This is a genomic window from candidate division KSB1 bacterium (assembly GCA_034506255.1).
GTDB classification, from domain to species: domain Bacteria; phylum Zhuqueibacterota; class Zhuqueibacteria; order Zhuqueibacterales; family Zhuqueibacteraceae; genus Coneutiohabitans; species Coneutiohabitans thermophilus.
In genome coordinates this window covers 1-57671 of the sequence record JAPDPX010000003.1, presented here as the reverse complement: position 1 = coordinate 57671, position 57671 = coordinate 1, and the positions used below count along the sequence as shown (strand labels likewise).

The following is a 57671-nucleotide window of genomic DNA, read 5'->3' as shown; positions in this document are numbered from 1 at the left end:
GGAGCACGGCCGGCCCGGCGAGGTGTACAACATCGGCGGCGGCAATGAGCGCACCAATCTGGAGATCACAGATTTCATCCTGGCCCGACTGAACAAACCGGCGTCGCTCAAAACCTTCGTCACCGACCGCCTGGGCCACGACCGCCGTTATTCGGTGGATTGCAGCAAACTTGCCAGACTGGGCTGGCGGCCGCGGCACACGCTGGAAAACGCGCTGGCACAGACCATCGATTGGTACGTGGAGAATCGCTGGTGGTGGGAAAAATTGAAAAGCGGTGAATATCTCGAGTTTTATCGCAAGAACTATGGCAAGTCATTGTGACGTCGCGTTCATGCCTGCCCTGTTTGAACCCCTCGCCCGAGGCACGATTTTTTTCCTCCGGATCAAGTTCAACCTGAGTCAAGCATTCATCATTTCCAAAGCCGCCTGTGGGTAGGCTCGTACTTTTTTGAGGATAACCATTGGAAGGAGTGCACCTGTGACCCTCGAACAGAAAATCGAAAACGGAAGCGCGAAGATTGCCGTCATCGGCCTGGGCTACGTCGGCCTGCCCCTGGCCGTGGAATATGCCGGCGCCGGTTTTGACACCGTGGGCATCGATCTGGATGAGCGCAAGATCACCAAACTCAACAAAGGCCAGAACTACATCGATGACGTTGACAGCAACAAGCTGGCGGAGCTGGTCAAGGCCGGCAAGCTGGAGGGCCAGACCGATTTCAAAAACATCGGCAAGGCCGATGTCATCTTCATCTGCGTGCCCACGCCCTTCACCAACAACAAGGAACCGGATGTCTCCTACATCGTGAGTGCGGCCAACGGCATCGCCTCCGGCCTGCGCAAAGATCAGTTGATCATCCTAAAATCCACCACCTACCCCGAAACCACCGAGAAAGTGGTGCAGCCCATCCTGGAGGCGCAAAAACTCACCGTGGGCAAGGACTTTTACCTGGCGTTTTCCCCCGAACGCATCGATCCCGGCAACAAAAAATTCACCACGGCAACCACGCCGGTGGTGGTGGGAGGCGTGACCAAAAAGTGCACAAAACTGGCGGCGGCCATTTCCCGCAAGGTGGTCTCCGAAGTGCACGAACTTTCCAACCCCAAAGCCGCGGAAATGACCAAGCTGCTGGAGAACATCTTCCGCTCGGTCAACATCGCGCTGGTCAACGAGCTGGCGCAGCTCTGCGACCGCATGGAAGGCGTCGATATTTGGGAAGTGGTGCAGGCGGCCTCGACCAAACCCTTCGGTTTCATGCCCTTCTGGCCCGGGCCCGGCATTGGCGGCCACTGCATCCTGGTCGATCCCTACTATCTGAGCTGGAAGGCGCGCGAGTATGACTTTCACACCAGTTTCATCGAGCTGGCGGCGCAGACCAACGAAAACATGCCCTATTACGTGCTGGATCTGATCATCCGCTCGCTCTCGCATCACGGCGTGGCCATCCGCGATGCCAAGATTTTGGTTTTGGGCGCCGCCTTCAAGAAAAATGTCGATGACACGCGCAATTCGCCGGCGGTGAAGCTGATGGAATTGCTCTACAATCGCGGCGGCCGCAAAATGGAATACAGCGATCCCTGGGTGCCGACCCTCAAAGTCAACGGCAAGCTCTACCAGTCCCGCAAGCTCACCCCCAAATTGGTCAGAAGCGCGGATTGTGTGGTGATCGCGACCAACCACGACGCCTTCGACTATGAAATGATCGTCAAGAACGCCAGGCTGGTGGTGGACACGCGCAATGCCACCAACGGCGCGGCCAACGGCAAGCTCTACAAGCGCAAAGTGGTGAAGCTCGGCTGCGGCACCAACTCGATCCCCGATGTGATGCGCCATCACGAGGAACATTGAGGCAACCGGCCGATTTGCCCTGCGCCGCGCTGCCAGGATGACAACCACGGTGGCATGACCATATCCCGCCCGTGCCGGCGCCAGCCGCTGCACTTCAGCGTTGAAAATGAACCACGAATTTCACAGATTGTTGCCGCTTTTCCGATGAAATTCGTGGTTTTCTTTTGTGGAGTGCGAAGCGCATGGCCTTGCCCAGCCCCGACCAGCAGTCTGCAGCAGTGCCTGCCCGCGAGGAGACGCTCCCCCAGGTCGCCATCGTGATTCCCCTGCGGGGCGCGACACAGTATTTGCCGGAATGTCTCTCCTCCATCGCGCGTCAAACCTATCCCCCTCATCTCATCGAAATCCTGATCATCGCCGACGCCCCGGACGAGGCGGCACAGAAGGTAATCCGTGCCTTCGCCCGCGACAACCCGGGGTTGCGTGTGCGGCGGACTTATGCCAAGTCTCGCACCGCCCGCTCCCGTCGCGCTGCCGCCCCTCCCGGGGACGTCGTCATCCCGCTCGCGCCCAATGCCGTGCTGGCCGATGACTTCATCGCACAAAGCATTGCGGTGATGCAAGCCAGTGGCAGTGCAGCCGTGGGCGGACGCCTGTGCTATCGCGGCACCGGTTGGTTGCAACAGGCAGCCGGCATGGCATTGGCGTCGAAATGGGTGCTGCCCACGGGCACGCAGGAGGAGACGCACAGCGGCGTGCGCCGCGAGGCCCTGATTCATGGTGCCTACCGCCGCACCGCCCTGAGCGCCGCCGGGGTGTTGGAACACGAAATGCCCGGCCATGAGTACGACACCGCGGCACGCATGCAACAACACGGCTATTCCCTCTATTTCTCACCCCGCATTCAATCGACTCTCGCCATTCGTGCAGACCTTTTCGATTTGCTTGGCTGGACTGGTGTGCACGGCCACGGCTGGGCCATGCGCACCAAAAGAACCGGCACACCCGTGCGCATGCACCATCTGCTGCCGGCGCTGCTGCTCCTGGTGGTTGCCACGCTGGCACTGCTCACCCCGCTCGCTGACTGGGCGACGACCGGTTTGCTTGCCGCTGGTGTGATTTACGCCGCCGGCAATCTCACCCTGGCAACCCTCCTGGCGCTGCGCAGCCGGCTGCGGTATCTGCCCCTTCTGCCCGTGGTGCTGGCCGTCATTCATCTGGGCTTTGGCATGGGCACACTGGCCGGCTTGCTGGTGAGCAAACGCTGGGGTGCCGCCCTGCCCAAGTGGGTGGAAAAGTCGGCGGTGATCCTGAGCGACTATGTCGCCATCACGGCGGCCTTTTTCGTGTGGGCGCATCTGCGCTCGGAGCTGGGCCTGTTCGCCATTCTGGATTTCGAACACGCTTTCTTTCTGGCCAACCTCATCTTCGTTTTCTGGTTCTTGGTCTTCCTGCTGTTTGGTTTATATGGCGCCTGGAATGCCGCCTCCCGTCTGGATGAATCCCTTGCGATCGTCAAGATCGTGGGGGGCGGCGTGCTCCTGATCTTTTTGCTGACGTTCGATTGGGAACGCGATCTGCCAAACCCGATCTCACGCGGCCGCATGTTGCTGGTGAGTTACTGGCTCATCGTTGCCGGCGCAGTAATCACCGGGCGCATGCTGCTGCGCACCACCCAGCGCCGTCTGCTCGAAAACGGCATCGGCCTGCACCGCACCGTGATTGTGGGCTGGGGCCAAAAGGCGCGCGAGTTGTATCAAAACATCAGCAAATATCCCGCCCTCGGCTATCGCGTCATCGGCTTCGTCGCGCCCACCGAGTCCGACCGGCTGCACCGTTTTCACGGCGTACCGGTGCTGGGCGTGCTTGACCGCCTCGGCGATATTGTAGTGCGTCATCAGGTTGAGGACATTCTGATCGCACTGCAAAAGCAGGATCAAGACGCGCTGGTCAAGATCATCGCGCAGACGGACGGCCTGCCGGTGAGCCTGAAAATCGTGCCCGACCTCTACAGCATCATCACCGGTCAGGCGCGCACCAATCAGATCTACGGCTTCCCCCTGATCGAGATTTTGCCGCAATACATGCCGGCGTGGGAACGGCTGGCCAAGCGTGCCACCGACGTTCTCGTCTCCCTGCTGGTGCTCGTGCTGGGTCTGCCGCTGTGGCTGCTGATCGCGCTGGCGATCCGGCTGGATTCGCCCGGCAGCACATTTTATCGCCAGGAACGGGTGGGCAAGCATGGCCGCATTTTCGAAGTGATCAAATTCCGCTCGATGGTGACCAATGCCGAGCAGCTCACCGGGCCAAAGTGGGCGGAGAAGGATGATCCGCGCATCACGCGGGTGGGCCGGTTCCTGCGCAAATGGCGGTTGGACGAAGTGCCGCAGTTTCTCAATGTCTTGCGCGGGGAGATGAGCATTGTCGGGCCGCGACCGGAGCGGCCGTATTTCGTGGAAAAACTGCGCAAGGAAATTCCGCTCTACCCGCGGCGGCTGCGCGTGCGGCCCGGCATCACCGGCTGGGCGCAAATCAAGGGCGCCTATGATGCCACGCTCGAAGACGTGAAGCAGAAGCTGCAATACGATTTGTTTTATCTCGAAAACATGTCGCTGCGCATGGATTTGAAGATCATCCTGCACACCATCTATGTCATGCTGGCCGGGCGCGGGCAATAGCGGATCGGGGCTGCTTTCAAGATGATGTTGGCTGCCATTGCCGCCAACGACGGGAATTTCGGAAGGGGGCCATGCCATCCACTTTGCCGGCCGGGCGATGCCGCGTGCCTTGCCATCAGAGAAAAAATTCACCCCGCGCGAATTTTGCAGCCACGTACAGGGACAAAGGATCAACTTGCTTCAAACCAGGGAAGATCCTCCCGGCATCGCCGGGAGCAATTGGACATGAAAACTTGGCGGGATTTTTTCATCCGGAATGGCTTCGCAGATGAAAAAGCCGAAGCTGGTTATCGACTAATGGTATCCCCTCGGTGAACCCATCTTTCCTCTTGGTGAATCGCTGCGTATCTTCGCGCTGAATTCACTCGGTTGCCCTTTCCGGCTGGTTGCCACAAAAGCGCGCGCTGAAAAAAGTTCGAAAATACCTCTCTTGCTTCGGCAAGCTTCAAGATGGGCTCACCGGGTGGATACGACTAATGCCTCGCCATGAAGCTCGACGACGAAAATGTGCCCCGGCCGGATTTGATGTTCACACACAAGGTGCGCCTGCTTCTTTTGGGCGGCACGGAATGGCTCAGGCCGGCAGATGTCGCTGTTGAAGTCATCTCACCCGCCAGCCAGCGGCTGGAAATGGTCGACAAGAGGAATTTATGTGCGGATTTCGGAGGGTGAAGTATTGACTATGCGCCGTCGAGCCGCCCGATAAAGTTGAGATTGCTCAGACGATTCCGCGGCGGGAGGCGACAAGACGGGGACGAAAAGTTTACACCTGAGTTAATCGATGGCGGAAAAGGTCTTCGCTTTTTCCTGGCGTGATTGCTGCAGCACCAGCTCTTGATAAATTCCTTCCAGGCGCGTGACAATCGCATCCCAATCATATCGTTTTCGAATTACCGCCATGCCACCCTGGCGCAGCTTCTCACGCAGTGCCGAATCTTGCAGCACGGCCACGACATTCCGCGCGAATGCCTGCGGCTGATCCGCCACGAGAATATCCTCACCGGGGATCACCTCCAGCCCCTCCACTCCAACGGACGTTGCCACTACCGGCACCCCCAGCGCCATGGGCTCGATGATTTTGTTCAAAGTCCCGGCCCCAAATCGAATCGGCGATACGGCCACCGCACTGCTCAAATAGTATTGCTTGATGTCCTCGACAAAACCGGTCACGATCACATCGGGCGAGGCCAGCGCCCTCACTTTCGCCGGCGGCGACTGCCCCACAACATACAATTTGGCGGACGGTCTTTCCCGCTTGATCAGCGGAAAAATGTCGTTGGTGAAATGGAGAATGCCGTCGATGTTGGGATAATAACTCAGATTGCCGGTGAAAATGATGCGGTCGGGATCGTAATCAGGCAGGCTGCCATTGGTCGAGAAATAACTCAAATCGACACCGTTGGGAATGAGTTCGATGGCGGCTTCCGGTGCAGTTTTGCGCAACTGCTCGCGATCCGGTGCGGAACAGACAAAGCAGGCATGGAATTGCTCCAGCAGGCGTTCGTAGCGCATCATGCGCTGCAACTCGATTTTGAGCAGCAGCTTCAGGAGGGGATTTTTTGCACGTGCCATGAACCGCTCAAGATAAAGCGACACGGCATCGGTCAAATCCAGAACCCTGACCGAACCGCTCTTGCCGGCGGTATACTGCGCCATGCGAATCAAATGCGTATGAATGATGTCGAAATGTTGCCCGCGGCAGGCCCGGTCGATGAGATTTTGCATGCGCCGCGATTTGAAATATTGCACCTGCAATGGCACAGACAGGAACAAACCGGCAAAACACTTGAGCAGCGACAGCCAAACCGGCAGTTTGACATGGTTGATCTGTTTGCAATATGGGCGTAACTGCTGCAAATTCCCCAAATCCCGGCGGGTTTGTGCAAAGCAGATGAGATAAATCTCGTGGCTCCGAGCCAGACGCTTGATGAGATTGAAGATTTTGAGCTTATCCCCGCGATAGGGGGGATAGGGGACACGCGGAGTGAGGAGAAGGATTCTCATTTTCCTTTATCCTGCGTGCGATGATGGCATGTGGGCCGAGAGCAACTGCCAAACTGCGCCTTTCTTTCGATTGCCATCTGGTAGGCTGCGAGATGTTGGCGGGCCACTTGATCGAAATGATAGATGGAGAGATCGCCATAGTCCAACGAGGCCCTTATGTATTCTCCTTCCCGCTCGAGCAGACACAGCATTTCACACAACTTGTCGCTCGAATCAAGGGGAAAGCCGAACATGCGGGAACCGTTCCGACGGTCAATCTCAATGCTTGCGGTAATATCTGATCGAATAATGGGCAGTTTGCAGCTCATCGCCTCAATCAATGGAATGCCAAAACCTTCATACAGTGAGGGGAAAACCAGGGCTTTGGCGTGGTGATAAAGCCAGAGGAGTTCTTCATCGCTGACATGGCCGAGCAGATGGACAAAATCACATGCCCTGATAAGCGGCATTATCTGCTCATGCCCCGGTCCCAGCCTGCCCACCAGCACGAGCCTTGAATCACGTTTGAGATCGCCGCGCTGGCGTGCCCGCTGAAAGCATTGCACTAAAAAACTGATGTTCTTGCGCTCTTCGATGGTTCCGACGTGAAGAAAGTAAGACTTGTCTTGCAAATCTGCAACAACTTCTCCGGCTGTTTCAGGCGGTCTCCAGAAGATGTCTCGCAGGCCGTTGAAAAGCACAATGATTTTATCCGGCGGCGTTGAGGGAAAAAAAAGAAGAATCTCCTGTTCAATCGCAACAGAGGGGACAATGACCAGTTCTGCCCTTTGCAGAGAGTGTGCCACCGCCCTCTGAATATAGGGAACGTAGCGGCGGGGCAAAGTGTCCGGCCGGTGGAACATCCACAAATCATGAATGGTGACAACCTTGGCGCCCCGGGAAGGCAGCCTGGGTGTGTAGAAATTGTTGTAATGCACCACATCATAAGATGACAACGGGCAGGAAACGTTGGAAACAAACAGGTATGCCGCGCGCCGGACTTGTCGTGGCAGCCAGCCAATCTCATGATAATCAGCCAGAGTCACCTCGGCGAAATTGCGAAGATGGTGATAAAGTCCCAAACATTGATGGCCGATCCCCGTCAGGGCAACAGAAGTTGAGAGGCCGTCATCCAACAAAATTTTCATGGTGCGAACCCGTTGACAGTCAGAGTTCTCATGATAATGCCAATGCCCTGCCGCACTGATGAATGCCAGCGACAGCAAGCCGCGTTCCTGCCCATTTGAGGTGGCGGGAGCCGATTTGTTTGTGTCGCGTGACAGAGGGTCTGTCTCACGCCCTGATGAAGAGAACAAATCCATTTGATATCAGCTTTTCTTGACACCGATCGCATAAATACACCAGCCGACCAGGTTCCAGAAACAGGAGACGACGAATGGCCGCTTGGCACCCACCAGAGCACAGAGCAGAATCAGGGGATCAAAAAAAAGTTTGGGCCAGTTGCGGCGCGTTGCAACCTTTTCGACTTCCAAGCTGCAGTCCTGTCTCACGTACTCAAAAAGCCCCTGCTTGCTCCATGGCCGTTTGTGTGTGTGATCGTCGAAAAAGTTGAAGGGATAACCCTGCTCCCGATAGAAACCGAATGATGGCAGGAACATCGTCGTCCAGTTGGGGGTCTCGATGTAAATCATGCCTCCCGGCTTGAGCAGACGCTGAATCTCACCGCCAAGATGGGCAGGATTGTCGAGATGTTCGATGACGTGCACCAGCAGTATTGCGTCAAAGAATTGGTTGTTGTATGGCAAACTGGCGGTGTTCAAATCCAGCCGATGATAATGAATGAACGGTGGTATCCCCTCCGGCTCGCGCAGGTCGATCCCATAAAATTGAAGACTGGGATTCATTTCCCGCAACTCCAGACAGTTCTTGCCATCGCCACAACCCAAATCCAAAATATTCTGTGAGCCGCGCAAACGGCGAAAGAACTGGCGGCGGGGGTCAAAATGAAGCAGGACGTTCTGCAGCCTTTTCAGCACGTCCCCTCCGCTTCTGGTTTTAAAGGTTGAAAGAGCAGGGGCAGTGATTGACAATATGCGCGAATCATATGCCGGCGCTGCGATGCTGGCAGCCGGAGCGCCAGCATCAGACGCAACACCAACGCCAGAAACCAAATTGCCCGAAATAAAATCTGCGTTGCCCTCTCATGATGTTTGCGAAAATAATGCACTTTGCCGGCATTGGCATGAACGATTGCGGCAACGTTCTCCTGCGTCGTGCTCTGGCCCCCCAAATGTACAATGCTGCATACCGGCAGATAGTGAATTTCCCAGTTATGAAGAACCATGCGATGGCAAAAATCCTCCTCCTCACAAAACAAAAAAAAGGTTTCATCGAAGCCACCCACTTCCACCAGTGCCCGCCGGCGGACGAACAGATAGGCGCCCAACAGTCTTTGTACACGGGTGGGCGCTGTCGGATGCCTTCTGCCGATGACCCAGCGTCCATTCAAACAATTCAGTGGCAGCAGGCGATCCAAAAAAAAAGCCGTCCAACTCATCGTGAGAAGATTCGGCAGTGGGAAAAAGGAGGGTTGTAGCTCTCTGTCCGAACTCAGTATTTTGCAACCACCAATACCCACCCGCGAATGTGCTTCCATATAAGCTAGGACCGGGGTGATGGCATCTTCCACAAAAACCGTGTCGGGATTGAGAAACAGCAGGTATTCTCCCCGAGCGCGGGCAATTCCTTGATTGTTGGCACAGGCGAACCCGCGATTCTCATTGTTTCTGATCAAAATGACTTCCGGAAAGTCCGCAGCCACGGCTTCGGCAGTGCCATCATGGGAGGCATTGTCAACAACCACTGTTTCAAAGGAGGTTTGCTGAACATGTTCTCGTAGCGAGTGAAGACACTGCAATAGTATTGCCTTCGTGTTGTAAGAAACAATGATGATTGAGACCGTGGGAAGCATTCTCCTGACTTTCCTGAGACGTGCAGCACCAGTGCAAGTTTTACCCTGGGGCATTGCCAATTTATTGATGAATTTGCTTCATGATTGCTGCCCCCGCGAGATCATGCGACGCTCATCAGCGCTGTAGCCGAAAGCCAGGGTGATTGACAAGTAGAACAGGAGCGCCGGCAGCAACAGCAACAATCTCGCCCGGGGTGACAAATGCCACATACCGAGGCTCAGGGCGAGGATTGCCACCAACGGCGCAAGGCAACGGCTTTCCAGGCTGCGCCCCAGCGAAAACTCTCTTTGCGAAAGCATCAGGGTCACCATGAGCACCGCGCTCACAGCGAGGGCGATCGTCAGTGCACCTTGGCGGCTAAAGCGGGGTATGGCATAGAGATTCCCGGCAAGAGCGAGAGTGGTTGCGAGGACCACAGCCCTGGTGCGCCGCCACTGCTCTCCTTGCGCAGTGAGCATGACACCATAGGTTTCAAGCACAAAACGGAAAACAATCATGGCGCCGGCCAACTGCATGAGCGGAATGGCGGCCGCGAATTCTGTCGAACCATAGACCAGGGAGATGATCGTGTCGGGATAATTGACAAAGACAAATGCCAGCGGCAATGACACGAACAACAGCGTTTTGTTGACGAAGCGTCCCAGGCGCAGCCAGAGATATTCATTCTCCGAGTGCAGACGGGCAAGGGTGGGCAGCATGGCCTGAATTAAAACATCGGGCAAAATTAGCGTCAACGTGACAAGCTTCATGACGGCCTGATAGATGCCGACGGAATAATCATCCTCAAAAAAGGACAACAGGAGGGTGTCGAGGTGAAACAGCAAGACAGCCAGAATCAAATGAATGCCGAACGGCCAGACACGCTGCAGCAGAGCAACCCCCTCGTCAAATTTCAGACGAAGATGGCGGCCATCAATGAGTGTCAGCGCTGTCCGAACGGCCAGGATCACACCAACCGCACGGCTCAACGTGTACGCGGTGGCAAACAACCAAAGGGGCGCGCGGGTCAGCGCCATAATGGCCAGACTGAGCAGCAAGGCGACATTTTGCAGAAAGGAGATTCGTGTTTGATGCTGCAATTGCTCAAATCCCCTGAACAACGCGAAAACAAAATTGCTGATTGCGGTGAAAACCACACTGGGCACAAAAAGACAGAGCAGCAGACGGGTGCCGGGGCTGAAATCAGAACCGCCGATCAGCAACATCATAACCACCAGCGCACCCCCCACGAAGATCACTTTGAGGGAGGCAAAACGGCAGAACAGTTGCGTGGCATGTTGACGTTCGCGTGCAAGGTCCGTGGTAAACAACAAATCGATGCCGAAGTCAGAAAGGTACAGAAAGATGATCGCCAGCAAATGGGCAAGTGTAAACTGGCCAAAAGCTTCCGCACCAAAAATACGGGCAACCCCCCAGAACAGCAAGGTGTTGCTGCCCAATTGAATGAAAGCAGACAAAAATGAGAAAAGAGAGTTCCACCGTAATTCCGAGACCCTGAGCATGAGCAAACTGTCATTTGTCGAGAGAGAATCGCCATGGTTCTTCCCCGCGATTTCAATCGCTTGATGGAATGAGCGGGGTTCAAGTATGGCCAACTCGCAGGATGCGATGCAGGTAACGGTTGAGATCGACCAGCATGGCGACTGCAAGCGCAGTCAGGAGACTAATCAACCATTCTCCCAAACGGGTGATCTGATAAAAAAAAGAAAACATGACGATCAGGTACAAATGGGTGAGCACGATCAGATTGACCAGCCGCGGCTGTCGTTTCGTACGCGTCATGAAAAAAGTGCATAACCAGCCGATCAGGAAAGGTGCCAGCAGGACGCCAGCCAGGCCGAAATCGGCATGCAACTCGCGCAGGTAGGTGCCGGTATTGGTGCTCACCGGAACGTTGTAAAATTTTTGGAAAAAGGGGACTGCGTCAGCCAGCTCAAATTTGGCGAGCACGCGAAACAATGGTGCAAAGGTATTGGCGCCGGGAAAAAACGACTCGCCACCAGCATTCCAATAGGCATTGAAGACACCCACATGCGAACTGAGATACAAATAAACCGAAGGGGTTATGAAACCCGTGCCTGTAAACTCACCCAATTGACGCGACATTCCATAAAACACCTCATTGGCACCGCGATAGAAGCGAACAAATTCGAAGGCACCAACCAGGATGATCCCGAGAAAGACCAGTAAGATCACGCTTCGAAACCTGGCGCGTGCCGCTGGTGCCGCGCCGCCAGCCGGCATGCGGCGTTTTGTGAGGAAAAAAGCGCTGAAAAACAGGAGCGAACCAATCAACATCTTGGCTCGCCCGGCCTGGGCGATGTCCTCCATGACCAGGGTGAGCAACGGCAGCAAGGCCAACAGGGTCATACGACCTTTTCGTGCGGCATAAATCCCACCCAGACAGCAGGCGGCCAAAGCGAAGGAATCCACATAAGGGATGACACCGATGCTGGCAGCATGGCCGGTGGTGCGCAGCCGGTAAACCTGGTAACCGTTGAGCAAGACATTGGTGATGCTGCCAAACCGATTGATTAGAACCACCCAATGATTGATTACGGCAAACAGCGCCAAAACTGTCAAGATCAAAATCGCAATCGCCAGCAACCTGGTTTCCTGGTTGTGGGCAGACCAGGAGCGCGGTGAGCAATCGCCGGTTTGACCAACTGCCACCGCGCGGTTCGCCAGAGCCGGGAGAACGGAGCCGATTAAAAAGGCCACCCACGCCGTCAAAACCATCAACCAGACTGCGATTGCCAGGCGGGGATAACGGATCAATCCAATTTCATACAGCGCAAGACCCATTCCCCAGATTATCGAGTAAAGCGTGATATGATTAAACCAACGGCGGAAGCAGAGGCGCCCCACCAAGGCACCCAGCAAACCACACAGCAAGAGCAAAAGGGGATGTATGTGCATGGTCCAACTGGCCGTAGTGTTTTAGACGAGGAAACGATTGAGGGACAATCAATCGCACTGCATTTTGTTGTATAAACTTGAAAGCTGCTGGCTGACAGCTCGAGACAGAGAGGCGAGCACCTCTCGCTGCCGCGGCAAGCTTCAGCATCACGAGGGCCGGAGCAAGAGCCGGCCACTTATGTAAAATGTCAACCACAGACAGTAGGCCGCTGATCAAACAACATTCAAACAAGTCCGGCCCGTCCGCCCGAATTGGCGGGTGCCACCCGAGATTGTTGAACCAGTGTCAAAAAAGCAGGTGGTCAGCTCTGAAAACAGGGAACAGAACAAATGCGTTCGCATGTGCTATTCGCATTTGGCCAAATAATACACTGTGGAATCACCGCAATTTGCAGCGTTTAATTTCTCCGCCTGCGCTTTGAAGCCCGCGATCTGACGTTTTGAAAAAAGATGAGGCGCGGTATCAACCAGGTATGACACGTCCGCCATCAGGGGTATATCTTTGCGATATTGTTCGCTGCCCCAGAACTGAAAGTCGTTTGAGTCAAAGCGTTTTTTTATCAATTTCAGGCTTGCTTGCTGGGCCAGTATTTCGATGCCCTTGGCAGAATAAATAAAAAGATGGCGCGGCGCATCCAGTTGCACCCAATTGGTGCCGTAATGCTCCCAGGCATAGCAGGGGACGACCGGCGTGCGGATCAGACACATGCCGTTGGACGCCAGCAGCCGCGCGGCGTGCTGCAACGTATCCCCGGGATTCTCCAAATGCTCCAACACGTGGTGAAACATGATGAGGTCCCACGTGCCACCAATCTCAAAAAAAGTCCGTTTCAGTATGTGCAGGCCGTTGGCATATTCGAGATCCCTTTCCAGAAAGGGTTCGACGCCCATGGTGTTCGTGAAGCCGAGGTTTCGCAAATCCCACAGCAACATACCTGTGCCGCAGCCGACATCCAGAATTCTGGTGTCTTTACTCAGGTATTCGACGCCCGACAGGCTGAACAAGCTCTCATTCGGGAATTTCCGGTAAAGCCACTTGCCGAGCGCACCTTTGCCACACACCGCGTAGCGATCGCGCAGTCTTTTCATCAATTTTTGTACGGGATTGTAGTTTTGGGCGTCCGGCAAGTGCGTCAAACTATAGTAATTCGCAGGGTAGTATTTTGAAAGGTCGGCGGGGATTTCTGCAATTTGCAGACAGCCGCAGTTAAAACACTCGTAATAGGTGAACCATTCGCGATAGCCAAACATCATCTCGCGTACGCGATGGGTTCGTTGAAGGCCGGCCTGTCCGCAAATTTTACAGGTCATAAACCGTGCTGCCCTTTTTCCTCCGAGGCCGTTGCCCCCAGCAACTTGCGATAAAGCGAGCCGTGCCTGAGTTCCTCTGCCATCGCGCCCACCTTCCAATTGCGCTCTTTTTCGCGCTCATAAATTTCGCGGATGAACGCCCAGGTCGTGCTGAACATGGCGGCGAGAAAGACGAAAATCAGGATGATGAGCGTGCGGTGCGGCCGGCTCTTGCGTTCCGGTGGCACGGCGTGGTCGAGTACCAAAACCACCGGCGTGTCCTTGTTCTCATCGATTTTGGCCTGCTCATACAAGGGCAGCAGGAATTCCATCAAACGATTTTGAATCTCAAACTCGCGAAAACGCCGGAGATATTCGGTTCCCAGCTCCGGTACATCTTTGAAGGGGACGAAGAAATTGAGGGAGGATTGCTGAAACCAGTCATCCGTGCCGTACTTGATCTCACTCAGCCTGCGATTCAGTTCCATCAGTTCAAGCTGCAGGGCTTGTGTGCGGGGGTTTTCCGCGCCAAACATGCGGCGTGCAATGTCGAATTCCATTTGCTTCTGCACCTGCGCGGATTTCAGCTCAGCCGCCGCCTTGATGGCACTTTCGGTTTGCTGCGGCAATGCGTAGATGCCGTATTTTTGCTGGAACGCTTTCAGACTGTCTTCGGCGCGGCGCAAATCCTCGACATTTTGGCGATAGCGTTTTTCAATGAATTCGCGATTGTTGCGTGCCTCCGTGGTCCCCAGTTCCCGGCTGATTTCGTTGAGCAGCTTCACGAAATAGTTCGCCATGTCGGCGGCGCGTTGCGGGCTTTTGTCATAAACCGTGATGGTGATGTTGCCCTCGGTTGCAATGTTGAATTCGACATTCTCCCGCAGGGTGCGTATGGCCTCTTCCACCGAATTTTTGCGACTCTTGTAAACACGGACGAGGTCGAATTTCTGCACCACTCGTTCCATCGCCGAGCGGCTTTCCAAAATCGCGATGTAACTGTACGCATCGGATGAACCGCCCAGCCGCACACCCAGACCCGCCAAATTTTTGAACAACGTGGAGGCACTGCCTTCCAGCATGCTCAACAAACCACCGGGCCGTTTTGGCGGCAGCACAGAGGCCGTGGCGGCATACCAGTTTGGCATGAGCAGTACGATGCCGGTGGTGAGCACGCCGGTCAGCAGGATGCTGAGTACGATTACCTTGCGTCGCTTGAAAAGAACATAAAGGTGGTCGAACAAATAGCTCTGTTTGGGCTGGCCATCCATCCGATCATCGAGAGGGTGAGAGTTGTTGTTGTCGGCCATGGAACACTCTTGTTTATTTTCTCAGGGCAATGACGGCAATGATGATGGTTGCGGTTTGTGAAAGAAGCTGAAGGGTTTGGGATAGTTTTATACGCCCGGAAACCGGCACAATGATCGAATCGCCCCGTCGTACCTCGAGACGAGTCCCCTTCTCCTTCTTGCCAGTGTCTGAGCGCACGACGACGAGGTTCTCCAGATCCGCCATCTCCGAGGTACCGCCGGCAAAACCGACATAATCGATGGCGGAATAACCATCGACATAGGGAACATTGCCGGGATTCTTGACAGCTCCGTGAACATAAACATGGCCCTTCATGCCGGTGACAATGATGCGGTCGCCATGCTCCACTTTCGTGCTGCCGGAAACGCCGTGGTGATTCGTGCTGTCTCCGAACAAATTCACCGCAACCGGCGGCTGTTTGCCGCGCACCAGGAAGATCTTCTCCAGGTCAGTCCAGCGGTGGATGGCGCGGATGCGATAGAGCAGCTCCTGCAGTGATTCGTTTTCTGCGATTTGATGGGGGCCGGGCTGGCTGACCTCTCCTTCGATAAAGGCGGTTTTGCCGGTCAATTTGACACGAGGCACATAGATGACATCGCCGGCACGCACGTAGGGATCCTGGCCGAGATCGCCCTCGTAATACAGTTTGTACATGTCAAGTGTGTCAGTCGTGCCATCGGCATGACGCACTTCCACATGACGCTGATTCGCCCAATCCGTCCAGCCTTCGGCTTGTTGAATGAAGTAGGAGATACGATCGAGCGCTGTGGCGTTGAATGAGCCGGGCGCCTGCACTTCACCAAAGATGTGGGCCCGCACCAGACGCAATTGCGTTAAATCCGCGGTGACCGTGATGTTGCGCGGGTCATATTTGGCGGCGCATGCGCGACTCACTTCCGCTCGCACCATTTCCAGCGTCATATTTTTCACATCCAGAGTGCCCACACTTGGAATGACAACTCTGGATTCAGGCGTGACAGAGGTGGAAATGCTGTTGTCCTCGCTGGAGGGTCCCCAGAAGCTGATCCGCAAAACGTCCCCAGGCCCGACACGATAGACGGCCGGATCAACCGGGCCTTCGATGGCTTGTGGCAGCGGACGCTGATCACTTTGCCGCTGCAGATATTTGGCGAGTTCCTTTTCGTCGATTTGCAGCTTGTCATTGTGTTTGGACTGGCCGGTGAGCAAATTGGCGGCAATGAGCAGAAAAGAAATGGCGAGTTTTGTCGCTTTCATATTGGCGAGAATATTCTCCTTACGATCGAAGGTTGAGCAATCGGATCTTCGGGGGCGCAAATACTCCCGCATTGCCCGCCCGCGTCGAACGGATTGCCGGGGCGTTTGCGTGAGCGTGAGGAAATCACCGCGCTGCCGGGAATGGTTCCACTGTCTGTTTCAAAACGCTGCAGCCCATGAAATCGCGCAGCACTTCCGGCACCACGATGCTGCCCTCTTCGGTCTGATAATTTTCCATGATGGCGATGATGGTGCGCGGCAGCGCCAGCCCCGAGGCGTTGAGCGTGTGCACGAATTGCGGCTTGGCGCCCGCCGCCGGCCGGAAACGAATGTTGGCCCGCCGGGCCTGAAAATCCTCGAAATTCGAACAGGAGGAAACTTCCAGCCACTGCTTGACGCCCGGCGCCCAGACCTCAAGATCGTAGCACTTCGCGGCCGCAAAGCTCATGTCGCCGCTGCACAGCAGCACCACGCGATAGGGCAAGCCGAGCAGTTGCAGAACCTCTTCGGCGTTCTGCAGCAGCTTTTCATGTTCCTCGTAACTCGTCTCCGGCCGCACGAACTTCACCATCTCGACTTTGTCGAATTGATGCAGCCGCATCAAACCCTTGGTGTCCTTGCCGTAGGCACCCGCTTCGCGGCGGAAGCAGGGCGTGTAGGCGGTGTAGTAAATTGGCAGGCCCTCGGCCGGCAACAACTCACCGGCCAGCAGATTGGTGACCGGCACTTCCGCGGTGGGAATCAGGAAGAGATCATCCGCTTCGATGCGGTACATGTCGTCTTCCAATTTGGGCAACTGGCCGGTGCCGAACATTGCCTGGCGGTTGACCGCGAAGGGTGGCAGCACCTCGGTGTAGCCATGCTTCTCGACATGCAGGTCGAGCATGAAATTGATCAAGGCGCGCGCCAGCCTGGCGCCTCGGCCGTAAAAGTTGACCCAAAAAGAGCCGGTGACTTTGGCGCCGCCGGCAAAGTCGATCAGATGCAGCGACTCGTTCAACACCCAGTGGGGCCTGGCTTCGAATTCGAATTGCGGCGGCTCACCCCAGTGCCGTACCACAACGTTGTCGGCCGAGCTTTTGCCCTCCGGCACGCTGGCATGGGGCAAATTGGGAATGCGAATCTGCAGTTGGTAGAGTTTCTCCTCGACCTGTTTGAGCTCGGCATCCAGCGCCTTGATTTGCTCGGCCACCTGCTTCATTTCCGCCATTTGGTCGGCGGCCTCCCGGCCCTGCTTTTTGGCCTGGCCGATTTCTTCGGAGACCCGATTGCGTCGCGCCTTCAACTCTTCACTGCGAATCAAAAGCTGGCGGCGTTGCTCCTCCAGCCGGGGGAATTCCGACAGGTCGAGATTGACATTTTTCTTGCGCACGCCGGCTTCGACAACGGCGAAGTTCTCGCGGATGAATTTGAGATCAAGCATGTATGCAGTCCTTACTTGCGATGCCCGGCCGCCTTGCGTGACAAACTCCGGCCGCGCACCAGAAGCAGACATCAGCGCGACCGATTCGATCACAACGGCTGTGAAATTCAAGGCGCAAAAGTATTGAAGTATCATTTCAAATGCAAGCTGTTCGTGCAGCTCCCCGGCTTCGATCACCAAGCCGGTGGTCAGGGAGTGGTGCTGGCCAATATCATGCTGTCGCCACGGGCTCGATCTATCAAATGGAATCAACGACTTGAACCGGCTGCATCACACCGAGATAGCGCCCAAAAACTGCTTGACTTTTCAGGGAGAATAGTCTAAGTTTGCTGCCTGTTTGCCAAAGCCAATTGTCTGCAGCCCGAGGAATCAGCAGAAAGTAGAAAGATGAAAAGAACCTATCAGCCTCATAATCGCAAACGCAAAGCCAAGCATGGTTTCCGCGAGCGCATGTCCACCAAGAATGGCCGGAATGTCCTCAAGCGCCGTCGCGCCAAAGGCAGAAAGCGCCTCACTGTCAGTGACGAATGATGTGCATCGCCGGTATGGCCTCCCCAAAACAGCCATCCTGCGCGGGGCCAGACGTTTTCAGGAGCTGTTTGAAAAGGGCCGGCACCAGCACGGACAGTTGGTGGATATGGTTTGGATGAAAGCCGGCAGCCGGCAGGTGGCATTTGCAGCCAGCAGGCGGGTGAAGCGTGCGGTGCAGCGCAATGCCGTCAAGCGCCGCCTGCGCGAAGCCTACCGTCTGGAGCAACACGAATTTGCTGCCGGCGCCGCGATCATCTTCATCGGGCATGCGCGGATTTTGGAGGCTGATTTCGAGGCCGTGCGGGCCGGAATGCGCAGACTGGCGCGCATTCTTGCCGCGGCTGCCAATTGACGAACATTCTGTGGTATTGCCCACCGCTCCTGAACCATTCCTGCGATGAAGACAATTCTGGTGCTGTTGATTCGCGTGTATCAACGCGTGCTCTCACCCGCCCTTCCGCCTGCTTGCCGTTTTTATCCGAGCTGCTCAGAGTACACGTGCCAGGCCATCCTCAAGCACGGCGCGCTCAAGGGCGTTTATTTGGGTGTCCGGCGCCTCCTCCGCTGTCACCCCTGGCACGCCGGCGGCTACGATCCTGTGCCCTGAGCTTCATCAGCAATCAATTCCGCGGTGGTATTCGTTTTCATAAATCAGGTATGTAAAGATGCAATTCGACAAAAGAACACTGCTGGCTTCCCTGCTCATTGTGCTGATTTTCGTTTTCATTCAAAGCGATTTTTATGAGCGGCTTTACGGCCGGTTGTTCGGCCGCGCAGTGCCGACGGCACCCGCCGCGGTCAAAACCCAAACCTCCAAAGATTCCACCGCGGCGGCTGTCCTCACTTTTGACACCGGCGATACCCTCTCCGCCACACCCGGCAGGGAGATGGTTGTTTGGCAGAAGGAAAAGCAGTTCGAACGTGAAATTATCGTGGAGACGCCGCTGTATCGCGGCGTGCTCTCGACCCTGGGTGGAACAATCAAAGAATGGCAGTTCAAAAAATATTTTCTCCACAACGGCACACCCATCACCATTGTCCAGCAGGGCACGGACAACCTTTCGGTGGTTTTTCCCGGCGAAAGCGACAGCCTGAATACCAGCCAGTACAACTTCACTTGCAAAGACTCGAGCATTCACCTGCCGGTGGGGGGAAAACACAAGCTGGTGTTCGAGCGTGAATTGGAGCCGGGCAAACGCGTGCGCAAGACCTATGACTTCTCCGCCGACGATTACACCATCGGCCTGCGCCTCGAATTGGAAAACGTCAATGATCTTGTCGCGGGCTACCATTACAACCTGCGCTGGCGAACAGGCCTGGCACCGACCGAACCCAGCCTGAAAGCCGATATGGCCGAGGCGCGGGCGTATACTTTCATCGGCGAGGATCTGCTGGACCTCGACGTCGGTGACAAAGCACACAAAGAGCTCAAGGAGGATGAACGCGACATTGCGTGGGCGGCGACACGCACAAAGTATTTCACCTGCGCCATTGTGCCCGCTTCGCAGCCGGCGCGCGGCGTGCTGCTTTCCGGCGGCTCAACCTATGTGCCCGGCCAGGAAACCCGTCTCAAAAGTTATCAGATGGACCTGAAAATGCCGCTGGCACGCCAAAGCGCGACGGTGCACGATTTCAAAGTCTATCTCGGTCCCATTGATTATGACCGGCTGGAAGCTCTGGGCACACACCGTCTGATGAACCTGGGCTGGAGCATCATCCGGCCGTTCAGTTGGATGGTGCTCAAATCGCTGCAGGGGATGCACAATTTCGTGCCGAACTATGGCGTCGTCATCATCATCTTCGCCTTCCTGATCAAGATCATCCTGCATCCGCTCACCAAGAAGACCAACGAATCGATGAAGCAGATGCAGCTTTTGCAGCCCAAGATGAAGGAGCTGCAGGAGAAATATGCGAAGGATCCCCAGCGCCTGAACGAAGAGGTGATGAAGCTCTACCGCGAATACGGTGTCAACCCCCTGGGCGGATGCCTGCCGTTGCTGCTGCAGATGCCGCTGCTCTTCGCCATGTTCACGGTGTTCGGCTCCACCATCGAATTCCGCCAGGCACCATTCGTGGGCTGGATTCAGGACCTGTCGGCACCGGACACGATTTTTCACCTGCCCTTCTCGCTGCCACTGTACGGCAACCAGGTGGCGCTGCTGCCCCTGTTGATGGGCATCACCATGTTCATCCAGCAGAAAATGTCGATCACCGACCCCAAGCAGAAGGCGATGATCTACCTCATGCCGATCCTGTTCACGCTGATGTTCAACAATTTTCCCTCGGGGTTGAATCTCTACTATGCCCTCTTCAATGTACTCAGCATCCTGCAGCAAAAGTACATGACCAAGCCGCCGGAGGATCTCGAGGAACGCCGCAAACGGATGAAAGAACTGGCGCAGCTAAAGCGCGGTGGCTTGCATGCCGCACTCTCCCGCAAGCGCTTGTTGAACAAGTAGGCCGCGATTGGCAACTGCTGCCGGTCTGCCGAGATCCCACATTGCAGACGAAGCGCCTTCTGCTTCGCGGCGGTGTGGGATTTCAATTTGCAGGGCAACACGCAGGCCCCGGCCCTGCGCACCGGGGTTTTAATTATGGCTGCTGCCGAACAAGACACCATCGCCGCTATTATGACTGCCACGGGACGCGGCAGCGTGGCCGGGCTGCGTCTCTCCGGACCATCCGCCTTTGCGATCGCCAGCCGCCTGCTGCCGAAGGGTGGGGAGCTGGCGGACTTCGCCCCGCGGCGCTCCCATCTCACCTGGCTGTGCGATCTCTCCGGCAATCGTCTCGATCAAGTCATGATCGTGCGCTATCCCGCGCCGCATTCCTACACCGGTGAGGACGTGGTCGAAATATTTTGCCACGGCGGCACGCTGGTGCCGCATCTGATTCTCGAGCAACTTTGTGCCGCGGGCTGCCGCCTGGCTGAGCCCGGCGAGTTTACCAAACGCGCCGTGCTCAATCACAAGCTCGATCTGATTCAGGCCGAGGCGGTTGCCGAAATCATCGCTGCCGAGTCGCCGGCCTATTTGCAAAATGTCCTGTCGCATCTCGAGGGGGCTTTTTCAAGCCAGGTGAGGGCGTTGCGGCAGCGCTTACTGCATACTTGCGCGCTGCTCGAACTGGGCCTGGATTTCAGCGAAGAAGATGTCGAGTTTGCTGATCGGGCGCAATTGCAGGCGGAATTGGCGCAACTCGACCTCATGATCGCCCGCCTGCTTGCCGGTTTCGAACGCGGCCAGGCCTTGAAGGAGGGCTGGAAACTCGCCATCATCGGCAAGCCCAACGTCGGCAAATCGAGCCTGATGAATGCGCTGCTGCGGCATGAGCGGGTCATCGTCAGTCCGATACCCGGCACCACCCGCGACACGGTGGAGGAGAGGATCCGGCTCGGCGGGCACCTGTTTCGCCTGATTGATACCGCCGGCATTCGCCAGCATGGCGATGCGCTCGAGCAAATCGGCATGACGCGCTCGCGCCGCGCGGTGCAAGCGGCGGACATCATCGTCTTCGTCACGGATGGCTCGGGCGCCGCCGACCGGGAGGACGAAGCCATAGCCGAAATCTGCCGGGCACGCGCCGCCACCGGCTCTTTGTTAGGAATCCTACATGTAAGCAACAAGGCGGATCTGCCGGATTCCCCCCACGCTTTTCAGTTCCAGGCAGCGGAGGTGGCAAGGATCAAAACCTCGGCCACCACCGGCCACGGCATTGCTGAACTGGAAAACGCGCTGGTCGAGCTGGTCACGGCCAAAGCGTCTGCAAACAGGGAAGAAACGGGCTACGTCAATCTCCGCCAGCGCCTCTGTCTGGAGAAAGCACGCACGGCATTGCATGCCGCCGCACAATCGCTGCACGACAATCTCTCGGCGGAATTCGTTGCCGTGGACCTGCGTGAAGTGATTTTTCAGTTGGGTGCTTTGATCGGCGAGGTGACCAACGAGGATATTTTGGGGGAAATCTTCGCAAATTTTTGCATCGGCAAATAGTCGGGCAGTTCGCGTCGCAACGGACCGGCAAAGTGCGCCGACAAACAGTGTCCGACGCAATCCTGTGCAACTGCCGGGACGCTGCTCATGGCAATCCGGCTGGAGCGGAATGCTTCATTGAAAAATCACTGCGAATTCCTTATCTTCGCCCCATCTTTCAGCGGGAATCGAATGGAGAGGCTGTTGCCATGAAAACTACTGACGCAGAGGTCACCGCCGGCAAACGCCGGCTGTTGATCGCTTTGGCGCGGCGCCATGTGCAGCCCGGCTCGGGCAGTGCCACGGCCTTTCTCACTAAAAGGACAACCACCATGAGCTGGCCCGATCTCGTTACGATCCTCGCTCCGATAAAATTTGCGGTCGTTGGCGCGGTCGCCAGCCGGCATTACATGCCGGAACGACTCACGCAGGATATTGATATCGTCATCCTGGCTGAGCAGCAGAGCGAGGCCCAGGCCAGGCTCCAGGAAGCGGGCTACCGGTTTGAGGGAACGTTGACGATCGGGGGTTCTAGCTGGCGCAGCCCAGAGGGGAAAATAGTTGATCTCATCGCCGTCCGTGAGTCATGGTGGCCGCACGCCCTCGCTGCCGCGCAAAACAATCGCGATGCAGAGAACTTGCCTATTTTACCTCTGGCGTACCTCGTCCTGATGAAGTACCGCGCTGGTCGTCTGCAAGATCTGGCAGATATTTCCCGCATGCTGGGGCAGGTGGATGAAAGTCAGCTCGCCGAGGTGAGAGCACTTTTCGATCGTGAAGCTCCTTCCGAAAAGGAAGATTTGGAAAGCATCATCCAGCTCGGCAGACTGGAGTATGAAACCGGAAAGTGAAAAGGTTTTTCACTGCGGAGAATAAATTTCGATGTCGGATTCGATTTATGATGTTGTCGTCATCGGTGCCGGTCATGCCGGCATCGAAGCTGCTCTTGCCGCCGCACGCATGGGTTGCCGCACCCTGCTGATGACAATGAACGTCTCCACCATCGGACAAATGTCCTGCAATCCCGCCATTGGTGGCGTGGCCAAAGGGCAGCTCGTCCGGGAACTGGATGCCATGGGAGGAGAGATGGGCCTGGCGATCGACGACGCCGGCATACAATTTCGCATGCTGAACAAAGGCAAGGGCCCGGCAGTCTGGTCGCCGCGCGCGCAGGCCGACCGCGTGCAATATGCAGCGCGGGTCAGGCTGGCGTGTGAACGGCAGGAGCATCTCGATATTCGCCAGGACATGGCAACCGGTCTGGTGGTTGAGCATGGCAAAGCCGTTGCGGTGGAAACGATGCTGGGGGGGAAAATTGCATGCCGCAACATTGTCATCACTGCCGGAACCTTTCTCAATGGCGTCATTCACATCGGATTGAAAAGTTACGAGGCCGGACGCGCCGGTGAGTTTGCCGCGAAGGGACTGACGGAATCTCTGCTTGCCCACGGCATTGAGACGGCCCGCCTCAAAACCGGCACGCCGCCCCGCCTGAACGGCCGCACGATCGACTATTCCAGCACCGAGAGGCAGCCGGGCGATGAGCCGCCGCCGCCGTTCTCGTTCTGGCACGACAAACTCGAGCTCGAGCAGATGCCGTGCTTTCTCACCTGCACCAACGAACGCACGCATGAAGAGCTGCGCAAGGGGCTGGATCGCTCGCCAATGTACACCGGCCGTATCAAGGGAGTGGGGCCGAGATATTGTCCTTCCATAGAAGACAAGATCACCCGCTTTGCCGACAAACCGCGGCATCAAATCTTCCTGGAACCGGAGGGGCGCAATACGACGGAAGTTTATATCAACGGTTTCTCGACCAGCCTGCCGGAAGAGGTTCAAACTGCGGCGATTCGGACCATCCCCGGTTTGGAGCACGTTCAGATTACCCGCATGGGTTATGCTGTGGAGTATGACTTTTTCCAACCGACACAGCTCTACCCATGGTTGGAGTCCAAGAAGATCAGCCATCTCTTTTTTGCAGGACAAGTGAACGGCACCACTGGCTATGAAGAGGCGGCGGTGCAGGGCTTTATGGCGGGAGTGAACGCAGCGCTGAAGTGCAGGGGAGAGGCGCCTTTTGTGCTCAGTCGCAGTGAAGCTTATATCGGCGTGCTGATCGACGATTTGGTGACCAAGGGCACGATTGAGCCTTATCGCATGTTTACAAGCCGGGCGGAGTACCGCCTGCTGCTCCGGCAGGACAATGCGGATTTGCGTCTCTCGCAGTATGGCCGGCAATTGGGATTGCTGACAGAAACGCAATATCAGAGAGTGCAACGCAAACAGCAGGCGGTGGTCGGGATGATAGCTGCACTCAAAGAGATTCAAGTCGAACCTGCGGAGATAAACGATCGCCTGAGAGCGCGCGGCACGACTCCGATCCAGCAAAAGGAAAGTCTGCACAAAATCTTGCGGCGGGCGGAGGTCAGCTTGTCGGATTTGCGTGGCTTTGGCAGGCTTGAGCTCTGGGAACACTGGCAGGATCCTTTTTGGGAAAAAGTTGCGGAGCAAGTCGAAATCGAGGTCAAGTACGCCGGCTTCATTGCCCGGCAACGGGAGGCTGTCGCGCGTTTTCAAAAATTGGAAGATAAGCGGCTGCCCCACAATCTTGACTACAGCAAACTCATAGCACTCTCCTCCGAAGCCCGGGAAAAATTGAATCGCATCAAGCCCACAACATTTGGACAGGCTTCGCGCATTTCCGGCGTCTCACCGGCAGACATTGCCGCTCTGCTGGTTTATGCCAAAAAGGGCTTCAAGCATGTTTCACGTGAAACAGCGGCGGAGCTTGAAATCGATATGATGGAAGAGTAAAAAAAAACGAGTGACCTCGTCTGGTTGGCCAACCATAAATCGGGCGAACAAATTTACTGGACCGACTTGTTGGACAAGACAAAATGAGCAGGGATGAGATGAAGTTGATAAAGCCACATCCCGGCAAAACACTTTTTCAGAAGTCAAGCAGCGGAGGTTGTTTCACGTGAAACAGTCCGCATTGCCCGCCCAAATCTCAAGCTTAGTATCAAAGCAGACGGGACAGGATGATTGCCTGTAATTGCTTCACGAGCTCAATGACGAGGCCCGATCAAGACAAGAACTGATGAGTCTTCTCTCCTTTTTGCCAGCCGGTTTTCCGCTCAGCGCATCTCAGCTCGCCCAATTTGAGCAGTACCTCCGGCTGTTGTTGGAATGGAATCCGCGTGCGAGCCTGGTTTCCAAATCCGATGAAAATGAAGCGCGCCTGAGCAAACGTCATGTTGTCGAATCCCTTGGCCTGCTGGGTACCGGTCTGCTTCATCCAAAAGCAACCGTGCTTGATCTCGGCAGCGGGGGAGGGTTCCCCGGCATCCCGATAAAGATCGCACAACCTGACCTTGAGATCACCCTGCTCGATTCGCGGCGGATGAAATTTCTGTTCCTGCAGGAAGCGATTCGCGCGTTGGAGTTGAAAAATGCCATTGCGGTCTGTGCCCGTGCCGAATCGCTCGGTCCCGAATTTCATTCGCGCTTTGATTTTGTCGTCGTGCGCGCCGTCGCAAGCCTTGTCAAACTCTGGCAATGGTCATTGCCGGTTTTGAAAGCCGGTGGCTGCCTGCTTGCACAAAAGGGTGGCGACCTCGAAGCAGAGTGCAAAGAGCTGCTGGCGGTCTTCCCGGGTCTAGTATTGAGTCAGGTAAAATACCCGGCGGAATGGGAGATCGAGCCCTCCCGCTTCGTGGTGGTGATTAAAAAAACCTAAACTGGTGCAGCCGCAACACCGGCATCAGCCCGGGAGAAAGGGTTGGCCGGCGCAAGGCTAATGTTGAGAGGAAGGGAAGGAAGATGAGCAAACAGGTTTTCGACGAGATCAAGGACCTGATTACCGAGACGCGCAACCCGCGCACAATGGACATTGATGCTAAAGATACCCTGGAGATTCTGCACCTCATCAATCAAGAAGACAGATTGATTCCGGACATTGTCGCGCAGGAGATTCCCTACATTGCGCAGGCAGTGGAAATTGTGGTGGCAGCATTCAAAAACGGCGGCCGGCTGTTTTACATCGGCGCCGGCACCAGCGGCCGGCTTGGCATTTTGGACGCATCGGAATGTCCGCCCACCTACGGCACTGATCCGGAGATGATTCAGGGCATCATCGCCGGCGGCTACAAGGCACTGGTGCGGTCGCAGGAGGGTGCGGAAGATATCCGTGAAAACGGCGGGGCGGATTTGCGCGAGGCCGGCTTCAATCGCAAAGACGTGGCGTTCGGTATTGCTGCCAGCCGCCGAACCCCCTACGTTCTGGGCGCATTGGAATATGCCCGTGAGATCGGTGCCAAAACCGTCTATCTCACTTGCAATCCCCGCGCAGAAATCACGATCCCGGTGGATGTGGCCATCTGCCCCGTTGTCGGGCCGGAGGTAATCATGGGCTCAACACGCATGAAAGCCGGCACCGCCACCAAGCTCGTGCTCAACATGCTGACCACCACCGCCATGATTCGCCTGGGAAAAGTCTATGGCAATATGATGGTCGACCTGCGCATGACCTCGAAAAAACTGGAGGAGCGCTCCAAGCGCGTAGTGATGATGGTAACAGGCGTCAGTTATGAAAAGGCTGCTGCCGTGCTCGACAAGGCCGGCGGCCATGTCAAGACCGCTTTGGTGATGCTGCTGGCAAACGTCCCAGCCCAGGAGGCGCATGCGCGACTGGAGAGGGCCAACGGTTTCATTCGCGCCGCAATTGCCCAGCCAGTGGCAGCAGACTGATGTATTGAGGCGGCGCCGGTTTACGCAGGAAAGATGAATCACGGTGGCGAACGGGCGCTGCAACAACATGGTTGGCAAAAAAAGCAGGGGCAGTCTCACAACCCTGCACGGTGTTTTCCATGGCAGTTGATCCGATGTCTTTTTCGGCAGTGGAACAAATCAAAACAATTCTCTCTTCGGCAAAACCATTCGAAGAGATGATGAACAGACTGGCGGGCGGCGCCAACTTGACGTTGCACGGTGTAGCCGGTTCGCTGCCGGCGCTGCTGGTCGCGTTGCTGCAAAGGCAGAGCAATAGCCCTTTTCTTTGTGTGCTGCCGCATGCCGATCAGGCTGAACTGATGCGGGATGAGCTGGCGGAGCTGCTGGCAACGGGCGAAGCAATCTACTTTCCCGCCATCAAAATGCTGCCGTGGGGCCATCCGGATCCCCAGCCGCTGTCCCAGCAGATCGAAACAATCGAACATCTTGTCGAATACACCGGCAACAAGCAGCCCGGCAGAGCCCGACCGCCGGTGGTGCTCACCACGGCTGCCGCCGTGCTCGAACCCCTGCTCGCGCCCCAGACTTTGCACACCAAAAAAATCGAATTGCGGCCCGGCGATGAGATGCCCTTCGAGACACTGGTGTCACAATTGATCGAGCTGGGTTTCCAGCGCCAGACCCTGGTGGAACAGCCGGGCGAGCTGGCGGTGCGCGGCGGGATCATCGACCTCTTTCCACTGTCACGCACGCTGCCGGTGCGCATCGAGTTTTGGGGCGACCGCATCGAATCGCTGCGCGAATTCGACCCCGCGACCCAGCGTTCCGAAAACGAAATTGCCCAAGCCATTCTGTTGCCGCAAAGCATTGCCGAGCTGACCTGGAACGACAGACATATTGAGGATTCCTCACTATCCGGCCGGACGCCGTCCTGCACGCTGCTCGACTATCTTCCTAAAGAGACGATTGTCTGCTTCTTCCAGCCGGCGCGAATTCTCGCGGCGCTCTCCTGCCGGCAGACGCAATCCGATCCTGATGATGAGGACTGGCTCGCCACTGAGACAGCAGTGGAAGACGGGGCAGAGAGCTGGTCTTCTTTCGCGACGCGTTTTCAGCGCTTCCGCCGTCTGACCTTTGGCAGACAGCCGCAGGGCAGCAGCGATGAGATCATCGACTGGCATGCCACACCCCAACCGGCCCTGCATGGCGACTTGAAAGCCCTGCGCCGGGATCTGGAGGCTTTCAGGGAAAAAAGCGGCACCGGCCGGCCGGCACCGATATTTTTCGTTTGTGAATCATCGACACACGCGGAGCGCATCGCCGAGCTGCTGGAGGAGAGCGAGCTGGCTTCCTTCGCCATCAACGTGCTCAGCGGCCCAATCCACCACGGCTTCAGCCTGCCGCATCTGCCACTGCTGGTCTACACGGATCATGAATTCTATGGCCGGATGCGCCGCATTCGCAGGCGCCGGAAGCCCCGCCGGGGGCTCACTTTCCGGCAGCTTAAAACGCTCAGACGCGGGGACTACGTCGTGCACGTCGATCACGGCATCGGCAGCTATCAGGGCCTGGAGCACATCAAGATCGGCGGACATGAACAGGAATGCCTGGTCATCCACTATCTTGACCGTGACAAGCTTTACGTGCCGCTGGACAAGATGGATCGCGTGCAGAAATACACCGCACGGGAGGGCACGGCGCCCAAAATTCACAAACTCGGCTCGCCGGACTGGGAACGACTCAAAGCCCGAACCAAAAAACGCATCAAAGACATTGCCCGCGACCTGATAGAACTTTACGCACAGCGGCAGGCGCAAAAAGGCCATGCCTTCTCTCCCGACACCGTCTGGCAGCGTGACTTGGAAGCTTCTTTCGAATACGAGGACACCCCGGATCAAGCCAGCGCCGTGGCACAGGTGAAGGCGGACATGGAAAACGAACGGCCGATGGATCGCCTGGTTTGCGGCGATGTCGGCTATGGCAAGACGGAAGTCGCCATTCGCGCAGCTTTCAAAGCGGTGCAGGACAGCAAGCAGGTGGCCGTGCTGGTTCCAACGACTTTGCTCGCCCAGCAACATTACAACACCTTCCGCAATCGTCTGCAACGCTACCCGGTGAGGGTCGAGGTCCTTTCCCGCTTCCGTTCGGTGGCAGAACAAAAAAAGATTGTCGAGCGTCTTAAACAGGGGGAGATCGACATCATTGTCGGCACGCATCGCCTGCTGTCCGCGGATGTCGGCTTCAAAGACCTGGGTCTGTTGATTGTGGACGAAGAGCAGCGCTTTGGCGTGCGCCACAAGGAAATGCTCAAGAAGCTGCGTGTGAATGTTGATGTGCTCACCCTGTCTGCGACGCCCATCCCGCGCACGCTGCATATGGCGCTCACCGGCGTGCGCGACATGTCCAACATCAACACGCCGCCCCGTGACCGCCTGCCGATTCACACCGAAGTCGTGCAATTCAACCGCGACCTGGTGCGCCAGGCCATCATGCGCGAGATTCACCGCGGCGGCCAGGTGTTCTTCGTGCACAACCGGGTCAGCTCGATTCACCGCCTCGCCGGTTTGCTGCGCGCCCTGGTGCCGGAGGTGGAAATCGGCGTGGCGCATGGCCAGATGCGTGAGCACGAGCTGGAGGAGGTGATGCTGAACTTCATTCAGCGGCGCTATCACGTGCTGGTGGCGACCATGATCATTGAATCCGGCCTGGATTTGCCCAACGTCAACACCATGCTCATCAACCGCGCGGACCGCTTCGGGCTGGCCCAGCTCTATCAACTGCGCGGCCGCGTCGGCCGCAGCCATCACAAGGCTTATTGCTATCTTTTGGTGCCGCCCATCCACAGCCTGTCGCAGGAGGCCATCAAGCGTCTGGAGACGATCGAGGAGTTCACCGATCTCGGCAGCGGCTTTCAAATTGCGATGCGCGATCTGGAAATTCGCGGGGCGGGCAACCTGTTGGGTGCGGAACAAAGCGGCATGATCGACGCCATCGGCTTCGATCTCTACACCCGCATTCTCGAGGAGGCTGTGCGCGAGGCGCGTCAGGAAGCGCAGCCTGAGCAGGCTGCGCCATTCGTGCCGGGGGAACCCTGCCGTGTGGATCTGGAGGCGGATGCCTATCTGCCCGAAGACTACGTGGATCCGCCGGAGGAGCGTGTGGCCATCTACCGCCGCCTGGCGGAAGCCGGCTCAATGCAGGAAATAGAGGCGATTGCGGATGAGCTGGCCGACCGCTTCGGCAAGTTGCCGCCTGCCGCGCGCAATCTACTCGGTCTGGCAAGTTTGAAAATCCTCGGAACAGCGCTGGGTTTGAAGAGTTTGCGAGTAGTGGCAAAAGAAAGTCGCGGCCTTTTTTCCGCGGCGGCCTGCCCGGCACCGGGCAAAAATTTCAAAGAATGGATCGGCGCGCTGGTCAACCGTGCACCTTATCCGATCGAATTCTTCGAGAACGGCGGCCTTGGCTTCCGCATGGCCGTGCCACCGGGACAGGCTGCCATGCCCATGACCGTAAAGCTGCTGCTGGGGCTGCAACAAGACCGGCCCTGACGGTTGTCACCAGCTTGCAGACGGCCCCGGATGATGACGGGCAGGTCAACAGCCGATTTCGTGCACGACGAGTCCTTCCCGGGTGTGCGAGATCCCCGGCTTTTCATAGATCAACACGCAATGGTTGTGAATCATCCTGGAAAGAACGGAACGTGAAACGAAGAACCTCAAAGTGGCGGCCTCTGGTTTTGCTGATGGCGGCCTGTTTTCTCTCCGCCTGCACCCACAAGGAAGAACAGGTGGCGACCGACGCCGCTGATGTGATTGTGCGCGTGGGCGATGCCACGCTCACCCTGCAGCAAATCATCGCGGAGATTCCGCCCACCATGCGCCACAACATCAGCAGGGAACAACTGCAAGGCTACATTTCCAACTGGATCACCACCCAGCTTTTATATCAGGAGGCGAAACGCCAGGGTCTGGATAAAAAACCGGAGGTGCAGGCGCGGCTGCGGCACGTCGAGCGCGAACTCCTCGGCGAGGCCCTGCTCGACCAGGAGATCAGCAACCGCGACTGGACCGTCAGCGAGAGTGAAATTCAGCAGTTCTATCGCGACCATGGCGAAAGCTTCAAACGCAGCGAAGCGGAAATTCAGGTGTGGCACATTGCCGTGCCGCGCCAGCAGACGGCGGACTCGCTGCGGCGGGTACTGACCAGCGGCACGTTGTTCAGCCGGGTGGCGCAGGAGCGCGCCCAGGCGCAGGGCCGTCCGCAGTCGTGGGAGATGTACCTGCCGGAATCGGAAGTGCCGGGGGCCGCACGGGAAATTCTCAAACTGCGGCCGGGTGCCATGAGCACGCCCATTGCCATGGACAACGCCTATCATTTATTCTATGTGGTCGAGCGTTTCCGGCCGGAGAGCCTGCGCCCGCTGGCGCAAGTGCGCAATGAGATCGAAGCGAGGCTCAAGGCGCGCAAACAGGAGGAACGCCATCGCGCCCTGCTCGCCGAACTGAGCAACAACACGACCATCGAACAGAACTATCAATTGCTGGAAAACCTGGCAGTGGACTCGCTGCCCACCCCGCCCCGCAATTCCAGGCCATAACGGAGAAGAACATGTTTCGACCTCTCACAACGCCTGTTGTTTTGCTCTTGCTGCTCATTCCCCATCGTGGCCCGGCGCAGGAGGTGCTCGATCGCGTCGTGGCAGTGGTGGATGACAAAATCATTTTGCAATCCGAGCTGAGTCAGTATGCCTACCAGCTCGCGATACAACTCGGGATCGATCCGCGCCGCGAACCGGCGAAGTTTGCCCAGTTGCAAAAAAACGCGCTGGCGAGCCTGGTCGATCAAAAAGTTCTGCTCACCAAGGCGCAGGAGGACAGCGTGGTGGTGGACGAACGCCAGGTTGACCAGTTGCTCGAAGACCGCATCAAGAATATCACGCAGCAACTGGGCTCGGAGCAGAAAGTGGAGGAATACTTCGGCCAGCCCATGCGCAAGATTCGCCGCACCCTGCGCCGCGACATTTCCGAAGGCTTGCTGGTGCGCAACCTGCAACAACAGAAGTATCGCAACATCAAAATTTCACGGCGGGAGGTGGAAAACTTTTATCACACCATGAAGGACAGTCTGCCCGCCATCAAGGAGTCGGTCAAACTCAGCCACATTCTGATGAACATCCAGCCGGGTGAGCAGGCGCTGGCCACCGCCCGGGAGAAGGCCGAGGGCCTGCTCAAGCGCATCCGTGCCGGGGAAAACTTCGCACAGCTCGCCAGCCAGTATTCCGAAGACCCCGGCTCCTCGAAACGTGGCGGGGAGCTCGGCTTCATCCAGCGCGGCGATTTCGTGCGCGAATTCGAAGAAACCGCCTTCGCCCTGCAACCCGGCGAAATTTCCGGACTGGTGCAAACGCAATTCGGGTTTCACATCATTCAAATGATCGACCGCCGCGGCGAGAAGATCAACGTCCGCCATCTCCTCATCCGGGTGGCCACTAGCGCCGGCGATGAGGCCCGCACCCGCGACAAGGCGCAAACCCTGCGCGAAGAGCTCGCCACCGGCAAGATCACTTTCGAAGAAGCGGCGAAGCAGTATTCCAACGATGTCACCACCAATGAAAAGGGCGGTGATCTGGGCTGGTTCGAGATCGATCAACTGCAGGTCCCGGAATTCGTGCAAGTGGCCAAAACGCTGAAGCCCGGCGAGATTTCACCGCCGCTCAAGACACAATTCGGCTATCACCTGGTGCGCCTGGATGCGCGCCGCGAGCCGCGCCAGTTCAACCTCAAGGAAGACTGGGAGCAAATCGAGGATATGGCGCTCAACCACAAGGCGGAGCAGGAATTCCGCAAGTGGGTCGAGGAATACAAGAAGGAACTGTACATCAAGATTGCCGATGAAAGCTGAAGCCACAATGCCCGGGAGACGCCCCTGCCGCGGTCTGGTTGCGACGCTCGTGCTGCTGGCGACGCTGCCGGCTGCTTCCACGCTTTTTGCGCAGCAACAACTCCGCAGCGAATTCACGATGGCGCGCATCAAGTACCGCGGCGGCGGGGATTGGTACAACGATCCCTCCATCATCCCCAACCTGCTCCGCTTCCTGGCGCAAAACACCACCATTCTCACCGCCAGGGAGGAACGCCAGGTCGAACTGACCGACCACGAGCTCTTCGCGTATCCCGTGGTTTTTCTGACCGGCCACGGCCGCATACAATTCTCGGCGGAGGAGGCGCAACAACTGCGGCTCTATCTCACCAGCGGCGGTTTTCTCTATGCCGACGATGACTATGGCATGGACAAGTATTTCCGTGAAGAAATGGCCAGGGTCTTTCCCGAAAAGAAATGGGTAGAGCTGCCCTTCAGCCACCCGATTTATCACTGCCATTTCGAATTCCCGGCCGGGGTGCCGAAAACCCATGAACACGATGGCGGTCCGCCCAAAGCCTTTGGCCTGTTTCACGAAGGCCGCTTGATCGCATACTACACCTGGAACACCAACATTTCCGACGGCTGGGCCGATCCCGAAGTGCACGGTGACCCGCCCGAGGTGCGCGAACAAGCACTGCGCATGGGCACAAATATTGTGGTGTATGCCCTGATGAACTAGCCCAGCCCAAAGGGCCATGTTGTCCAAAGCATCCGGTTCTGCCTGCGGGCAATTGCTCAATTGCGTCTCCCTGCAAGACTGGTCGATGCGCGGCGAGGGGGCACTGATGCGCAGGGCATTGCAACAGTTTTTTTATGGAAGCCTTCGCGGCTGCAGCGCCCCGACCGGCTGAATCCTGAAAACGACCGCACGGCTGACTGTTGTTATTTTATGCCGCGACTTTTTCAAGGCGGGTCAAATCGTTGAACATCGACTTGTTGAACCGACGCCTGATCAGGCAGGTGCTTGCTGAATTTCCTGAACTGAAAAGACCAGCCGGCTTCTAATTTACCACAAAGCAATCACCCATGTCCGTCCACGAAACTTATCTCGAACTCCAGCGCCGCCTGCGCGAGCTGCGCCGGCAGGAGAGCCGCCTGCTCTGGCTGGGCCGCTTCGGCCTGTACATTGCCGTATGCGCGGGCATGGCACTGCTCGCGCCAGTGCTGGCGCACAGTGTGGCCGCCATCCCCCTGTTTCGTTGGATGCTGACGCTGGCGAGTCTGGCCGTCGTGGCTTATGCGACATGGCGCCTGGTGCTGCAGCCGGTTCTGAACAGTCTGGCGCATCCTTCCGGCGCTCTTCCCATCGATCTTGCCCTGCGCCTCGGCAAACTGCATCCGGAAGTGCACGATCGTTTCGCCAACGCCCTGCAAGTCTATGCAGATTCCACGGCAGAGCAGGGGAGTGCGGTGCGCAAGGCACTCGCCGCCGCCGCGCTCACCCGGGTCTCCGAGCAAGTCAAAGCCCTGGATTTCAGCGGCATTCTCCAGCGCACCACGCCCCGCAAAAGGGTGCTCACCGGGCTTGTCGCGTTTGCGCTCTGCGTGCTGGCCTGGGGTGCCGCGCCCGGGTTCATGTTCACCGGCGCCACTGTTGTTCTCAATCCCCATCGCCAGATCATAGAAACCGCCACGCAATTTTCCCTCACGCCCGGCGATGTCGAAATCGTCAAAGGCGAAGACCTGATCGTCACCGCCCGCCTCAATCATTTGACCACGGAGACTGTGCAGCTCGAATGGCAGCTTCAGGGCACCAGGGCGGTCAATCAAGCCGTCATGAAAAACAGCGGCAGCCTGGTTTTCCAGCACAAATTCGAACGTGTACGCGAGAGTCTGAGCTATCGCGTGCACCTCGGTGAAGAAACCAGCCGCTGGTACCATGTCCGCGTGATCGAACCGCCGCTGATTCGCTCGCTGCAGGTCACCATTCACCATCCGGATTACACCCGGCGGCCGCCGCAGGCGCTGGCGGAAAACCTGGGCGATATCATGGCGCTGCCGGGTGCACGCGCCAGCTTGCAGCTCGAGGCCAGCAAGGAGCTGCGTGCTGCCGCGGTGCATTTCAGTTGGAACGCCAGCCTGCCGCTGCAGCTCAGCGGAGAGACAGCCCGCGGAGAGTTCAACATCGCCCAGCCGGGCAGCTACACCATCGTGCTGGAAGATGCCAACGGCCTGCACAATATCGATCCCATTCAATATCGCATCGAGCTGGAAACCGACCAGACGCCGGCGGTGCGCATTGCCTTTCCCGGCCAGGACGTCGATCTCGATGAAAGCATGCAACTGCCGCTGACCGTGCTGGCCGAGGATGATTATGGCTTTTCCTCGGCTGAAATCGTCTACGAGCACTTTCCGAGTCTCGGGGGCGAAAGCCGGACCGGTCACTGGCCGCTGCCCTTCAGCGACCGGCATCAGCCCCGTCTGACGTTGCAGGCGGTTTGGGATTTCACCACGCTCGAGATGCAACCGGACGATGTGGTGCGCTATTTTGCGCGCGTGCGGGACAATGACGTGGTGCGGGGTCCCAAAGCTGCTCACAGCCAGACCTATCAGGTGCGCTTTCCCTCGCTCTATGAAATCTATCAGGAAGTCGCCAACGTGCAGAGCGAAACGGCGCAAGACATGCAGGAGCTTTATCAACAAGCCAGACAGGTCAAGCAAAAGCTGGACGACCTGGCGCAACAATTGAAGAAGGACCCCAATCTCGATTGGGAGCAGCGACAGAAGCTCAGTGAAACGGCGGGGGCGAGCGAGCAGATGCGCGAAAGCCTGCGGCAAATGCAGGAACGGCTCGCGGAGATGATTACCACCATGGAGCGCAACGATCTGCTCAGCCTGGAGACACTCAACAAATATCTCGAACTGCAAAAGCTGCTGCAGGAGATCAACTCCCCGGAATTGCAAAAGGCCCTGGGCGAGCTGCGCAAGGCAATGGAAACGCTCGACCCGGAGAAGCTGGAAGAGGCGATGAAAAACTTCCAGTTTTCGCAGGAGGAATTTTTGAAGGGCCTGGAGCGCACGATCAACCTGCTCAAGCAACTGCAGGCGGAACAGAAACTCGATGAGGCGCTCAAGAAGACGGCGGATCTGCAGGAACGGCAGCAGGAGATAAACGAAAAGGCGGCGAAGCCCTCCGACGCGCAGACGCGTGAACAATTGGCCGCACAGGAAAAAGCCCTGCAGCGGGACAGCGAAGCGCTGGAACAACCGCTGCAGGAGATTTCCTCGTTGTTGCATGAGCTGCAACAGCAATCGCCGGCGCAAAAGGTCGAACAAGCCGCGCAAATGATGCAGTCGGAAAACCTGGCCGGTGGGATGGAGCAGATGTCCGAGAGCCTGCAGCAGGGACAAATGGCACAGGCGCAACAACAGGGCCGGCGTGTGGCGCAAACGCTGCACCGCATGCGGGAGGCGCTGGCCGGCGCGCAAAAAGAAATGCGCGAAAGCCAGCAGCGCCAAGCCATGCAAGCCTTGCAGCGCAGTTCGCTGGATTTGCTGCAGCTTTCCAAGCGCCAGGAACAGCTCGGCAGCCAGGCCGGCAGCACCCCGCAGAATGAAGACATGACATTCAATCATACCGCCGACCAGCAACAGGAGCTGCTCTCCGGCCTGCGGCGTGTCGCAGAACAACTCCATCAAACTTCGCAAAAGAGCTTCGCCGTGACACCGGAAGTGGCGCGCGCCGTCGGCCAGGCGATGAACAGCATGCAAAATGCGCTGCAACAGCTCGAACAGCGCAACGGCCGGCAGGCGGCAACGGCGCAGCGCCAGGCGATGCAGAGCCTGGATCGTGCGGTCGCCGGCCTGCGCGCGGCGATGCAGCAGATGAGCGGTCAGCCGGGCATGGGGATGGGCATGGAACAATTCCTGCAGCGCCTGCTCGGGCTTTCCGGCCAGCAACAGGGCATCAATCAGCAAACCGAGGGACTCACCGAGCAGGGCATGAGTGCGCTGCAGCGGCAGGCCGCCATGGCGCGCATGGCCGCCGAACAAGCTGCCGTGCAAAAAAGTCTCGAACAGTTGCTGCAGGAGTTCGGCAACCGCGGCGAGATTCTTGGCCGTCTCGACCAAACCGTCAGGGACATGGAAGAAGTGGTGAAAGATCTGCAACAGCAAAACGTCAACCGCCAAACCCTGGAACGCCAGCAGCAGATTCTCTCACGCATGCTGGATGCACAACGTTCGCTGCGCGAGCGTGATCACAGCAAAGAACGCCAGGCCGAACGCGCCAGGAACTACCGCAGCATTGATCCCGGCGCCCTGCCGGACGACCTCGGCGGGCGCCGGACGCGCATGCAGGAGGATTTGATGAACGCCCTGCGCGAGAAATACTCCCGCGACTACCGTGAACTGATTCAGAAATACTTCGAAGCGCTCACCCGACAGCAAGAGGGGGAAAAGAAATGAAGTTTGCCCGGGGTCTGCAATCTCACCGAACCCCTCCGCCCGTCGGGCGGTCACCGGCACGGAGAATTCACACGCAAATGATCACAGGAAAATCCCGCCGCCGGCCGGCAAAACCTGCTGCCGTGTGGCTGCCGTCAAAACTGAGTTGCCGGCAAAGGGCGCAGCGACGAAGCATGGTGCTGTTGTTGCTCCCCCTGGCGCTCAGCTTTCGGCTCGCCGCGCAGAATCCCCAGCTCAATGCCGCCCGCCTCAATCAAGCCCAGACTTACGAACAATTCGGGCAATACGAGCGTGCGGCGGAGTTGTATCGCTCGCTGTTTGAGGGCGACCCGCGCAACGGCGGCTACTATCAGGGCCTGAGACGCTGCCTGCTGAGTCTGCGGCGCTATGAGGAACTGTCGGGCGTGATCAACCGGCGTCTGGCGATCATCAATGATCTCCATACCCGCATTGATCTCGGGGTTGTACTTTACAATCAAAACCAACAAGCGGCGGCGCGCAAATATTGGAACGATCTGCTGGAAAGCTTTCCCGCCACCGGCACCTATGCCGCCGTGGCCGCGGCCATGAAGGAGACACGGGCCTTCGAGGAAGCGCTGCAGGTTTATCAAAGTGCGCGCAGGCGCTTTGGCCAGGAATCGCTGTTTGCCGTGGAGTTGGCGGAATTGCATCTTGCCAGGCTCGATTATGCGGCCGCCACCGCGGAATACTTGCGCCATTTGCAAGCCGATGTCCGCCAGTTCCCGTTCGTGCAACGCCGTCTCATCGAGCTGGTGCGGGAATCAAACGAGGCCGCCGCACAAGTTGAAAAGACCATCACTGCCCACCTCGATCAGAGCGCGAACGTGCTCGAATTGCGGCGTCTGCGGGCGGCAATTCTGCTGGAGAACTGCCGCTACGCCGCCGCGCTGGCGGAATATCAGGCTTTGGAACAACACGCCACCGCGCCCGCGCAGGCCGGCACCGAACTCTTCAATTTTGCCGAACAAGCCCGTTTGGCGGGCGCATGGGAATATGCAGCACAGGCGTATCAATTGCTTCTGGCGGACCGTCGCAAATCACCCTTTGGCAACCCGGCCGCGCTGGGCCTGGCAGAATGCCATGAACAGTTGGGGCAATACCGTCAGGCACTGGAGGTGCTGCAGGCACTGATCACGCAGCAGGGCGCGAACCACCGCAATCAGTGGGTGATGCGTGCGCGCTGGCGGCAGGCGGAAATCTACTTCACCCGCCTGAAGGACATGCCGGCAGCGATCGACAGCTACACGAAAATCTACGAAAACACCACCGATCCGAATGCCAAAGACCGCCTGGAGGCCATCTTCCGCCTGGGTGACTGCCATCTTGCACTCGGTGATTTGCCGCAGGCCAAAAGATGGTATGAGACCGCCCGGCGCTTTGGCAGCAACCGCCCCTTCGTTGAGGACAAGGTCAAATTCTTGCTCAGCCGGCTGGAATTCTACCAGGGCAACTTCCGCGCCGCCAGAAATATTCTGGAGGGAATCGCCGCTGCGCCGGCGCGCAGCAACGAGCAGGAGAGCATGGTCAACGATGCACTCGAACTGCTGCTGCTGATTGATGCCAATCTTGCGGACAGCTCGACCGCCCTGCGGCGTTACGCCCGCGCAGAATTTCTCGCCGCAACAGGCAAATTGGGCGGCGCCATCGACACGCTGCAGGTCCTGCTCGCTGCGCATCCCCATGCTCTGCTGGTTCCCCAGGCGATGTACAATATCGCACGCTGGCAGCGTGAAGCCGGCCAGTATCTGCAGGCGGCAACGACGCTGCAGGCCCTGTTGTCCGAACACGGCGAAAGTGTGGTCGCGGACCGGGCGCTGTTTCACCTGGCGGAACTGCATGCCAATCAGCTCAACGATTATGCCCAGGCGCAAAAGCTTTATGAAAAACTGCTGGAAAGCTATCCGCACAGCCTGTATCTTGAAGAAGCCCGGCGCCGCGTGCGCAGCCTGTCGGACAAGCTGAAGCCGATGTAGTCGCAACCGTCATTCTGCATGGAGTACAAAAAGGATGCGCATTCTCCCCGCTGTTGTTTGCAGCCTGCTGTTGTTTTGGCCGCCGGTCCATGCCCAGAAGACGCTCATTCCCATGGATCTGCAGCAAACCGATCATCTCAAGGCTTATGGCATAGCCTATTGGGCGCTGGATCGCGGCATTAATGTGGAATGGCTGCTCAACTACCGCGGCGGCTCCTTCATGCTGGATCAATACAGTGAAGTGGAACGCGAGTGCCGCGTGCGCGGCGTCACGTTCGAGAGCATCAGTGGCAGCCAGGCGGCGCAGATCTACGCCGAAATTGAAGGGGCCAACATGGAGGTCGTGCTGCTCGAAAAAGCGCCGGCCATCGCCATCTATACGCCGCCCAACAAACAAGTCTGGGATGACGCCGTCACCCTGGCGCTGGATTATGCCGAAATTCCCTTCACCACCCTGTGGGACGAAGAAGTGCTTGCCGGCAAACTCGAGGAATATGACTGGCTGCATCTCCATCATGAAGACTTCTCCGGGCAGTATGGCCGTTTCTACGCGAGCTATCACAACGCCGCCTGGTACAAGGAAGAAGTCATCAAGAACGAGGCCATGGCCAGAAAACTCGGCTTCGCCAAAGTGGCGGAGTTGAAGAAAGCGGTGGCGCGTGCCATCAAGGAATATGCCGTGCGCGGCGGTTTTCTTTTCGCAATGTGTTCCGCCACCGACACCATCGACCTGGCGCTGGCCGCGCAAAATACCGACATCTGCGCCGCCATCTTCGACTACGATCCGCCCTCGCCCAATTGCCAGCAGGAACTCGACTACAGCCAGACGCTGGCCTTCACCGATTTCCATCTGGAAATGAACCCGATGGTGTATGAGTTTTCAGATATCGACTATCCGCCCAGCTTCAATCCCGCGCTGCGCAGCGCCGAGGCGGATTTTTTCACGCTCTTCGAATTTTCGGCCAAATACGATCCGGTGCCCACCATGTTGACCCAAAACCACGTTTCCGTGGTCAAAGGCTTCATGGGACAGACAACCGGCTTCCGGCGCGACCTGCTCAAAAAGCAGGTCACCATTCTGGCGGATGTGCCGGGAACACCGCAGGTGAAGTACCTTCATGGCAACATTGGCCGCGGCACGTTCACTTTCTATGGCGGGCACGATCCCGAAGATTATCAACACATGGTTTACGACCCACCCACCCAGCTCTCGCTGCACAAAAATTCTCCCGGCTACCGTCTGATTTTGAACAATATTCTTTTTCCAGCAGCAAAGAAAAAGAAACGGAAAACTTGAGGGACCGTGCTCCGGTCTGCACGCCGGCACGACCTGCCGGCACTGCGGTGTTCGGGCTCATAATAGAATGCGCGAGTCCAGGGTTGGCAAGCCATGATGAAGCCAGAAAGCAAGATCATCGTACTGACGCTGGGCGACATCAACGGTATTGGGCCGGAGGTGACGCTCAAAGCGCTGGCACACTGGCAGCCGCCGCCAACGGTTCGCCTTGCATTGCTTGGACCGCTCTCCGCACTGCGCTTTTGGGAAAGCAGGCTCGGGCAGAAACAGCGCATCCCCGTCATTTCCAGCATCAACGACTGGCAAACGCCGGCAAGAGTGGCGTTGGTGCAGGCGGAATTCGGCGAACCGGCAATTACCCCCGGCAACTGGAGCAAGGCCTCGGGCGCCGCAGCAGCGCAGGCTCTGCTCCACGCCACGGAATGGGCGAAGCAGGGAATGGCACAGGCCATCGTCACCGGGCCAACCGCAAAAGTGGCCCTGGCTGCCGCCGGTTTCAATTATCCCGGGCAGACCGAATTCATTGCCGAACGCTTGGGCGCCACGACCTTTGCCATGATGCTGTTGGCGGGCAAAATGCGTGTGGCCCTGGTGACCACTCATTTGCCGCTGCGCCAGGTGGCTGCGGCGGTGACCAGCGAAAAGATTCTTGCAAAACTGCGTGTGCTGCAACGGGACTTGCAGCAGCGCTTTGGCATCGCCACTCCCAGGATTGCGGTTACCGGTCTGAATCCGCATGCGGGAGAATCAGGCTTGCTGGGCGATGAGGAAGAGGAGCAAATCAAACCGGCCATTGCGCAGGCGCAAGAAGAGGGCATTGCAGCGAGCGGGCCCTATCCCGCAGATGCGCTTTTTGGCCGCCATGCCAACCGGGATTCCATGGCTGAGAGCGGCGAAGCACTGTCAGTCGATGCTTTTCTGGCGATGTATCACGACCAGGGGTTGATCCCGTTGAAGATGCAGGGCTTTGGCCGCGCGGTGAACTACACCGCCGGTTTGCCGGTGATTCGCACATCACCCGACCATGGCACGGCATTCGACATCGCCGGCCGCGGCATCGCCAGCCCAACCAGTATGATCGAGGCATTGCAACTTGCTGTGGACCTCATCACCGCGCGCGGCGGAAGTTGAACCTTACAGTTGTGTCGCAGGGTTTTACGATCATCTCATGCGGCACGTGAATTATGCGCGCTGGGCGGAATATGTCACGGCGCTCTTTTCGCTCGCGGATCCTCCGCAAGCCGCAACCCCGCAGGATGGCGACGGCTGGCGGGTGAAGCGCGTGCTGGAGCTGGCTTGCGGCACGGGCCAGTTGTTGTCGGAGCTGGCACGCAGCGGATACCGGGTCTATGGCTGCGACCGGGCGCAGGCGATGGTGGCTGCGGCACGGCGGCGGCTGTTGCAACACGGCCTGCCCGCCTGCGTGTGGTGCGCAGACATGCGCGCACCTGTGGCCCTGCTGCAGGTCGATGCCGCGCTTTGCCTGTATGACAGCATCAACTACTGCCTGGAGGAGGAGGATCTGCGACGCCTCCTCACCAGTGTGGCGCAGGTGGTGCGCCAGGGTGGTCTGTTCATTTTTGATGTTTGCACCCAGCACAACTGCCGCAGAAATTTTCGCAATTACGTCGAGCGGGATGCCACCGCAGATTATTCCTACACCCGCTACGCCCGTTACCAGCCTCGCCAGCGGCTGCAGTACAACGATTTCACCATCATCGACGAAGCCAATCGCGGCCGGATCATTCGCGAGCAACACATCCAGCGCATTTATGCCCTAAAGGAAATCCGCGCACTCATCGACGCCAGCAACTGGTGGCGGGAGGCCGCCTGCTTCAGCGGCATGTCACGACGTACCGGCAGCGAAAAGGCGGAAAGAGTGCATTTTGTACTGAAGCGAATCCCGGCTTGATTGTCTCGAGGAGTGCGTCACGATGAATCTCGTCCGCCTCGCCAACGTGTCTCTGCAATATCCCGGTGGCGAGGTTTTGAAATCGGTGAATCTCACGGTGCGCAAGGGGGAATTTGTTTTTCTCGTCGGACCCACGGGTGCCGGCAAGAGCACGGTCCTGCGCATGATCTATATGGCGGAGAAGCCCAGCGAGGGAACGGTGGTGGTGGGCCGCTTCAATTCCAAAACCATCACCCCCGCCCAAATTCCATTGCTGCGGCGCCAACTCGGCATCGTGTTTCAGGATTTTCGCCTGCTGGAGGACCGCAATGTTTATGACAATGTCGCTTTTGCATTGATCGTCACCGGTTGCAAACAACGGGAGATCAAACGCAGCGTGCTGCGCGTGCTGGCCAACGTCGGCCTGAGCCACAAGCGTTACCGCATGCCCCATGAACTTTCCGGCGGCGAACAACAGCGGGTGGCGATCGCCCGCGCGCTGGTGAACAATCCCTTCATCCTGCTGGCGGACGAACCCACCGGCAATCTCGATCCCGTGACCACTGCCGGCATTATGGAGCTGCTCGAGAAAATCAATGCGCGCGGCACTGCAATTCTCATGGCAACGCACCACTACCATCTGGTGGAGGGTGCCGGCAAGCGCGTGGTGCGCATTGAAGGAGGCGTGACGATCAATTGAGCTGGTGGTACTGTCTGAGAGAGGGCCTGGATGGGCTGGCGCGAGCCAAAATGGCGGCGTTGCTTGCTGCGCTCACCGTGGCCATTGCTTTGATCCTGACCGGCATTTTCACGCTCGTCACCTTCAACCTGGTGGAGATCGTGGCCGGTTTGCGCAGCCGCATCGAGCTGGAAATCTTCGTCGACAACGGCCGCGATGAAGCCGGCATCCAGCGCCTGCGCCGGCAGATCGAAGCGCTGCCGGGCGTGGCGCGGGCACGCTATATCTCGCGTGAAGAAGCCATCGCAATTTTCCGCAAGGAGTTCGGCGAGGGGTTCATCGATCTGCTCGCCTCCAATCCACTCCCCCCCTCCTTTCAAATCACCCTGGAAAAGAGCCATCAGCACAGCATGGCTGCCCAACAACTCGCAGGCAGGCTGCGCACGCTGGAGGGTGTGGAAGAAGTGGTCTACCGTCGCGACTTTGTCATGCGGCTGGAGCGCTACCTCGACTTTGCCATGATCGGCAGTTTGGTGGTCGGATTGATCGTGGCGCTGGGTTCAATTTTCGTCGTCATCAACCATGTTCGCCTGGTGATCCACGCCAAGCGGCGCCTGATTGAAACCATGCAATTGGTGGGTGCCAGCCGTTTGTTCGTGCGCGGCCCTTTTGTCATCCAGGGATTTGTCCAGGGTTTGCTGGGCGGGGGCCTGGCCTCGGCCTTCTTCTTGTTGCTTAAAAAATTTTTGCTCGCGGATTATCCTGACATCGTGCGCATTCCGGCCTGGTTTCTACCGGCCCTGGCAGCCGGCGGCGTGCTGCTTGGACTCGCTGCTGCACATTTGGGTGTGCGAAAATACCTCGAATAAGCGAAGCGTTTCACGCACAGCCGCTTCTTTTTTGCGCCTGCAGCAACTCTCGCTGCCCGCCAATCTGCGATGGCAAACCGCATCATTCCAACAAACATGGGGTGATCGGCGGCAGGGCGGAGCCTTCCGACCAACTTACCGGCTTTTTCTCACAAACAAAAAACGCATGCGAAGCGCAACAACGATGATTGCCATGCGATCAGGCCTTGCTCTGTCACAGGATGTTTCATTTTTCTTTAATCGAATTTAATTTCTGCTTGACAATCAGAGGCCATTTTCTATATTGCCGCAGCCCAAAAAAAACTGACCTTGGTGGAGAAAATGTGGATAACTCATCGAAGTCGTTTCAAAGGAAGAACTAAACTCTAATTTTGTCTGCACTCTCCACCTTTTTGTGCAGGCTGCCGGGTTATGCAACCGTAATCACTTCATTAGCAAAAAGTTGCAATCATTGGTGTGACCCAAATCTGTTTTCAAATGAACACGCCAGATTGCCATTTCATAGATTTAGCAGACTTGCGCAATTCCATATCCACAATGATTGTGGATAACTTGTGATTATCTCAACTCGGCGAGGGCATTTTCATCCATGCTACAGCAACTGTCAGCAGAGCAGACCTGGTCAGAATGCCTATCCATCATTCGTGAGCACCTACCCGACTCCACCTTCGGCACCTGGTTCGAAAGTACACGGGGAAAACAGTTTAACAATCGGACAATCACTGTTCAGATTCCCAACGGCTTTGTGTATCAATGGCTGGAGGGCCACTACCGCGAACTCGTACACAAAGCGATCTTCCAGGTCACGGGCGAAGATTATAACGTCGTGTACGACATTGCCAAGCCGGAAGACAACGAGGCACAATTTCTCGACTCGCTGTCGGAGGGCATCACCGCACCGCAGGCCCGCTTGACTCATGACCCGGTCACACAACTCAGCCCCCATTACAAATTCCAAAATTTTGTTGAAGGTGCGAGTAATCAATTTGCCAAGGCCGCGGCAGTCGCCGTGGCGGAGGCGCCCGGCAAAACTTCGTTCAATCCCCTGGTGGTGTATGGCGGGGTGGGGCTGGGCAAGACGCATCTGATCCAGGCAATTGGCAACCTCACCCTGGAGCGCGGCACGGTCGGTCGCGCCCTCTATGTCTCAAGTGAACGCTTCACCAACGAGTTCATCAGCTCCATTCAAAACAACAAAACCACCGAGTTCAGCTCCAACTACCGCAATGTCGACTTGCTCATAGTCGATGACATTCAATTTTTCATGAACAAGGAGCGCACACAGGAGGAATTTTTCCACACCTTCAACGCCCTCTACCAAAAGGGGAAACAAATCGTTCTCTCCTCGGATCGCCAGCCCAAGGAAATCAGTGGCATCGAGGACCGGCTGCTCTCCCGCTTTCAATGGGGTCTGGTGGTGGACATTCAACCGCCGGATTTGGAAACGCGCATTGCCATCCTGCAACGCAAGGCTGAGGAAAACGCCATTGATCTGCCCAGCGACGTCATTCAACTCATCGCACACAATGTGACCAGCAACATCCGCGAGCTCGAAGGTTCACTGATCCGGTTGCTGGCCTTTGCCTCGGTACAGAAACTCGACATCACCCTGGCGCTCGCCAAGCACGTGCTGAAGGACATGTTCATTCAAAAGTACCGCAATCTCACTGTCGAGGACATCCAAAAGGAAGTGTGTGAATTCTACAAGCTTCCTGAAGACATGATGCGGGCGAAGACGCGCAAAAAGGAGGTGGCACTGGCACGCCAGATTGCAATGTATCTTGCCAAAAAGCTGACCAAACATTCGCTCAAAACCATCGGCCTGCATTTTGGCGGGCGCGATCACACCACCGTCATCCATGCCATCGAACAGGTCGAGGCCATGCTGGAGGCAGATTCCCAAATCAAAGCCGAAGTGGAGACGCTCAAACAAAGATTGAGTGCATCCTGATCCCCTTTTCGCCATTTCCCGCCGCGCTTCATGCCCCTCCACTGCTGAACGTCGCGACACAACAGTCCGTGCTGCGGTGCAGTGATGATTTTACCGTTATTTTCAGGCATGCCATTGGTACTCACCGCCCGGCACCCTGCCGTCCCGAGCATGCCAGCCATTTGGGACCCCAGGACTGGTTAAAGCATGCCGTCTTCTCCGCCCGGCTATTTGAACAACCCTGTTGAAAAATTGTTAATCCTGGTGGATTGCAGGTTGATAAAAACACTGCAGGCGTGACTTTTTCAACGTCATTTCCCTAGCCAACATTTTATCCCCAGAGAATTCACAAGCACATGCTGTAAATCCGAGCGACGTCACCCAACCCAACCCGCGGAAATCTCAATACCTCAGCAGGATGGTTTTTTAAATTATCCACATATCCACCGGCTCTACTACTAACTACAATAAAGAATCAACTTGATATTAAAGACAATAAATCGTATTTTTTGACACGTTTTTTAACCATTTCGGATGACAGCCAATGAAATTCACGATTCCCCAGAGTGCCCTGTATCAAGCACTTCAGCGCATGATTTCCATCATTCCGCTGAAGACCACCATTCCCATTTTAAGCAACATTTTGTTTGATTTGCGCGGCAACCGGTTGCAGCTCACCGGCACGGATCTGGAAGTCTCCATCATCACGAATCTGGATGTCATTGGCGAACGTGATGGCTCCGCGGCATTTCCCGCGAAACGACTTTTCGATCTGGTGCGCGAATTGCCGGACACCCCGCTGGCTCTGGAGGCAGACGGCAGTCATCGTCTCAGCATCCAAACCGATCGCGGCAACTACAAAATCGCAGGCGAATCGAGCGACGAATACCCTCATATTGCCACCGAAAAACAGATGACGCACCTGGATTACCGCGGCAGTCGCTTTGTTCATCTGGTCGACAAGGTGGTTTTCGCGGTGAGCACCGATGAGCTGCGCACGACGCTGATGGGGGTGTTGCTGGAAATTCGCCAGGAAGAATTGCGTCTGGTGGCAACCGACGGCCATCGCCTGGCCAAAGTCAGGGATCTCAAATTCACGTATGAGGGCACGGCCAGTCAGGTCGTGATTCCGGTCAAGGCATTGCATCTGCTCGGCCGCAATCTCGAGGGAATCGACGAAATGACGATCGGGATGAGTGCCGAGCACATCACTTTTCAAGTGGGACAATCCACCATTTATTCCAAGCTGATCAGCGGACATTATCCGGCGTATGAACGGGTGATCCCGACAGCCAACCCCTTCACCCTGATCGTCGATCGCGAACTGCTGAGTGCCACCGTGCGGCGGTCGAGCATCTTTGCGAATCAACACACGCGGCAGATTCGCTGGGAGCTGCAACCCGGCAGCCTGACAATTCACGCCCAGGATGCCGAGATGAGCGGGGATTCACATGAAACCATCAGCGTGGACTACAGCGGCGAGCCGATGGAAATCGGCTACAATGCCGGCTACGTTTTGGAGATCCTGCGCCACATCGACACCGAACAGGTGATGTTCAAACTCAAGGACAGCAGCAGTGCCGCCATCATCGAGCCGGTGCCGCAACAGCAGGACCTGGAGGTGATGATGTTGTTGATGCCGATCCGCATCAATGAATGATATATGATCCTGCGCCGGATGAGCCTGCGCCAGTTTCGCAACTATGACGCGCTCGATCTTGAATTTTCCGATGCACTCAATTTCATCTGCGGCCGCAACGGTCAGGGCAAAAGCAATTTTCTCGAAGCCGTTCATATGCTGGGTGTGACCCGCAGTTTTCGCACGGCCTCTGATCGCGAACTGGTCAAGTTTGGCAGCCACGGTTTCGAGATCATGGGAGAGTTCTTTGATGAAGCGATGGTCAAACGCCAGGTGACGCTGTGCTATCATGTGGAGAGGGGCAAGGAAATCAGCCTCGACCGCAAACGCCTGGCGAGCAGCGCGGCCTTGATCGGCAGGTTTCCGATCGTCCATTACGCACCGGAAAGCCATCGCCTCACCGGCGGCGCACCGGCGGAACGCCGGCGTTTCGTTGACATGCTGTTGTCGCAAAGCTCGCCCGCCTATTTGGCGGACTGGCAGGCTTACCAGCGCGCGCTGAAACAACGCAATGCGCTGCTCAGTCAAAACCCGGGCGGCGGCACGGACCTGGCAGCATGGGATCAAGCCCTGGCCAGTCACGGCTGCCGGATCATTGCTGCGCGTTACCAGTTTGTCGATTCCTTCGCGAATCTTGTGTTGCAGGCCTATCGCGACATTTCGGCATCCTCCTCCTCCCTCCACCTGAGTTATCACAGTCAGCTCGCGCTCAATGAGGCGACGCCCGACCACTATCACAAAATGCTGGCAGCCTCCCGTGTGTTCGAGCGGCAGCGCCGGCAGACCCAGGTGGGTCCACACCGCGATGATTTCAGCTTCGTGCTCGACGGTCATGATCTGCGGGTGTACGGCTCGCGCGGCGAACACAAATCCACACTGCTGGCGCTCAAAATGGCGGAAGCCACCTATCTCGAGAAAAAATCCGGCACCGCGCCCATCATTTTGCTGGATGATTTGCATTCCGAGCTGGATGCCAACCGGTTTGCCGCAACGCTCGAACACTTTCAGCGCCGCGGCCAGTTGTTTGTCACCTCACTCGTGACACCGCCGCAGAGCGTGCCGGCGGCACATTTCGAAGTGGCAGAGGGAAGAATAACGAAAGTGAATCACCGGCCGATGCCGGCCCCGGCAGGGGTTGGCGGCCGGACGGCGTGAGCACAGGTTTATGGCAAAGGCCCTGGGCGACGTGCTGCAGGAATTGTTGCACCAATATGGGCTTGTGCAGCGCGTCAAGGAATATCAGGCGGTGAATCTCTGGCCGGAGGTTGTCGGCGAGCAGGTGGCAAAAGTCGCCAGTGTCCGCGAGGTGCGTGACGGCTGTCTTTATGTGGAAGTCACCAACAGTGTGTGGCGCAATGAACTGTACTACATGAAACCGGAGATCATCGCCCGGATCAATCGCAGGATTGGACAAAATCTGATTCATGACATCCTGCTGGTCTGAAGCCGGTGGGAGAGCCCGGCAGAAAGCCCGCCGGATTCGGGCAGGCGTGCCAGCACATGCCGCCGCATTTCGTCGCGGGTGGCGGCTGATCACGCCACGCCGACGAGAACGAGGTCAAAATCATGGCCACGATCAAGAAGAAATCTCAATTGCAAAATAAGAAGATGACCCGAAGCGATGGCAAGACCACCGCTGCCCGAGCCAAACCATCAGTGGCCGGCAAGCAGGCGGTCTTGCATCAGCAGCCCGTGGCTGAATCCAGGGTCAAGGACACCAAGACGAGACAAAATCAGGAAAAACCCATGAGAAAAGAGGAAGTGCTGGAATACAAGCAGACAAATGTGGAGGCGGGAAACGGGGCAGCGCAGCCGTCGCCGCCGACGGACAAGGATAATTACACTTCAGAATCGATCACGGTGCTCAAGGGCCTGGAGGCGGTGCGCCGCCGGCCCGCGATGTATATCGGCGACACGTCGGTGAAGGGGTTTCATCATCTCGTTTATGAGGTGATCGACAACTCCGTGGACGAAGCGCTCGCCGGCTTTTGCGACAACATCGAAGTCACCATCAACAAGGACGGCAGCGTCAGTGTGGAGGACAACGGCCGCGGCATCCCGGTGGATACGCACAAAGAGATGAAGAAATCCGCCCTGGAAGTGGTGATGACGGTGCTGCATGCCGGCGGCAAGTTTGACAAAAAATCCTACAAGGTTTCCGGCGGTTTGCATGGCGTGGGCGTGTCGGTGGTGAATGCCCTGTCGGAATGGCTGGAGGTTTATGTTGCGCGCGACGGCAATCTCTATTATCAGAAATATGAGCGGGGCAATCCCGTTACGCCGGTGAAGGTAATCGGCAAACGCAAGACGACCGGCACCAGGGTGGTTTTTTCTCCCGACCCTGAAATTTTTGGCAAGCGCAAGTTCAGTTTCGACATTCTGGCGGAGCGGGTGCGGGAACTGGCGTTTTTGAACAAAAATCTCAGGCTCACGATCGGCGATGAGAACACCGGCAAATCGCACAAATTTCAATTCAAAGGCGGCATCGCGGAGTTCGTGAAGTATCTTGACGAGGCCCGGGAGCCGATCATGAGCAAACCGATTTATCTGGAGGGCGAACGGGAGGGCGTGCCCATCGAAGTCGCATTGCAATACAATGACGGCTATAACGAAAACATCTTCACCTACGTCAACAATATTCACACGATCGAAGGTGGCACGCACATGGTTGGCTTCAAGGCGGCGCTCACCAAAACGATCAACGCCTATGCCACCAAGAGCAATCTGCTGAAGGAAAAAGACAATCTGCAAATCACCGGCGATGATGTGCGGGAGGGGTTGACTGCGGTGGTCAGCATCAAAGTGGCAGAACCGCAGTTTGAGGGCCAGACCAAGACCAAACTCGGCAACAGCGACATTCGCGGCATTGTGGAGTCGTTTTGCAATGAGGGGCTGGCGGCGTTCTTCGAGGAGAACCCTTCGATCGCGCGCAAGATCGTGGAGAAGTGCAAGCTTGCAGCCCAGTCCCGCGAGGCCGCACGCAAAGCCCGGGAACTGACACGGCGCAAGTCCGCACTTGACGGTGGTGGCCTGCCCGGCAAGCTGGCGGATTGTTCCATTACCGACCCCGAACACTGCGAAATCTACATCGTCGAGGGGGATTCCGCCGGTGGTTCCGCCAAGCAGGGCCGCGACCGCCGCTTTCAGGCAATTCTGCCGATCAAGGGCAAGATCCTCAATGTCGAGAAGGCACGCCTGGACAAGATTTTGTCGAATGAGGAAATCCGCACCCTGGTCACGGCGCTCGGCACCGGTATTGGCAGCGATGATTTCGACCCGGAGAAATTGCGCTACGGACGCGTCATCATCATGACAGATGCCGATGTCGACGGCTCCCACATTCGCACGCTGCTGCTCACTTTCTTCTTCCGCTATATGAAGCAGCTCATCGAACAGAACCGGATCTATATTGCGCAACCGCCGCTTTACCGCGTTTGGAAGGGCAAGGAGGAGTATTACTGCTATGATGATGATGAAAAGGAGGCGGTGTTGAAACGATTCGACAGCAAAGACAATGTCAACGTCCAGCGCTACAAGGGTCTCGGTGAAATGAATCCCGAGCAATTATGGAAGACGACCATGGATCCGGAGCAGCGCACCATGCGGTTGGTGACCATTGAAGAGGCCTATCAGGCGGACGTGCTGTTTTCAACGCTGATGGGCGACAAAGTCGAACCGCGCCGCAAGTTTATCGAAGAGAATGCGAAATATGTCAGAAATTTGGATGTTTAGACAGGGTTGGAATCTGCAGGTGCCGCCCCCCGGCTTTGTGTGGCTGTTGCCACGGTCTGCTGCCACCGGGCGACGGTATTGCCAACGATCACGCCCGCGATGGCTCGCGCCGGGTGCAACCTTCCTGGCAGAAGAAGCGGGAGACCGCCGGGGAAAGGCATGTCGCAGTGACTGGCGGCAATAATTATCGAGCGGCATCCCGACCGTTGGTTTTCAGAATTATTCATTTGCAAAACTCCCATGGACCTCAAACGCGACAAAATCATCCCGGTGTATCTCGAGGAAGAGATCAAGGATTCTTATCTTGACTATTCCATGTCGGTCATCGTGGCGCGCGCACTGCCGGATGTAAGGGACGGCCTGAAACCCGTGCACCGGCGCGTGCTCTATGGCATGCACGAATTGAATCTGCGGCCGAACGCGGCTTACAAAAAGTCTGCGCGCGTCGTCGGTGAAGTGCTGGGCAAGTATCATCCCCACGGCGATTTGGCGGTGTATGACACCATCGTGCGCATGGCGCAGGACTTTTCGCTGCGTTATCCGCTGGTCGATGGCCAGGGCAATTTCGGATCGGTGGACGGTGACTCGCCGGCTGCGATGCGATACACCGAAGTGCGGCTCACGCCCATCGCCGAGGAAGTGCTGCGCGATCTTGAAAAAGACACGGTGCCGTGGAATCCCAACTTCGACGACACGCTGAAGGAGCCGGCGGTATTGCCGACGCTGCTGCCCAATCTGCTGGTCAACGGCTCTTCTGGCATTGCCGTCGGTATGGCCACCAACATTCCGCCGCACAATCTCGGCGAAATTGTCGATGCCCTGCACGCGCTGATCAAGAATCCCGATCTCAGCATCGACAAGTTGATGAAGATCGTCAAGGGGCCGGATTTTCCCACCGGCGGCATCATTTACGGCATGGAGGGCATCGACGAAGCATACCGCACCGGCCGCGGCCGCATACAGGTGCGGGCACGCACCGTGCTGGAGGAAGTGCGCGGCGGCCGCCAGAACATCATCGTCACCGAGCTGCCCTATCAAGTGAACAAGGCTGCCCTGCATGAGAAGATCGGCGAACTGGTGCGCGACAAAAAGATCGAGGGCATTCGCGATGTGCGTGATGAAAGTGACCGCGACGGCATGCGCCTGGTGATCGAGCTGAAAAACGACGCCGTGCCGGAGGTGGTGCTCAACAATCTTTTCAAGCACACGCAGATGCACGTTACCTTTGGCGCCATCATGCTGGCGCTGGTGGACGGCGTGCCCACCGTGCTCAACCTCAAACAGATGCTGCAGCATTTTCTCGATTTTCGCCACGAGATCGTGGTGCGCCGCACCAAGTTCGAGCTGGACAAGGCCGAAAAGCGCGCCCACATCCTGGAAGGTTTGCGCATCTGCATCAACAACATCGACGAAGTCATCGCGATCATCAAGAAGGCCAGGGATCCCCAGATCGCCAAGGAAGGCTTGATGAAGAGATTCAAACTCAGCGAGATTCAGGCCCAGGCGATTTTGGACATGCGACTGCAGCGCCTCACCGGCCTCGAGCGCGACAAGATCGAGGCGGAATATCGCGAGGTGCAGAAACTCATCAAGGACTTGAAAGCGCTGCTGGCGGACAAGGGCAAGCGCATGGATTTGATCGCGAAGGAGCTGAAGGAGCTGCGCGACAAGTATGCCGATGAGCGCCGCACGGAGATCGTGGCGGAGACCAGCGAGTTCACCATCGAAGACATGATCGCCGAAGAGGACATGGTGATCACCATCTCGCACAGCGGCTTCATCAAGCGCTTTCCGGTGTCAAGTTATCGCCGGCAGAGCCGCGGCGGTCGCGGGGTGACCGGTGCGAAAACCGGTGACGAGGATTGGATCGAACATCTTTTCATCGCTTCGACGCATCACTACGTGCTGTTTTTCACCACCCAGGGCAAATGCTACTGGGTGAAGGTGTATGACATTCCGCAGGCGGGCAAGGGTGCCAAGGGCCGGGCGATCGTGAACATGCTCTCCCTGGCGCCGGAGGAAAAGATCGCCGCTTTTGTGTCAGTCAGGGAGTTCGATGAAAAGCATTTCGTTGCCTTTGCCACAAAGAACGGCCTGGTGAAGAAGACGGCTCTGAGTGCGTTTTCCAATCCGCGCAAGACCGGCATCGCCGCGATCAGCATCGAAGAAGGCGATGAATTGATCGAAGCCAAGATCACTGATGGCAGCATGGATCTGATGCTGGGCACGCACAACGGCCAGGCCATCCGCTTCCATGAAAATGAAGTCCGCGAGATGGGCCGCAGCGCCAGCGGCGTGAAGGGCATCGAGCTGGAGAAAGGTGACTTCGTCGTCGGCATGGTGGAACTCAAGCGCGAGGCCACGATCCTGGTGGTGAGCGAGAATGGCTACGGCAAACGCAGCGAGCTGAAGGACTACAAAGTGCAGCATCGTGGCGGTTCGGGTCTGATCACGCTCAAAACCACCGAGAAAACCGGCAAGATGGTGGACATCAAGGAGGTCATCGATGACGATGATTTGATGATCATCACCGAAAAAGGCGTGGTCATCCGCCAGAAAGTGAAGGACATCAAGGTCATCAGCCGGAACACCCAGGGCGTAAAGCTCATCAAGCTGGACAAGGATGACCGGATCGCGGCGGTGGCACGGGTGGTGGCGGAGGACGAAGAAGACGAAGAATAGAATTAGGGAGATCATTGCGCCTGGCGGCGCGACGGGCATGCTGCCCGCACAACCTGTCTAATGAGTTTGCCCGGCGGGGATGACGCCCTTTCGGGGAGGATGACGATTCATGCCAGACGACATCCAAAGCACGCCGGTGCCGGCCCTTGCCAGTCGCACGCGGCGGCGCGCCAAGCGCGATTATTGGGAAAAGGAGCGGGAAAAGCTGGTGCTTGCGCTGGAACAGCGTTTGATCGCCAATCGCGATGCCATTCCCCTGCGCGAGCTGCTGGCCGCGGATATTCCTGAAATTCTCAAAGGTTTGTTCCGCCAGCGTGCGCACAAAATCGTGCGCGAGGAAAAGCCGCTCGGTTTGCACACGGTGCGGGAATACAAGCTGGATGATGCCGAGATGCGCCAGCAATTGCGCCGGCTGCGCGACATGCTGGCGGAGCGCCTGGTGTTTGACCGCTCCGAATTGCGGCCGGTGCTGACCTTTGGCGTCGGCCTGCAGTTTGACGTGCTGGCCAGACCGCGCAGCGCGCTGGAACATCTTCTCTATCGTCATGAAGTGGAACGCGAACGGGATGACCTCCTCATTGTCCTGCGTGGTCTGGGCGAGGAACAACAGTATTTGCGCGCCCTGTTGGATCGCATAGCCGCCTACCCCCGCGGGCCGGTTACCAAGGAAGCTTTTCGCGCGGCCTGCCATCAGGTCGAACTGGAAGTGTATGGCAAGAACCCCGTGCCGGCACTGGTGCAGGACCTGAAGCAATATCAGAGCTATTGCGCCTCGCTGCTGGGCACTGCAACTCCGCAGGATGGCTTTCTCATCGACAATCAAACCGTGCTGGCCATGCTGTTCGAGCGCAACCTGGCCGAACTCGCGGAAAACCTGCTGCCGGAATTCACCAAGAAGGAAGCCTGGGAAATCAGCGAGATCGAAAATCTGGTGGCACGGCACCTCGAAAACGGCAGCGCGACGCTGCCATTCATGCCGGGCGAAGGTGGCACGCTGGTGTCGCTAGACATGACCAAGGTACTCGAAGAGGCCGCCAGCGAAATCGAGAGCCAGCTCGTGCAGGCGGCGGTGAGCGACCTGCAGCAGATGCCCGCTCCAGCCGCCTCAGCCGGCATCGTGATTCGTGAAAAAGCCGAATGGTATCCCGCCGGCACACAAGCCGCCGGCACGGGCGAAACAGTGGTGCCCGCTGCAGACCCTGTCCCGCAGCAACCGTCACCGCCTGCCGGCCAGAGTGTGACGGCAAACAAGCTCAAAATTCGCTTCGACACGGAAGAGCCGCTGGTGCAGCGTGCCAAGATTGAACAACAACCGCCGGGGCCATTTCCCTCGCTGTATCACCTCATCGACGACAAGAACCGCAAGGCTTTCATTCGAAAAATCTTCCAACGCGATGCGGACGCCTATCTCGAATTCATCGACCGGCTGGAACCGTTGCAAACCTGGAAGGAGGCCAAAGCAGTGCTGGATGCCGAGCTATGCCTGCGCAACATCAATCCCTACTCCAAGGAAGCCGTGCTGTTGAGTGATGTGCTGTTTGGCAGATATTTCAGCAGGCGCTGAAGACGCCGGCGCGGCACACACCCCGTTTCACTTTCCCTCTGGCCAATCTGACCAGCCACGTTGATGGCTGCGCACGCGGCGCTGATGGTGCTCCGGTGCAACACGCCGCCGGCTTCCGGCACCCGTTGCTGCCCTGCTTGCGTGTGCGGAAGATGTTCTGGGAGCGTCTTGTTTTGAATTGACCACCGTGCTTGAACCCAAATTTGTTTGCAGCCTGCAGCGTCGCTGTCCACCACTGGGGGGCATGGCGCACCCGTGCAAATTCGGCTTGCTTTTCTCTGTCGGCAGTTTAGATTGCGACCCGTGCCACGCAAGCCAGCGGCAGGCCCGCGTTTGTGCAGGGCATGGGTAAACGATCACTGCAAGCGAAACGGCAGGAAAGCTGTGAGAGGAGAGTGCGTTGTCGAAATACTCCCAGATTGATCTCGCCCGCGTCAAAACCTACCCGGTGCAGCAGCGCTTCAGCAAAGTGCATCGCGAAGAGCTGGCGCGGCCATTTCGCCGCGGCGATTTCTTTGAGACTTTCTATGAGTCACTGCCCGACATCCTGGCGGCAAAGGATCTGCGCGAGTTTGTTCAGCATCTGCTGGCGGCGCGGGCACACGGCAAGCCCATCATCATGATGATGGGTGCGCACGTCATCAAAGTGGGATTGTCGCCCGTTTTGATCGATTTGATGCAGCGCGGCTTCATCACCTGTCTGGCGATGAACGGTGCCGGCGTGGTGCATGACACCGAGCTGGCGCTGTTTGGCCAAACTTCCGAGGAAGTTGCCGAGGGTTTGGCCGACGGTTCCTTTGGCATGGCTGCTGAAACCGGTGAGTTCATCAATGGCACGGTGGCGCGGGCCCGCGGTCGTGAACTGGGCCTGGGTGAGGCGATGGGTGAAGCGCTGGCGAGGGTGCCGAACACCGGTGTGAAGCTGAGCCTGCTGGCCAATGCCTACACGCTCGACGTGCCGGCTACGGTGCATGTCGGCATCGGCACAGACATCATTCACCAGCATCCCAGTGCTGATGGCGCTGCTTATGGTGAATTGTCCTATCGAGATTTCAAGATTTTCGCCGCACAGGTGGCACGTCTCAATCAAGGCGGAGTGGTGCTCAATGTCGGCTCCAATGTGCTGTTGCCGGAAGTTTTTCTCAAGGCGCTGACGGTCGCGCGCAATGTCGCGCCGCCGGTCAACAACTTCATCACCGCCAACTTCGACATGTTCAACCATTACCGCCCGCGCATGAATGTGGTGCAACGGCCCACCCTGCAGGGTGGCAAGGGTTACAATTTCATCGGTCATCATGAGATCATGATTCCGCTGTTGGCGGCGGCCGTGAAGGAGTTTGCCTGAGTTGCTCCCGCTCTGCGGCTCAGGTGTGGCGCAGCTTTGCCACCGCGGCGGCCAGCACGTTGACGGCCGCATCGATTTCCCCTTCCGTCGTGTATCTTCCCACCGAAAACCGCAGTGTGCCCGGGGCATATTCGCGCGGCACCTGCATCGCTTGCAAGACGTGTGAGATGACGGTCTCATTCAGGTTATGACAGGCGGCACCGGCAGAGGCCGCCACCTGCCCGTCGATCTCTGCCAGCAATTGGCCGGCATCCACCCCGCGGAAACTCACACTCAGCGTGTTGGGCAGGCAATGTTCCGGATGGCCGTTGCGCCGCAGCTCCGGAATCCGGCGCTGCAGGCCATGCCACAGACGTTCGCGCAAAGCCTGCATGCGCGCCATATTCTGTGCCAAATCCCGGCCGGCCAGCTCACAGGCGCGACCCAGGCCCACTATGCCGGCGACATTCTCCGTGCCGGCGCGGCGTTGGTGTTCCTGTTTGGCACCGTGAATCAGCGGTTCGAGCGCCAGGCCGCGCCGCACCACCAGCGCCCCCACTCCCAGCGGCGCGTAGAGTTTGTGTCCCGCCACTGACAGCATATCCACGCCCAGGTCATCCATCTTGACCGGCACCTTGCCAACCGATTGTGCCGCATCGCAGTGAATTACGAGATTGTGACGGTGGGCGAGTGCGGCAATCTCCGCAACCGGCTGCAGCGTGCCCACCTCGTTGTTGGCGTGCATCACGCTCAGCAGCGCCGTCTGTGGCGTCAGCGCAGCCTCCAAATCTGCAGGTTGCACGTATCCCCTCGGTGAACCGCATCTTTCCTCTGGGTGAATCGCTGCGTATCTTTGCGCAAAATTCACCAGGAGGAGTCCCATGTGGTCTCGCAGACGGCGGGTGTGTCCCGCGGCGCGTCTTGCCCTCATCAAAAAGTATCTCGCCA

The 57671-nt window shown here is 57.4% G+C and carries 43 protein-coding genes (1 of these 43 running past the window's edge); 32 read left to right on the top strand and 11 right to left on the bottom strand.

Translation table 11 applies throughout. The annotated features are described in order from the left end of the window. The 4 genes from rfbB to ONB52_06445 form a co-directional block, all read left to right on the top strand. Positions 1 to 322, top strand: partial view of a dTDP-glucose 4,6-dehydratase gene (gene rfbB, locus ONB52_06460; GenBank protein MDZ7415789.1) — the final stretch only. The gene continues 683 nt to the left of window position 1, outside the view; only the last 322 of its 1005 coding nucleotides appear in the window; its start codon lies beyond the left edge, outside the window; its stop codon occupies positions 320 to 322. Between the two features lie 157 nt (positions 323 to 479). Then, positions 480 to 1847 (top strand): nucleotide sugar dehydrogenase, encoded by a 1368-nt coding sequence (locus ONB52_06455; protein ID MDZ7415788.1) that lies wholly within the window; start codon positions 480 to 482, stop codon positions 1845 to 1847. A gap of 182 nt (positions 1848 to 2029) precedes the next feature. Then, a complete protein-coding gene (locus tag ONB52_06450) occupies positions 2030 to 4465 on the top strand; it encodes an exopolysaccharide biosynthesis polyprenyl glycosylphosphotransferase (GenBank protein ID MDZ7415787.1) in 2436 nt (811 codons plus the stop codon). Positions 4466 to 4951: 486 nt separating this feature from the next. Beyond that, positions 4952 to 5137 (top strand): Uma2 family endonuclease, encoded by a 186-nt coding sequence (locus ONB52_06445; protein MDZ7415786.1) that lies wholly within the window; start codon positions 4952 to 4954, stop codon positions 5135 to 5137. Positions 5138 to 5239: 102 nt separating this feature from the next. On the opposite strand, the gene ONB52_06440 is transcribed toward ONB52_06445, so the two are convergent. The 10 genes from ONB52_06440 to serS form a co-directional block, all read right to left on the bottom strand. Continuing rightward, complete coding sequence (locus tag ONB52_06440) at positions 5240 to 6469, bottom strand: glycosyltransferase family 4 protein (GenBank protein MDZ7415785.1); 1230 nt, start codon at positions 6467 to 6469, stop codon at positions 5240 to 5242. Further along, positions 6466 to 7770: a glycosyltransferase family 4 protein gene (locus tag ONB52_06435; protein ID MDZ7415784.1), complete on the bottom strand. Its 1305-nt coding sequence runs from the start codon at positions 7768 to 7770 to the stop codon at positions 6466 to 6468. The genes ONB52_06440 and ONB52_06435 overlap by 4 nt, the downstream gene beginning before the upstream one ends. Before the next feature lie 6 nt (positions 7771 to 7776). Then, entirely contained in the window at positions 7777 to 8445 is a 669-nt protein-coding gene (locus ONB52_06430) for a class I SAM-dependent methyltransferase (GenBank protein ID MDZ7415783.1), read from the bottom strand. Continuing rightward, entirely contained in the window at positions 8439 to 9380 is a 942-nt protein-coding gene (locus tag ONB52_06425; GenBank protein MDZ7415782.1) for a glycosyltransferase family 2 protein, read from the bottom strand. The genes ONB52_06430 and ONB52_06425 overlap by 7 nt, the downstream gene beginning before the upstream one ends. A gap of 78 nt (positions 9381 to 9458) precedes the next feature. Further along, entirely contained in the window at positions 9459 to 10976 is a 1518-nt protein-coding gene (locus ONB52_06420; GenBank protein MDZ7415781.1) for an oligosaccharide flippase family protein, read from the bottom strand. Continuing rightward, entirely contained in the window at positions 10963 to 12264 is a 1302-nt protein-coding gene (locus ONB52_06415) for an oligosaccharide repeat unit polymerase (GenBank protein ID MDZ7415780.1), read from the bottom strand. Before ONB52_06415 ends, ONB52_06420 begins: the two co-directional genes overlap by 14 nt. A 381-nt stretch (positions 12265 to 12645) precedes the next feature. Further along, positions 12646 to 13611, bottom strand: a complete 966-nt coding sequence (locus tag ONB52_06410) for a class I SAM-dependent methyltransferase (GenBank protein MDZ7415779.1) — start codon at positions 13609 to 13611, stop codon at positions 12646 to 12648. After that, positions 13608 to 14900: a Wzz/FepE/Etk N-terminal domain-containing protein gene (locus ONB52_06405; protein ID MDZ7415778.1), complete on the bottom strand. Its 1293-nt coding sequence runs from the start codon at positions 14898 to 14900 to the stop codon at positions 13608 to 13610. The genes ONB52_06410 and ONB52_06405 overlap by 4 nt, the downstream gene beginning before the upstream one ends. Before the next feature lie 13 nt (positions 14901 to 14913). Then, positions 14914 to 16137 carry an SLBB domain-containing protein gene (locus ONB52_06400; protein MDZ7415777.1) on the bottom strand — a complete coding sequence of 408 codons (1224 nt, stop codon included), beginning with the start codon at positions 16135 to 16137 and terminating at the stop codon, positions 14914 to 14916. Positions 16138 to 16261: 124 nt separating this feature from the next. Next, positions 16262 to 17560 carry a serine--tRNA ligase gene (serS, locus tag ONB52_06395; GenBank protein ID MDZ7415776.1) on the bottom strand — a complete coding sequence of 433 codons (1299 nt, stop codon included), beginning with the start codon at positions 17558 to 17560 and terminating at the stop codon, positions 16262 to 16264. A 387-nt stretch (positions 17561 to 17947) separates the two neighbouring features. Between serS and rpmH the strand changes: the two genes are divergently transcribed. From rpmH to ONB52_06255, 28 genes are all read left to right on the top strand, one after another. Beyond that, on the top strand, positions 17948 to 18091 hold the full coding sequence (gene rpmH, locus ONB52_06390; protein MDZ7415775.1) for a 50S ribosomal protein L34: 144 nt from the start codon (positions 17948 to 17950) through the stop codon (positions 18089 to 18091). Next, positions 18081 to 18443, top strand: coding sequence for a ribonuclease P protein component (gene rnpA, locus ONB52_06385; GenBank protein MDZ7415774.1), 363 nt, complete (start codon positions 18081 to 18083; stop codon positions 18441 to 18443). Before rpmH ends, rnpA begins: the two co-directional genes overlap by 11 nt. A 45-nt stretch (positions 18444 to 18488) precedes the next feature. After that, positions 18489 to 18698, top strand: coding sequence for a membrane protein insertion efficiency factor YidD (gene yidD, locus ONB52_06380; protein MDZ7415773.1), 210 nt, complete (start codon positions 18489 to 18491; stop codon positions 18696 to 18698). A gap of 58 nt (positions 18699 to 18756) precedes the next feature. Next, complete coding sequence (yidC, locus tag ONB52_06375) at positions 18757 to 20550, top strand: membrane protein insertase YidC (protein MDZ7415772.1); 1794 nt, start codon at positions 18757 to 18759, stop codon at positions 20548 to 20550. 135 nt (positions 20551 to 20685) lie between these two features. Continuing rightward, positions 20686 to 22083, top strand: coding sequence for a tRNA uridine-5-carboxymethylaminomethyl(34) synthesis GTPase MnmE (gene mnmE, locus ONB52_06370; protein ID MDZ7415771.1), 1398 nt, complete (start codon positions 20686 to 20688; stop codon positions 22081 to 22083). A 188-nt stretch (positions 22084 to 22271) separates the two neighbouring features. Beyond that, positions 22272 to 22913 (top strand): hypothetical protein, encoded by a 642-nt coding sequence (locus tag ONB52_06365; protein MDZ7415770.1) that lies wholly within the window; start codon positions 22272 to 22274, stop codon positions 22911 to 22913. A 31-nt stretch (positions 22914 to 22944) separates the two neighbouring features. Beyond that, complete coding sequence (mnmG, locus tag ONB52_06360) at positions 22945 to 24876, top strand: tRNA uridine-5-carboxymethylaminomethyl(34) synthesis enzyme MnmG (protein ID MDZ7415769.1); 1932 nt, start codon at positions 22945 to 22947, stop codon at positions 24874 to 24876. 286 nt (positions 24877 to 25162) lie between these two features. Next, positions 25163 to 25801 carry a 16S rRNA (guanine(527)-N(7))-methyltransferase RsmG gene (rsmG, locus tag ONB52_06355; protein ID MDZ7415768.1) on the top strand — a complete coding sequence of 213 codons (639 nt, stop codon included), beginning with the start codon at positions 25163 to 25165 and terminating at the stop codon, positions 25799 to 25801. An 83-nt stretch (positions 25802 to 25884) separates the two neighbouring features. After that, a complete protein-coding gene (murQ, locus tag ONB52_06350; GenBank protein MDZ7415767.1) occupies positions 25885 to 26811 on the top strand; it encodes an N-acetylmuramic acid 6-phosphate etherase in 927 nt (308 codons plus the stop codon). Between the two features lie 197 nt (positions 26812 to 27008). After that, the gene (gene mfd / locus ONB52_06345; GenBank protein MDZ7415766.1) at positions 27009 to 30341 is read left to right on the top strand and encodes a transcription-repair coupling factor; all 3333 of its coding nucleotides are present in this window, start codon (positions 27009 to 27011) and stop codon (positions 30339 to 30341) included. A gap of 152 nt (positions 30342 to 30493) precedes the next feature. After that, entirely contained in the window at positions 30494 to 31390 is an 897-nt protein-coding gene (locus tag ONB52_06340) for a peptidylprolyl isomerase (GenBank protein ID MDZ7415765.1), read from the top strand. Between the two features lie 11 nt (positions 31391 to 31401). Beyond that, on the top strand, positions 31402 to 32694 hold the full coding sequence (locus ONB52_06335) for a peptidylprolyl isomerase (GenBank protein ID MDZ7415764.1): 1293 nt from the start codon (positions 31402 to 31404) through the stop codon (positions 32692 to 32694). Positions 32695 to 32701: 7 nt separating this feature from the next. Then, the gene (locus ONB52_06330) at positions 32702 to 33394 is read left to right on the top strand and encodes a DUF4159 domain-containing protein (GenBank protein ID MDZ7415763.1); all 693 of its coding nucleotides are present in this window, start codon (positions 32702 to 32704) and stop codon (positions 33392 to 33394) included. A 347-nt stretch (positions 33395 to 33741) separates the two neighbouring features. Then, on the top strand, positions 33742 to 37122 hold the full coding sequence (locus ONB52_06325) for a hypothetical protein (protein ID MDZ7415762.1): 3381 nt from the start codon (positions 33742 to 33744) through the stop codon (positions 37120 to 37122). 173 nt (positions 37123 to 37295) lie between these two features. Continuing rightward, the gene (locus ONB52_06320; protein ID MDZ7415761.1) at positions 37296 to 39116 is read left to right on the top strand and encodes a tetratricopeptide repeat protein; all 1821 of its coding nucleotides are present in this window, start codon (positions 37296 to 37298) and stop codon (positions 39114 to 39116) included. A 34-nt stretch (positions 39117 to 39150) separates the two neighbouring features. After that, complete coding sequence (locus ONB52_06315; GenBank protein MDZ7415760.1) at positions 39151 to 40413, top strand: asparagine synthetase B; 1263 nt, start codon at positions 39151 to 39153, stop codon at positions 40411 to 40413. A 93-nt stretch (positions 40414 to 40506) separates the two neighbouring features. Beyond that, on the top strand, positions 40507 to 41544 hold the full coding sequence (gene pdxA / locus ONB52_06310; protein MDZ7415759.1) for a 4-hydroxythreonine-4-phosphate dehydrogenase PdxA: 1038 nt from the start codon (positions 40507 to 40509) through the stop codon (positions 41542 to 41544). A 37-nt stretch (positions 41545 to 41581) separates the two neighbouring features. Beyond that, positions 41582 to 42325 (top strand): class I SAM-dependent methyltransferase, encoded by a 744-nt coding sequence (locus ONB52_06305; GenBank protein MDZ7415758.1) that lies wholly within the window; start codon positions 41582 to 41584, stop codon positions 42323 to 42325. Between the two features lie 22 nt (positions 42326 to 42347). Continuing rightward, positions 42348 to 43004 (top strand): cell division ATP-binding protein FtsE, encoded by a 657-nt coding sequence (ftsE, locus tag ONB52_06300; protein MDZ7415757.1) that lies wholly within the window; start codon positions 42348 to 42350, stop codon positions 43002 to 43004. Positions 43005 to 43054: 50 nt separating this feature from the next. Continuing rightward, the gene (locus ONB52_06295; GenBank protein MDZ7415756.1) at positions 43055 to 43852 is read left to right on the top strand and encodes an ABC transporter permease; all 798 of its coding nucleotides are present in this window, start codon (positions 43055 to 43057) and stop codon (positions 43850 to 43852) included. Between the two features lie 589 nt (positions 43853 to 44441). Then, the gene (gene dnaA, locus ONB52_06290) at positions 44442 to 45803 is read left to right on the top strand and encodes a chromosomal replication initiator protein DnaA (protein MDZ7415755.1); all 1362 of its coding nucleotides are present in this window, start codon (positions 44442 to 44444) and stop codon (positions 45801 to 45803) included. Positions 45804 to 46326: 523 nt separating this feature from the next. Beyond that, positions 46327 to 47442 (top strand): DNA polymerase III subunit beta, encoded by a 1116-nt coding sequence (gene dnaN, locus ONB52_06285; protein ID MDZ7415754.1) that lies wholly within the window; start codon positions 46327 to 46329, stop codon positions 47440 to 47442. 3 nt (positions 47443 to 47445) lie between these two features. Then, complete coding sequence (locus tag ONB52_06280; protein MDZ7415753.1) at positions 47446 to 48576, top strand: DNA replication/repair protein RecF; 1131 nt, start codon at positions 47446 to 47448, stop codon at positions 48574 to 48576. A 10-nt stretch (positions 48577 to 48586) separates the two neighbouring features. After that, a complete protein-coding gene (locus tag ONB52_06275; GenBank protein MDZ7415752.1) occupies positions 48587 to 48865 on the top strand; it encodes a DUF721 domain-containing protein in 279 nt (92 codons plus the stop codon). Positions 48866 to 49167: 302 nt separating this feature from the next. Next, positions 49168 to 51153 carry a DNA topoisomerase (ATP-hydrolyzing) subunit B gene (gene gyrB / locus ONB52_06270; GenBank protein ID MDZ7415751.1) on the top strand — a complete coding sequence of 662 codons (1986 nt, stop codon included), beginning with the start codon at positions 49168 to 49170 and terminating at the stop codon, positions 51151 to 51153. A gap of 240 nt (positions 51154 to 51393) precedes the next feature. Then, positions 51394 to 53835 (top strand): DNA gyrase subunit A, encoded by a 2442-nt coding sequence (gene gyrA / locus ONB52_06265; GenBank protein MDZ7415750.1) that lies wholly within the window; start codon positions 51394 to 51396, stop codon positions 53833 to 53835. Positions 53836 to 53944: 109 nt separating this feature from the next. Continuing rightward, the gene (locus ONB52_06260; GenBank protein ID MDZ7415749.1) at positions 53945 to 55399 is read left to right on the top strand and encodes a hypothetical protein; all 1455 of its coding nucleotides are present in this window, start codon (positions 53945 to 53947) and stop codon (positions 55397 to 55399) included. Between the two features lie 400 nt (positions 55400 to 55799). Then, entirely contained in the window at positions 55800 to 56744 is a 945-nt protein-coding gene (locus ONB52_06255) for a hypothetical protein (protein MDZ7415748.1), read from the top strand. A 19-nt stretch (positions 56745 to 56763) separates the two neighbouring features. Here the strand turns inward: ONB52_06255 and ONB52_06250 are convergent, their stop codons facing one another. Continuing rightward, positions 56764 to 57606 carry an aminotransferase class V-fold PLP-dependent enzyme gene (locus ONB52_06250; GenBank protein ID MDZ7415747.1) on the bottom strand — a complete coding sequence of 281 codons (843 nt, stop codon included), beginning with the start codon at positions 57604 to 57606 and terminating at the stop codon, positions 56764 to 56766. Positions 57607 to 57671 lie beyond the last annotated feature (65 nt).

Coding starts and splice junctions, on each gene's coding strand:
- ONB52_06450 (MDZ7415787.1), top strand. CDS start 2,030: ATGGCCTTGCCCAGCCCCGACCAGCAGTCTGCAGCAGTGCCTGCCCGC.
- ONB52_06445 (MDZ7415786.1), top strand. CDS start 4,952: ATGAAGCTCGACGACGAAAATGTGCCCCGGCCGGATTTGATGTTCACA.
- ONB52_06440 (MDZ7415785.1), bottom strand. CDS start 6,469: ATGAGAATCCTTCTCCTCACTCCGCGTGTCCCCTATCCCCCCTATCGC.
- ONB52_06435 (MDZ7415784.1), bottom strand. CDS start 7,770: ATGGATTTGTTCTCTTCATCAGGGCGTGAGACAGACCCTCTGTCACGC.
- ONB52_06425 (MDZ7415782.1), bottom strand. CDS start 9,380: ATGCTTCCCACGGTCTCAATCATCATTGTTTCTTACAACACGAAGGCA.
- ONB52_06410 (MDZ7415779.1), bottom strand. CDS start 13,611: ATGACCTGTAAAATTTGCGGACAGGCCGGCCTTCAACGAACCCATCGC.
- ONB52_06405 (MDZ7415778.1), bottom strand. CDS start 14,900: ATGGCCGACAACAACAACTCTCACCCTCTCGATGATCGGATGGATGGC.
- ONB52_06400 (MDZ7415777.1), bottom strand. CDS start 16,137: ATGAAAGCGACAAAACTCGCCATTTCTTTTCTGCTCATTGCCGCCAAT.
- serS (MDZ7415776.1), bottom strand. CDS start 17,560: ATGCTTGATCTCAAATTCATCCGCGAGAACTTCGCCGTTGTCGAAGCC.
- rpmH (MDZ7415775.1), top strand. CDS start 17,948: ATGAAAAGAACCTATCAGCCTCATAATCGCAAACGCAAAGCCAAGCAT.
- yidD (MDZ7415773.1), top strand. CDS start 18,489: ATGAAGACAATTCTGGTGCTGTTGATTCGCGTGTATCAACGCGTGCTC.
- yidC (MDZ7415772.1), top strand. CDS start 18,757: ATGCAATTCGACAAAAGAACACTGCTGGCTTCCCTGCTCATTGTGCTG.
- mnmE (MDZ7415771.1), top strand. CDS start 20,686: ATGGCTGCTGCCGAACAAGACACCATCGCCGCTATTATGACTGCCACG.
- ONB52_06365 (MDZ7415770.1), top strand. CDS start 22,272: ATGAAAACTACTGACGCAGAGGTCACCGCCGGCAAACGCCGGCTGTTG.
- mnmG (MDZ7415769.1), top strand. CDS start 22,945: ATGTCGGATTCGATTTATGATGTTGTCGTCATCGGTGCCGGTCATGCC.
- rsmG (MDZ7415768.1), top strand. CDS start 25,163: ATGAGTCTTCTCTCCTTTTTGCCAGCCGGTTTTCCGCTCAGCGCATCT.
- murQ (MDZ7415767.1), top strand. CDS start 25,885: ATGAGCAAACAGGTTTTCGACGAGATCAAGGACCTGATTACCGAGACG.
- mfd (MDZ7415766.1), top strand. CDS start 27,009: ATGATGAACAGACTGGCGGGCGGCGCCAACTTGACGTTGCACGGTGTA.
- ONB52_06335 (MDZ7415764.1), top strand. CDS start 31,402: ATGTTTCGACCTCTCACAACGCCTGTTGTTTTGCTCTTGCTGCTCATT.
- ONB52_06330 (MDZ7415763.1), top strand. CDS start 32,702: ATGCCCGGGAGACGCCCCTGCCGCGGTCTGGTTGCGACGCTCGTGCTG.
- ONB52_06325 (MDZ7415762.1), top strand. CDS start 33,742: ATGTCCGTCCACGAAACTTATCTCGAACTCCAGCGCCGCCTGCGCGAG.
- ONB52_06320 (MDZ7415761.1), top strand. CDS start 37,296: ATGGTGCTGTTGTTGCTCCCCCTGGCGCTCAGCTTTCGGCTCGCCGCG.
- ONB52_06315 (MDZ7415760.1), top strand. CDS start 39,151: ATGCGCATTCTCCCCGCTGTTGTTTGCAGCCTGCTGTTGTTTTGGCCG.
- pdxA (MDZ7415759.1), top strand. CDS start 40,507: ATGATGAAGCCAGAAAGCAAGATCATCGTACTGACGCTGGGCGACATC.
- ONB52_06305 (MDZ7415758.1), top strand. CDS start 41,582: ATGCGGCACGTGAATTATGCGCGCTGGGCGGAATATGTCACGGCGCTC.
- ftsE (MDZ7415757.1), top strand. CDS start 42,348: ATGAATCTCGTCCGCCTCGCCAACGTGTCTCTGCAATATCCCGGTGGC.
- ONB52_06295 (MDZ7415756.1), top strand. CDS start 43,055: ATGGCGGCGTTGCTTGCTGCGCTCACCGTGGCCATTGCTTTGATCCTG.
- dnaA (MDZ7415755.1), top strand. CDS start 44,442: ATGCTACAGCAACTGTCAGCAGAGCAGACCTGGTCAGAATGCCTATCC.
- dnaN (MDZ7415754.1), top strand. CDS start 46,327: ATGAAATTCACGATTCCCCAGAGTGCCCTGTATCAAGCACTTCAGCGC.
- ONB52_06280 (MDZ7415753.1), top strand. CDS start 47,446: ATGATCCTGCGCCGGATGAGCCTGCGCCAGTTTCGCAACTATGACGCG.
- ONB52_06275 (MDZ7415752.1), top strand. CDS start 48,587: ATGGCAAAGGCCCTGGGCGACGTGCTGCAGGAATTGTTGCACCAATAT.
- gyrB (MDZ7415751.1), top strand. CDS start 49,168: ATGAGAAAAGAGGAAGTGCTGGAATACAAGCAGACAAATGTGGAGGCG.
- gyrA (MDZ7415750.1), top strand. CDS start 51,394: ATGGACCTCAAACGCGACAAAATCATCCCGGTGTATCTCGAGGAAGAG.
- ONB52_06260 (MDZ7415749.1), top strand. CDS start 53,945: ATGCCAGACGACATCCAAAGCACGCCGGTGCCGGCCCTTGCCAGTCGC.
- ONB52_06250 (MDZ7415747.1), bottom strand. CDS start 57,606: ATGGGACTCCTCCTGGTGAATTTTGCGCAAAGATACGCAGCGATTCAC.